Here is a 47,584-nt window from a genome sequence, read left to right as displayed (position 1 = left end):
CCAAAAAGCCCCCTCCGACTTGGCCGCACTGGCCAATACCCCCAGCACCTTTTGGGCATACTCGGCTTTGCCCCAAAGCCTCATGCTGGGTGAGCCATCCAGGAAAAAGAGAAACCGGGCCGGAACCTCGGCCTGAAAAACCCGGGTGTACAGCCGCCCGGTACGGGCATAGGCCCGCCAGTCAATGAAACGAGGCTCGTCTCCCTGGGTGTACCCGCGCAGTTCGTAAAACTCGAGCCCCTGCCCTGGACGGGCCTGCGCCCGCTCCCCAGCGAAGGGCTGGGTGGGGCGGGTGCGAATACGGTAGCGGGTCATACCCCTATTTGGGCATGGTGCGGCGCAGCAGGTCTTGGAGAAGGGATTCCACCTGTACCCCCTCGAACTGGGCCTCCTCGGTCAAGAGCAGGCGGTGCGACAGCGCCGGCAGGGCCGCCGAGCGCAGATCCTCCCAGTCCAGGTGCGCACGGCCAGCCAGATAGGCCAGGCTGCGGGCCAGGGCCAGCCAGGCTTTGGCCCCTCGAGGCGAGAGCCCCATTCGCAGGTGGCGCTCCTCCGAAGCGAGCTGAGCGGTATTGGCAATGGCCTCCAGAATCGGCTGGCTCACCACCACCTTGGCCCCGTCGGCTTTGGCCGCAGCCCAGTCCAGGCCCACCACCGTCTGAGGAGAAGCCGGTTCTTCAGAGAGAATCCGCACCCAGACCGCCCTGGGCGGGGCTTGAACCCGAATCTTGGTCATGAAGCGGTCGAGCTGGGCCTCGGGCAAGGGGTAGGTGCCCTCGAGCTCGAGCGGGTTTTGGGTGGCCAGCACCAAAAAGGGCTCCGGCAGAGGATGCCGTATCCCGCTGACCGTAACCCCTCCCTCCTGCATGGCCTCCAGCAGGGCCGATTGGGTTTTGGGGGTGGCTCGATTGATCTCATCGGCCAGAACCACCTGGGCAAACAGGGGCCCCGGCCGAAACACAAACCCACTCCCCTCGAGGATCTCCGTTCCGGTCACGTCCGCTGGCAGCAGATCCGGGGTGAACTGGATGCGGCGATAGCTCAAACCGGAAGCCTGAGCGAAGGCCTTGGCCAAGAGGGTTTTTCCCAATCCTGGGAGCCCCTCCAAAAGGGCATGCCCCCCAGCCACCGCCGTGGCCAGCAGCTCACGAATCACCCGCTCCTGACCAAACAACACCGAGGACAGCGAGGCTTCCAAACTCAGCAACAGGGCGCGGGCTTCGCTCACGGTTTGAATATACCCTGGGCCAGCCGAATGAAACCTGTCCCCCTCGACACTTGGGGCCACAGCCTCGACAATGGGGCGATGTGGATCCTCGGCATTGACACCTCCTGCGACGATACTGGGGTAGGGGTGGTACGCGATGACCGGGTCGTATCGAACCGGGTGGCTTCACAAACCCTGCTGCATCAGCGGCACGGCGGGGTTGTGCCGGAGCTGGCCTCACGAGAGCATACCCGGGTGATAGACCCATTGGTGCAGACCGCTCTTCAGGAGGCCGGAATCTCGGTACACGACCTCGACCTGGTTGCCGCCACCAAAGGACCTGGGCTCATCGGGGCTTTATTGGTGGGATATACCTATGGCAAAGGCTTGGCGTTTGCCCTGGATAAACCCTTTGTGGCCGTGCATCACCTCGAGGGCCACCTCTACGCGGCCTTGGCCGAGCATCCCGAGGTCACCCCGCCCTTTTTGGCGCTGGTAGCCTCCGGAGGGCATACCCACCTGTTCGAGGTTAGGGCTTGGGGGCAGTATCAGCTCCTCGGTGCGACCATGGACGACGCCGCAGGCGAGGCCTTCGACAAAGTGGCCCGGCTGCTGGGCCTGGGATACCCTGGGGGACCAGAGATCGAACGCCTGGCTCGAGAGGGCAATCCCCAAAGCGTCCCTCTGAGCCTCCCGCTCAAGGACCAAAGCGGTCTGGCTTTCAGCTTTTCCGGGCTCAAAACCGCGGTGGCCCGGGCTTTGGAAAAGGGCTACGCTCGAGCCGATATCGCGGCTGCGTTTCAGCGGGTAGCGGTGGAACACCTGGCCTCTGTGGTGGTGCGGGCGGCTAAAAGCCACGGGCACTCCACCCTGCTGGTGGCCGGCGGGGTGGCCCAAAACTCAGCGCTGAGGGCGCGGCTGCAGGCCGCGGGGCTTCGGTTGCTCTTCCCCCCTCCGGGCCTCGCCACCGACAACGGCGCGATGATCGCCCTGGCCGCTGGGCACACCTGGAGGGGTCAGGGCAGTGCCCTGCAGGTGCCCGCACAACCCTATCTCCCCTTGACTATGGACGAGCCGACTTGTTGAGCGACAGGAGCTCGGTGGTGTCCTTTCCGGATACCGTCTTCACCAGCCCTACCCCTTCTACGTACCAAGCCGTGCTCTCGAAGGTTCGGTTGAAGGGAAAACCAATAGGACCGGCTTTCCCCACCACCCGGAACTGGGTGGTGATCTGCACCTTATAGGCGGTGAACCGGCCTGCCGGCACCGTGATGGCTTCCAGGGCTACGATGCGGTGATCGGCTTCAATGTTGCCTTCCACATTGAAGCGCAGGGGCCCCTGCTGGGCAGTCCCCCCCAGGGTTAAGACGTACTTCCAGCCGCCCCCCACCACCCAAGTATCGTAATCGGGGATCTGTACCCCCTTGACATCCAGGATCTTGATGTTGGCATCGAAATCTCCCCCGCTGCGACCGGTAATCCCGCCCCCACCAAAGTCGGTCGGTACAATCCCCTCAGGGGTGCAGCGAAAGCGCGACTCCTGCCGCCGATCCGGGCTCTGCTGAAGCAGGACGTATCCAGAGTCGGTGAGCTGGGTTTTACGCACCGAGTAGGTCAGGTTGTGCTCACCGCTGATCCGGTACTGCCATTCCCAGCCCGCTCGAGCCGGAGAAAACGGCTGGTCGCAGAGCTGGGCCTGGGCCAACGCACCCAGCAGCCAAATTCCCAGTATCATCTTCCACACCTCGACATCTTAGGGGCTAAAAAGCCTAGGAGGGTTAGAAAGGAAACCCCGGTTGGCCGCTTGCGGTCACAATCGGCCAGGCCCCAATTCGTTATGTTTTTTACAGAAGCGTTATGATGGGAAACGTGGAAGGCGATATCACCCTCAGACCGCGCCGCCTCGAGGAGTACGTGGGCCAGAAGCGGCTCAAAGAAAAACTCCAGATTTATTTACAGGCCGCTAAAAACCGCGAGGAGCCCCTCGATCACATGCTGCTGTTTGGCCCGCCTGGGTTGGGCAAGACCACGCTGGCCCACGTGATTGCCAACGAGCTGGGGGTGAATATCCGCGTTACCAGCGGCCCCGCGATTGAGAAGCCGGGGGATCTCGCCGCCATCGTCACCAATTCCCTCGAGGAGGGGGATATCCTCTTTATTGACGAGATTCACCGCCTCTCCACCGCGGCGGAGGAGCACCTCTACCCCGCGATGGAGGACTTTAAAATTGACATCGTGATCGGTCAAGGCCCGGCCGCCCGCACCCTGCGCCTGGATCTGCCCCGCTTCACCTTGATTGGGGCCACCACCCGCCCCGGCCTGATCTCCGGCCCGCTGCGCAGCCGCTTTGGCATCATCGAGCACCTGGAGTTCTACACCGAGGACGAGCTTGCCTTGGGTGTACAGCGCGACGCCCGACTGGTCGAGCTCGAGATTGAGCCCGAAGCGGCTCTGGAGATTGGGCACCGCTCTCGGGGCACCATGCGCATCGCCAAGCGCTTGTTCCGCCGGGTGCGCGATTTCGCTGAAGTGGCCCGTGAGCCGCGCATCAGCACCGCTCGAGCCCGAGAGGCCTTGGATGCCCTGGGGCTGGACGCCCTGGGCCTGGAGCGGCGGGATCGGGTAATCCTCCAAACCCTGATCGAGCGCTTCGCCGGGGGGCCGGTGGGGTTGGACACGCTGGCCACCGCGCTTTCCGAGGACCCGCAAACCCTGGAGGAGGTCCACGAACCCTACCTGATCCAGCTCGGGCTGCTGAAGCGCACCCCTCGAGGTCGGCAGGCCACCGAGCGGGCTTATGAGCATCTGGGGTATCCCCTGCCTGAGCAACCCCGGCTGCTCGAGGAGTGGGCGCGAACCCTGAAGGGCAGCGAGTGAGCCCCGCTTCCCCCGCTGGGCCGGGTGGGGCCCCATATAAACCCACTCTGGAAACGCCCTGGCATAAGATGGTACAGCCAGGGAGCTATGATTCGGGCCAGCATTGGTGAGATCGAACTAGGGGATCTGCTGCGCAGTCTCGAGAGCAACAAGAAAAGCGCCACCATCAGCATCGAGGCCCGCGAGGCCAAGGGCCGAATTCACCTGCGCGAAGGGCGGATGGCCTACGTGCAAACGGTGCCGGGGCCCCATCTGGGGGAATACCTGGTGCGCTTTGACTACCTCACCCTGGAGCAGGTTCAGAAGCTGGTGCGCATGCAGCAGCAGGAGAACCCTGGAACCCCTCTGGGTCACCTCGCCCTGCAGGAAGGGCTCATCACCGAAGACGAGCTCAATGATGTGTTGCATGCGCAAATTCTCGAGGCCCTGGCCACCCTGCTGGGGCAGCGCGAGGGGGAGATTCTGCTCGAGCCGGTGTCGGTAAACGCCTCGCAGGTCTTGCTGCCAGGGGTGGCGGACACCAGCACCATGCTGATCGAGTCGCTGCGGCGGCTCGACGAGTGGATGCGGGGCCGGGTCGAGCCGGAAGCAGTGCTGCAACTGGTGGGGGACCCCACCCGCCACACCCTCTCCTCGGATGCCTGGAGTGTGCTCGAGCGCGTGGATGGCCTAAAACGGGCCAAATCCATCGCGCTGGAGTGCGACCTTCCCGAGGAGCAGGTCTATCACGTGCTCTACGAGCTGACCAGCCGGGGCCTCTTGCGCGAGGCGGAGGTTCGCCCGCAGGATCCCCTGATCCTGGTGCTCTCCGACTCGATGCTGATCCGCCGCCTGCTGCTGGTGACCCTCGAGCGGGCCCGTTACCGGGTGCTCCTGCCCCAGGATCTGGAGAGCGCCAAGCGGATGATCGAAGGCCTCAAACCCCAAGGGGTTCTGCTCGAGGGGGAGGCCCTTGCCGAGCGAGCCCGCCAAATTCGCAGGCTAACCAATGGGCGCTTTGTGCCGATTTGGACGCTCTCCGACACCCCCCCCAGGGGGTTGTTCGTGCGCCCCCTGCGCCTCACCCATATCCCCAAGCCTTTTTCCGAAGCCGATGTGCTCGAGGCCCTGGCGGTGATCAAGCGGGTGACCTAGGGCACCCCTTCAGGGGCTCCACGGCTCGGCTAGCCCTCCGCTCGAGCCAAAGCGCTGACCCGGGTGATCTTGGTGCGGCGAATGCTGCGGCTGATGGCCCCTTCCATCAGCAGGTCGAGAAACTTCATCATCTCGTCCTTGAGGCTACGGCCCGGCACATAGCTGGCCCAGCGCAAAAAGGCCAACAGGTAGACATCCGCCAACGAGCGCGAGATGCGCTCCAAAGACATGTCCTCCCGCAAGCGCTTGCGCAGCTTCAAAGGGCGCAGAATATCAGCGATCAAGTCGCCCAGCAGCAAGGCCTCAAAGGCCGCCTTGGCCCGCTTGGGGTCGGGATTCAAAAACTCATAGGCCAGGGGCGAGAGCAACCCACGCTCCCGCTCACTCATCTCGGCCAAGCGCTCCCATAGGCGGTGAAGCACGTCCAGCGGTGGATCCCCCTGGGCCAGCTCCGCCATGGCCGCCTCCCGCAGCTCCGCCAACATCTGCGCGCCGAAGTCCAGCAGCACCGCTTCCTTATAGGGGTAGTAGTTGAAAAATGTCCCCCGGCTCACATGCGAGGCCTTGGCGATATCGGTGGCGGTGGTCTCCTGAAAACCCTTCTCCCGAAACAGGGCAATGGCCGTACGAAAAATGCGGTCGCGGCGGCGTTGTTTTTGTCGCTCCCGAAGGCTGAGCATGGCTGAATTGTACCGGAGTCTGTCTTGTTCTGCCAATCACTATTTGAACAGGGTTTAGGGGACTGAAAAGGCCTAGCCCGCCCCAATCTCCATATTTGGCCGTAGGATAGAGGCTGTGAACTTAGCCTCTTATATCGATCAAACCCTGCTCAAACCCACCGCCACCCTGGCTGAGATCCATGCCTTGTGCGCTGAGGCGGTGCAGTACGGATTTTTTGCGGTATGCGTGCAGCCCTCCTGGGTGCGGCAGGCCCGGCTCGAGCTCCAGGCCTCGGCGGTCAAGGTGGTCAGCGTGATCGGCTTCCCCCAGGGGGTCTCCTTGAGCGCCACCAAGGCCCTCGAGGCCGCCCAGATGGCCGCCTTGGGTGCGGATGAGCTGGACATGGTAATTCACCTTGGGCAGGCCAAGGCCCACGACTGGAAAGCCATAGAAGCCGATGTCCGGGCGGTGCGCGAGGCAGTGCCCGGACATGTGCTCAAAACCATCCTCGAGACCGGTTATCTGGACGAGGGGGAGATTCGCAACGCGGCTGAAGCGGCCATCGCTGGGGGTGCGGACTTTCTCAAAACCTCCACCGGCTTCGGCCCGCGCGGGGCCAGCCTCGAGGATGTGCGGTTGCTCAGCGCGGTGGCCCGGGGCCGGGCCAAGATCAAGGCCGCCGGTGGGGTGCGTGACCCCCAGACGGCCTGGGCCATGATCGAAGCCGGAGCCGAGCGACTGGGGACCTCGAGCGGGGTGGTGTTGGTGCAGGGTGGGCAAACCAGCGGTTACTGACCGGCAAACTCCGATCAGGATAAACTGGGGGGACGTAGGGTTGGGGGTCAAGCCATCCCCGGCCCAACTTCGATTGGGGTTTAGTTGCCATGAGTCCTCGCTTCTGCCTTAGCCTCCGGGAGGTTCGGTGAACCCGCCCCCTTCCCTTTCAGATCTCCCCCCGCTGGTGCTGGCTTCCGCAAGCCCCCGCCGGGCCGAGCTGCTCCGCCGGCTTGGCCTGCCGTTCCGCGCCTGCCCGGCCAACCTCGACGAGACCACCCTGGCCCATCTCCCCCCGGCTCAGATGGCTCGAGCCCTGGCTCAAGAGAAGGCCAAAGCGGTCTGGAAAGCGGGGGAATGGGTGCTGGCAGCCGATACTGTGGTGGCTTTGGAAGGCGCTGTACTGGGCAAACCCGCCAATGCTCAGGAAAACCGGCGTTTCCTCGAGCAGCTCTCAGGCCGCAGTCACGTCGTCTACACTGGGGTTTCCATCGTGATTCCCCGGGGAGAGTTGCACTCCACCGTAGCAGAGGCCGAGGTGATCTTTCGCCGGCTCACCCCCTGGGAAATCCAGTGGTACGTGGAAAGCGGCGAAGGGCTCGACAAGGCCGGAGGGTATGGAGCCCAAGGGCTGGGGATGGTGCTTCTGGAGGGGCTGCGGGGAGACTTCTACACCGTGATGGGCCTGCCAGTAAGCCGGGTGTGGGAGCGGCTCACGGAGCTGGGATACTTCGGAGGGGCCCGGTGAGCGAAACCCTCCTGCGCCGTACCCTGTTGATTGCCTTGCTGCTGCTAGGGGTGTTGCTCGCGACCCTAACCCGGCAGAACGCCCCCACCCTACCCGGAGAATTCGCCGCCCGTACCGCACCCCTGTTCGGCTTTTCCTATCGCTTCGGGCAAAACGTTCGCGCCGCCCTAGCCGCCCTCTTCGACCGGCGGGATCTGCGCGAGACCCAGCGCCAAATGCTGGCTGAGCTCCAGGCGCTCAAGCAAGAAAATCAACGCCTGGTGCTGGAAAATCGCCAGCTTAAGTCCACCCTGCGGGTACAGAGTGCTCAGGGGGTGGGGGTGGTCTATGTAGCCCCGGTGCTGGATGATGATCCTTCAGGGTTTTACCATCGGCTCTACCTGGGAGCCGGAAGCAAGCAAGGGCTGCGGGTAGGAATGCCGGTGACCACCGCCGCGGGCCTGGTGGGGGTGATCACCGATGTAAGCCCCAACGGGGCCGTGGTTCGTACCCTCTTGGATCCCGAGTCGCGGGTGGGGATCCGGCTGGCCAACACCCCAGGCCGGGGTATCGCCTACGGTGCCCCCCCTCGGATGCTGCGGGTCGAGCTCTCCCCCGAGGCCAAGGTCAAGGTGGGAGACAAGGTGGTCTCTGGAGCCTTGCAAGGGCTATACCCCGCAGGCCTCACGGTGGGAACCGTCACCGAGGTGAAACCGATGGCGGCTGGGGCCCTCAAGCAGGTGGTGATGGTACAGCCTGCGGTCGAGTTCTCCCTTTTGGAAGAAGTCCAGGTGCTCAAGCCGCTGTGAAGGCAGGCCTTATGGCCCGAAATGCCACTGCAGGTAGGCCCCTGCTGTACCCCTTATGAAGACTGCCCCCCGTCTAATCCTTGGATCCTGAATCCATACCCCTCATCTATGCGCATAGTCTTGCTGTTCGTTCTGGCCTTCATTCTCCAGGCTTTCCTTTCCGGGCTACTGGGGGAGGTGATAGCCCCTCCAGACCTGATCTACCTGGCCACACTGCTGGCGATCACCGGGGTTTCCCCATTTGTGGGTTTACCCCTGGCGTTTGGGGTAGGGATCATACAGGACCTGCTCTCCGCCGGGTATCCCGGACTGCATGCGGTCGGGTTGCTGTTTGCGGCCTACGCTTATTACCGGCTGACCCGGCTGGTTCACTGGGATGAGCTGGCCGGGCAACTGGTGGTACTGGTGGGCAGTTTTCTGGCCAAGTGGGCTGGATATTTGCTGATCGCCTTTTGGCTCAAGTTGGGCTCCTTCAACCCTCTCACCCTGTGGCCGGTTATGCTCTCAGAGATGGTGCTGACCGTGTTGCTGGGTCTGCCCATCATCGCCCGGTATGGGCGACTGTTTACGGGGCTGAGGCGTGAATAATCGCATCTGGATTCTGCTGGGACTGGTCTATGCGGTGCTGCTGCTGTTCGTGGGACGGCTGTGGCAGCTTCAGGTGATCCAGTATGAGCAGTACGCCACCCGAAGCCAAGGCAACTACCTGCGTACCGAGGCCAGCCTTGCTCCCCGTGGGCGCATCCTGGATCGCAACGGGAAGGTGATCGCCACCAACCGCCTGGCTGTAGATCTTAAGTACAAGGGCGGGGACATCTTGTTCAAGGATCGTGTCCTGGCCCTGATCGGCCTAAAGGAGCTGCCTAAGGTCAAGGGGGAGCCGGTAGACCTGATGGTCAACGTGCCCGAAGCCCTGATTCCAACCCTGGCCGAGCTCACCGCTGGAGAACCCAACCTGCAGTTGGTCGAGCGGATGGAGCGGGTTTATCCCAATCCGATTGCCGGGCCGGTCATCGGGTATACCGCGCTCCCCAGTCCGGAACAGGTCAAAGATGGGTATGATCCCGCAGAACTGGTGGGTGCGGCTGGGCTCGAGGCGGCCCTCGAGCCCTACCTGCGCGGCACCAAAGGCATCCGGCTCAGCGAGGTCAACGCTCGAGGTCAGCGGGTGCGGGTCGAGGAGATCAAGCCCCCGGTCGCCGGTCAAGACGTGCGGCTCACCCTGGACCTGAACCTGCAGCGGGTCGCACAAAAAGCCGCTCAGGAGGCCCTGGACGACATCAATCGGGTTCGCAGCCAGCACGGCCTGCCTACCGTAACCCAAGCCAGAGGGGCCATCGTGGCGGTCAATCCCGAGAACGGTGAGGTTCTGGCGATGGTCACCAATCCGGCCTTCGATCCCAACCTCTTCGGGCGACGACCCCGGCCTATAGATCAGATCAAGGCCCTCTTTACCGATAAGTATCAGCCCACCCTCAACCGCGCGGTGCTGCCCTATGCCCCAGGCTCAACCTACAAGCTGGTCACCAGCAGCATGCTGCTCGAGGACGGGTACGTCACCGCCAACACCACCTTCAACTGCACCCCTTACATCGTTTTCGGGGGGATCCGCCGAAACTGGAGCCCGCGCAACTGGGGGCCTTTTACCGTCAAAGAGGCCATCGCCCAAAGCTGCAACACCTGGTATTACCAGGCCGCGCTGCTCGACCCCATCGGGATGGTGGATAAGCTGGCCAAGCGGGCCAATGAGCTGGGGGTCGGGCGACCGACCGGCCTCGAGATCGCCGAGGGAACCGGGCTGATACCGACCCTGGAGTGGAAGCGCCGAACCAACAAGGCAGAACCCACCTGGTATCCCGGCGAGACCCTCAGCATCTTTATTGGGCAAGGCTCCAATCAGGTCACCCCGGTACAGATTGCTCGGATGCTCAGCACCATCGTGGAAAACGGGCGGCAGCCGGAATTCCACCTGGTCTATTCCATCGGGAATCAGGTTAAAGCCCCTCGGTTTACCCAGGTCTCGGGCACCCATTGGCAAGACCTAAAAGATGGCATGCGCAAAACCGTGACCTGGGGTACCGCCCAACCGCTGTTGGGTAATTTCCCAGTTCCTACCGGCGGAAAAACCGGCACCGCCGAGACCCCAGGGAAGAAGCTCGGCAATGAGCACGGCTGGTATATGGGATATGGCCCCACCGATCCCAGCGACCCCCATCCCCCCCTGGTGGTGGTGGCTTTCTTCGAGAATTCCGGCGGCGGTTATGATGTGGCCCTACCCGCGGTCAAAAAGGTGATGAGCGCATACTGGAACCTCGCTGCGGGAGAGGCCTCGAGATGAGCCGAGTTTGAATCTAAAATCTGGGGTTCGTGGTATAACCAGGCCTATGAACTGGGTAAGTCTCTGGATCGGGTTGGCCGCGGGCGTTTTTGGTGGGCTGGCTGGGCTTGGCGGTGGGGTGATCGCCGTACCGCTGATGACCCATTTTCTCCGGATCTCGCAGCACACCGCTACCGCTACCAGCCTGGTCATGGTGATCTTCACCGCGATCACCGGGGCCATCACCTACGGGCTGCACGGCACGGTGGACTGGGTGGCTGGCCTGATTGCGGCTTCCACCGCGATGCTCATGGCGCGGTTCGGAGCCCAGTTCGCCCACAGCCTGCCGGAGTGGAAGCTCCGGCGGTTTTTTGGCTGGTATTTACTGGTGATCTCGGCGCTGCTCCTGCTGAAGCCTCTGATTCCCCACGTCTCCACCCGGCCCGAGGGCTGGCTCTATGTGGTTCCCCTGCTCCTGGCCGGGGGGCTGGCGGGGTTTTTCTCGGGCATGCTGGGGGTAGGGGGGGGTACGGTGATGGTGCCCATCATGGTGCTCTTGGCCGGGCTCGAGCAGCATGTGGCCCAGGGAAGCAGCTTGTTGGCCATGATCCCCTCAGCCATCGTGGGTTCTTATACCCACTACAAGCTCGGAGATTTCGCCAGAAACGCCATCGTGGGACTGGTGTTGGGGGTGCTACTGGGCACCTTTGTGGGGGGGAACATCGCCAACCTTCTGCCCGAATGGGCCTTGCGCACGGTGTTTGCGATCGTTCTGGTCTGGACCGCGCTGCGCTACGTTCAAGCCAAGCCCCCGGTGGTTGAGATGGAAGCCTAGGCCACCCGTGACGGGTTAGGGGTTTTCCCCCCTATGCGGTAACGGCAGCACTTCCCCCCAGCCGCAATGCGTTCCTCGCGCACGATCAGTACCCCCAGCAGCTTTTGGTACATCTCGAGCTCGGCCAGGCACAGCTCGCCATGCTGGCTCGAGAGGGCCAGTTTCGGACAGCTCTTCTGCTCTAGGTACCAGAACTCTCCTTCTTGGTAATGATGGGCATGGTATCCCTGCTGGCTGAGAAACTCGCTGAGCCGGGCCAGCTTTTCCTCCAGGGGCAGCCCCTCGAGCTGGGGGGCCAGCTCCCCGAGCAGCTTGGCGTTGCGCCGCGAGAGCACCCCCAGCACCCCCTCGCTACCAAACAGGTCGCGCAGGTGGGTCAGGATATCGTCACACATCCGGGCGTACTGGGCCTGCTCGTCCACCGCCACAAAAACCTGCTTGGGCCGTCCGCGCCCCTCGTGCTTCTCGGTGTGGGAGCGCACCAAGCCCTCGCGCTCGAGGGCTTCCAGGTGACGATGCACCGCCACCTTGCTGATCCCCAGGTTCGAAGCCAGGTCGTGCGCACAAGAGGCCTTGGAGCGCAAGCGCTCGAGGATGCGATGTTTGGTCTCCCCCATGCCCAGTGCCATACCCCACCTATGTCATCGGGAGGAACAGGTACGACTGCACCGAAAGCTGCCCGGCCAGATTGCGGGCAATCCCCCGCAGGGCCTGGGCCTCTGCTGAGTCTGGAGCCCCGATCACGACCGGAACCCCCGCGTCCCCGCCTTCGCGCACCGCCACAGCCAGAGGGATTTCCCCCAAAAACGCGGTCTTGTGGGCCTCGGCCATCCGCCGCCCACCCCCCTGCCCAAATAGGTGGATGCGGGAACCCCCTTGCTCGAGCCAAGACATGTTCTCCACCACCCCCAGGATTGGCACCTGCACCTTCTTGAACCCATCCAAGGCCCGCTCCGCATCAATCCGGGCTACGTCCTGTGGGGTGGTCACGATCACCGCACCGGAGAGCTTGGCCAGTTGGGCCAGCGAAAGCTGCACATCGCCGGTGCCGGGCGGCAGGTCCACGATCAAGTAGTCTAGCTCACCCCAGGCCACCTCGCTGAGGAATTGCTTGATGGTTCCGTGCAAGATGGGGCCCCGCCAGATCATGGCCTGACCGGGGGGAATCAAGTTGGCTATGGAAAGCAGCTTGATGCCGTGGCGCTCCAGCGGGAGCATCTGTTTGGACTCATTCACCCGGATCCGCTCCGCCTGAACCCCAAACATCTGGGCCTGGGAAGGGCCGTAGATGTCCGCGTCCAAAAGCCCCACCTTGGCCCCTTCTAAGGCCAGAGCAACGGCCAGGTTCGCCGAGACCGTACTTTTCCCCACCCCTCCCTTGCCCGAAGCCACCGCCACGATGTACTTCACGCCCGAGATGGCGGTGGTCTGGGCCGGACGCACCTGGGCCTTGAACTCCACCTCGACCTCCTCTGCGCCGATGGCGCGGAGGGCCGCTTGGATCTCGCGCTCGATCTGGCCCTTGAGCGGACAAGCCGGGGTGGTCAGGTTGATCCGGAGCCCCACCCGACGGTCTTCCACAACAATTGCCTCTACCATTCCCAGGCTCACCAGGTCCTTGTGCAGCTCGGGATCATTCACCCTGCGTAGGGCCTCGAGTACCGAGGCTTCGGTCACTGGACTCATCTCGTGTTCACATTATGGGCTTAAATGCCCATTGGAAGAGGACTGAAGTCACATTGGAAGTGGGGTCTCCCGCTTTGCTCGGGGCTTGAACCAACCCCTTAGCGCAGAAAACCGGGAATCACCTGGTGGACCGGCTGCTCGAGAATCCCAGGAATCTGGGCGGTGAGCCCCAGATCCAGGCTTATCCCCCCCACCCCTGGAAACCCGTTCAGGCTTAGCCGAAACTCCCCACGGCTGCTCCCCTTGGGGGCCAGCGGCAGATTAAGACTGGCCTCAGCCACACTGCGCCCCCCCACCTGCACCCGCAGGGGCCCGCTCAAGGTAAAACCGATCGGGTTGGGGTTTTGCACTTCGAGCCCCACCCGCAGGGTGGTCCCCTCTAGGCTCAGGCCGGTAATGCGGAAGGCTGGAGGCTGGAAGGCCAGCTCCAGCCGCACATCGCGGTCCACAAAGGTCAGCGGCCCTACTGGAACCGTCGCCGGGCCCAGTTGAACCCGCAGCTCCCCCAACAGCCGAAAGCGCGTGCTCTGTCCTGAGACCAGGGTGGCGAGCGCACGGGTGCCCTCGGCCACCGGGACCATCAGCCGGGCCTGCACCTCTCGCGGGGAGGATGTGGGCAGCTCAATCCCCGGAAGCACCAGGCGAAACTGCGCCCCGGCCAGCTCTGCGGTGAGGGTGCTGTCCAGCAGGGGCAGAGTGTAGGCGTTAGGGTTGGTGAGCCGCAGCCGCAGGTCAAATTCCGCCTTACCGCTAAAGGGATCCAGGGATATCAAATTGAACCCCAGCAGCTCCACCGCTGGGGGCTGGGGTCGCACCGCCTGCGGCACACAAGCGCTCAGACCCAAGCCTAACAACGCCAGCCAAAAGAAGGGCTTCATGGCCCCTAGCCTACCGGCAATTCTCGAGCCCCGCCTTAGCCGAGCCTTAATACAGGAAATTCAGGCGACCGTCCAACCCTCCGCCCTAAACTCCTCGAGGATGGGCTTGAAGCTGGCCCAAGCCGGGCTCTCGGCCCCGTAGGGCGGCCTTGGGTATCCTCCCGGCAACCCCAGATGCCGCAGGGCTTGCTTCAGCAAAACCACCCCCCCCGCGGCCAGGCCCCGCCCAAAGGGCTCGAGGCGGTTTTGCAGGGCCTGAGCCTCCGCGATCTTTCCCGCCTGCCAGGCCGAGAGCAGCATCTTGTAGGGCTTAGGGGCCAGGTTGGCCACCGCCATAATTCCCCCCTTGGCGCCCAGGGCCAGTGCCCCCAGGAAGTTGGGGGCACTGCCGGTGTACAACTCCAGGCTCAGCTTCTGCGAGGCGTAGAAGGCCATCCGAGCCAAATCCCCGCTCGAGTCTTTGATCCCGGTGATCCCCGGGTGCTTTGAAAGCTCGGCAATCACCGGCAACGGTAGCTGCACTTTGGTGTTTTGGGGCACATGGTAAAGCCAGATCTCCCCCTTACCCGTCTCGGCCAGGGTTCGATAGTAGTTGAGAAAACCCTCCGTCCCAAGCTGGGACTCGTAGTAGCGCGGCGGCGTCACCAGCGACCTTGCCCCAAGCGCTGCCGCCTCTTCCAAGGCCACCTGCGCTTGGGCCAGGGTCTCCTCCATCAAGCCAACCCAGACCGGCTTGGTGGGGCTTTGGGCGGCCAGCCCGGCTCTCCGCTCATCCTTGCTGAGGTGTACCCCCTCCCCATTCGAACCGTAAAACAGAAGGCCATCCACATGGGGTTCGACCGCTTGGGCGAGGGCGCGAAACGCTTCGGAGTCCAGGTAGCCTTTGGAGTCAAAGGGCGTAGGCAAGGGGGGAATGATCATGACGCCAAGGATCATACCAGGTCGGCCAAAGGCAGCGTGCGGTTGGCATTCCCTTCAAAACCCCTTGGCCTCGAGGCGAGATTCCGCGTTGCCCATATACAATGGCCTCATGTCTCCGGTTCGAGTTCTCGGTGGTGCGCTGCTGCTTGGATGGGCTTTGGGCCAGAGCCTCAGCGTACCTTCTCAAAGCCGGGTGGGTGAGGATCTGAAGGTTCAGGGGAGCGGTTTCCCCGCCGGCAACCACACCCTCACCATCAGCGGGGCCGACAGCGGGCAGCTCGAGGTAAACGCGGAGGGCGGGAGCTTTGTCGCCCACTTCACGCCCACCAAAGCGGGCAGCTATCGCTTCAGCGTGGCCCTCCCCCAGGGCCGGGTCGAGGCCCAAACCCAGGTACAAGCCGCAGCTCAAGGGGCCCCGCCCACCGGCCCCGCCCAATCCCCGCAAAGCCCGGCCCTACCCACGCCGCAGCTCACCCCCGAGGGACTCAGCGTGGGGGATTGGAAGCTGCCATTGAGCGGCACCTGGATGGGGCCGCGGGTGGTGGGAACCCAGGCCTATCTGGCCCAGGGCCCCTTGGTGCTTGAAGTGGATCTGAGCCGCCCAGCCCTGGTGGCCGAGTACTATCCCCCGGCTGAGGTACGCTCGCTCGAGGCCGACCCTGAGCCCACAGTACTCCTGGAAGATGGGCGGCGCCTCCCGCTCACGGCCCTCAGCGGACGCCCCTACGAGGGCCGGTGGGAAAGCCTGAAGGTCATCCAAAACTTTTTCGACACCCTCGCTGCCGCCGGGAAAACCGACCTACTCCCGGTGCAGCAGCGGCCCTACTGGTATTACTTCACCCGTAGCCCCGCCACCCTCAGCGCTGCCGATTTGGAAGCGGTAGGGCAAGATCTACTGCGGCGGGGACACCGCCCCGAGTTGGCTTGGGGGAATGGGGTGATGCTGTGGTTGGGCCCATGGCTAAACCAGGTGAGCCGCGCCCATAGTCAGGGCCTGGATCCTTCGCTGACCTGGTCAGAGTTTTTCCTGAAGTACATGCCTCAGGTTCCTGGGGCGCGGGCCGTGTTTTGGGAGCAGATCGGTTGGCTCGAGGCCCAGGGCCGCCCCGACCTGGCCGAGCGTTACCGGGAGGGGCTGCGCAAGCTTTCGGGCTGGCAAAACCCCATCGGCTCGAGCCAGATTGGGGCCCTGGCCTGGGTTTTGCTGGGGCTATATGTTCTGATGCTCATCTACCTGACCCCGATCTACCTCCCAGCGCAGCTCGAGGGGGTGCGCCCTGCCGGGGGCTGGCTATTGGGTTGGTTCCGCCATCCGCTCCTGCGCTTGCGCTACAGCACCCTGGCCTATACCAGCTTCGGAGAGCGGCTGTTGCTGCTGGTGTTGTTTCTCCTCACGGTGCTGGCGTTCTTGGCCTGGAGCTTCGCCCTGCGCTCCGAGGGCTTGGCGGCTCAGGATAGCCTAACCCGGGGCACCCTGCGTTCGTTGGCTGCCCAACAAACCCTCCGCGGCCTGCCCAACACTGGCCCGGTGCAGGGTCTGCTGGCCTATGCCCTGGCCAAGGACAGCCCCGAGGAGTCCAAACGGCTCTACGCTGCGGCCCCCCCCTGGACCTACGTACTGCTGGGGCGCGGCACCCCCAGCGCAATCGCTGCGGCCTTCCGGCAAGCCCCAGACTCAGGGGCAGCCCGGGAGGCGATCGGGGTGGGCGGGGACTTGTGGAGCGCGGTGTACCGTGGGGCCGGGGTTCCACGAGAGGGCGTGCCCACCCCCAGGATCATTGCGGTGTCCATAGCCTGGTCCAACCTGCAAAGCCTGAAAACCGATTTCCCCGCTACCTGGCGGGAGCTCCCCCTGTGGTCCAACCCGACCTTGGCTTGGGTGGTCGCGGCCCTGGTCTTGATCCTGGCCTTGTACCACGTGTTGTGTTTCTTCTTGCCGCGCCCCAGCGGCGCGATCCGCAAACTGGCCTGGCAGCGGGGGGTACAGCTTTTCGTGCCGGGCAGTCCATGGTTTGGCCAGGGCTGGGGGGTTATCTTGCTGCTGGCCTTCGCCGCCGGGATTTGGCTATGGCGCAGTGGCAATCCTGGGGGGGTCTGGCTGGCTGCGGCGGTCCTGCTATTGCATTTGATCCTATGGTTTACCCTGTTGGGACAAACGGCCCAGCGGGGGCGACGGGGGCCCCAGGAGGCCGGCCCGGCCTGATGGAGCCCAATTTTATTTAGGCCCTTATACTGAACCCAGGGTTTAATACCTCTGGAGGACGCATGGCAGACAAAAAACCCGTCTATCTGACGGCTGAAGGCAAAGCCCGGCTCGAGCAAGAACTGGGGTATCTCAAAACCGAAAAAATGCAGCAGATCGCAGATGAGATGGGTCGGGCCATCGCCGAAGGGGATCTGCGTGAAAACGCCGGGTATGACGAAGCACGACGGGCCATGTGGCAGAACAACAGCCGCATCGCTGAGCTCGAGGACATCCTCAGCCGGGTGGTGATCGTGGAGTCAGGCCAGGGCACCCCCACCGAGGTCAGCATCGGGGTAACGGTAGGGCTCGAGACCAGCAACGGCACCCGTATGAGCCTGACCATGGTGGGCAGCCACGAGTCCGATGTGTTCAGCGGAAAGATCTCCAATGAGTCCCCCCTGGGCGCAGCCCTGATGGGCAAAAAGATCGGCGATGAGGTCGAGGTCAAAGGCCCCAAGGGCAACCAGACCTATGTGGTGATCGAGCTGAGCTACGCAGGATAGTCAGGCCTAAGGCAGGCGAACCACAAACCCCTTGTGCTTAGCCTTCCACTCGGGTTCAACGTGAATCACGATCTGTAAGCCCTCGACCTGGGCCTGCAACGCCTCCTCGAGCTGATCGCAAATCCGGTGCGCATCCTCTACCGGCATGCTCCCCGGCACCACCAGGTGAAACTCCACAAAGGTGTTCGGCCCGGCCCGGCGGGTACGCAGATCGTGAATTTCCAGCACCTTATCGGTGGCGAGGCGCTTCAAGGTCGAGGCGAGAATGTCCTCGATCGCCTTCAGTTCCTTCTTGGAAACACCCTCGTCCATCAGCCCGCCCACCGAGTCACGGGTCAGCCGCCAACCCACCCAGAGGATGTTGAGAGCGACCAAGAACGCCAGCAGAGGGTCTAAAATCCACCATCCGGTCAACCAGGCCAACCCAATGCCCAGCAAAACCCCGAGCGAGGTGTACACATCAGCGAAGACGTGGTGACCATCGGCGATAAGGGCAGGAGAGCGCTGCTGATGCCCATTTCTCAGCAGCAAAACCCCCAGGGCGGCATTGAGGCCCGTGGCCGCCAAGGAGATCAGAACCCCCACCCCTAGCTGCCCAGGTACCGCGGGCTGGGTCAGTTTATGCCCGGCCTCGTTGAGGATAGCGATCGCGGCCAGAACAATCAGAACCCCCTCGAGCACCGCCGAGAAGTACTCCGCCTTGCTGTGGCCATAGGGGTGATTCGCGTCCGGTGGACGCCCCGAGACCCGGATCGCGGCAAACGCGGCCAGAGCCGCCGCCACGTTGATCACCGACTCGAGTGCATCAGAGTAGAGCGCCACCGAGCCCGTCAAGCGGTACGCCAGAAATTTCAAACCGAAAACCACCAGCGCAACCAGCACGCTCAAGCTGATGGCTCGGATGGGCGTCAGCTTCATGGGGTCAGTATAGGGGCCTTTCGGTCACTCGGAGGCATCCGCCGCCTCTGCTTCTTCGCGGCGGGGCTTGAGCAGGGGAAACAGGATCACGTCACGGATGCTGTGCTGGTTGGTCAGGAACATGGTCAGGCGGTCAATCCCCAGCCCCATGCCAGCCGCGGGCGGCATGCCATACTCCAGGGCCAGCAGGAAATCTTCGTCCACCTCGGGTTCCTCGGCATCTCCCGAGGCCCGGCGCCGGGCCTGCTCCTCAAACCGGGCCCGCTGCTCGAGGGCATCGTTAAGCTCGGAGTAGATGGGGGAAAGCTCCACCCCCCCCACGAACAGATCTGCCCGCTCGGTGAGGGCCGGGCGAGAGGGGTCACGGTGGCGCTTCACCAGGGGGCTGATGGCCAGAGGCACATCGGTCACGAAGGTGGGGTGGATCAGGGTGGGCTCGACGTACTCCCCAAAAAGCTTGTCCAGCAGCTTATAGCTGGGCACGGAGCGAAGCTCGGGGTGTCTGGCATCGCTCCAAATCCGCAGTCGCTCCAGGTCCGTGGGGTCAAAATCGAGCCCCGCCCGCTCCTTGAGCGCAGCGGTAAAGTCTAGCCGCTTGAAGGGCTTGGCAAAGCTCAGGGTGTGCTCCCCGTAGGGGATGGTGGTGCGGCCATGGAGGGTCTGGACCATCCCGGCCAGCAGGTCTTCAATCAGGGCCATCATATCGGTGTAATCGGCGTAGGCCCAGTACGCCTCGAGCATGGTGAACTCGGGGTTGTGCTTGATGCTGATGCCCTCGTTGCGGTAGTTGCGGCCAATCTCAAAAACCTTCTCAAACCCCCCCACCAACAACCGCTTGAGGTGCAGCTCGAGGGCAATGCGCAGGTAAAACTCATGACCCAGGGCCTCGTGGTAGGTGGTGAAGGGCTTGGCCTCAGTCCCCCCGGCCACCGCCTGCAAGGTCGGACCCTCCACCTCCAAAAAGCCCCGGGCATCGAAGTAGTCGCGGATATAGCGAACGATGCGGCTGCGGGTCCGAAAGACCTCCCGCACCTCGGGGTTTTGGATTAAGTCAAGGTAGCGCTGGCGGTAACGGGTCTCCACGTCCTTAATGCCGTGCCACTTGTCGGGCAGGGGGTGAAGGGCCTTGACCAGCGGGGTAAAGCGCTGCACCTTGACCGTGACCTCTCCGGTGCGGGTGGTGAAAACCGTTCCCTCTGCCCCCACGATATCGCCTACGTCCAAGCGCTTAATCAGGTCGTAGTGCTCGGTGGTGTCGCGGGCTAGGTACAGTTGGATCCGGCCTGAAGCGTCTTGCAGGTGAGCAAAGCTGGCCTTGCCCATGTGCCGGAAGGTCATCAAACGCCCGGCCACCCATACCTTCTCCTCAGGCCACTCTTGCCCCGGCTCCGCACCCGGATGGGCGGCCAGAATCTGGGCGGCATCGTGGGTTTTAGGGTAGCGATAGGGAAAGGGCTCAAAGCCGGCTTCGACCAGAGCCTCGAGGTTGGCCAAGCGCTGTTTGGTCTGTTCGTTGGGTTCAACCATAAGCCTCCAAAGAAAAGTGCCAAAGGCTATCGTATCCGCCTTTGGCCTGCAAGGGTGTACCCCAGGCGCTTAGTGCTTGACCGCCTCCACCTTGAACTCCCGCCGGCCTTTGGGGGTATCGAGCATCACCTTGGCCCCCACCTTTTGCCCCAAGAGGGCCCGGCCCATGGGGGATTCATCTGAGATCTTCATGGGGCGCTCGAGAACGCTGGCCTCCGCCGGGGCGACCACCTGAACCTCAAGGTGATCCCCCTCCTTGGCCTTGAGGCTCACTATGGTCCCCAAGGAGATCACGTTGGAACCGCCCTTCTCCTCCTCGATGATCTCGGCCCGCGAAAGGGTATCGGTGAGGGAGTCTATGCGGCTCTCGATGCGGGCCTTTTCCCGCTTGGCGTCCTCCAGGCCGCTGTCGTCGTAATCATCGGAGGACTCCATCAGCTCCTGCAGAATACGGGTGGCATCTTGCAAGCGGGCCCGCTCCTGCTCGAGCTCGGCCACCAAACGCTCGTATCCGGACTTTGTCAGCTTGACTTCGCGTGCCACATCGCCTCCCTAGGATAATCGTCCATGATGCTGCGCTTTTTGTCTGAGTTTCGCATGAGATCGGTGGGGCTTTAAAGAAAGCGCGGCTTTCGCCGTGCTCTATGGGGAAGAGCTGTTGCGCCCTACGCTAAGGCAGTATACCCCTCAGCAGGATTTCCCTCAAACGCTCCGGCCGCGCGGCCCCGGTGCAGCTTTCGGTCGAGCGGCACAACACCACATAGCGATAGTGGCGCTCATCCTCCCCAACCCCGAAGCGAAAAAACTGCGCCGCTGAGCGCCGCAGGTGGCGCAGGCAGGCCTCGCAGATCACCGGAGCAGTGCTGGGCGTACTTTCCAAGGGTTCCAAAATCAAGTGGAGCGGGTCTTCTTGGATATGCACCCGCCCCACGCTGTCCCGGTAATAGAGCACTTCCCCCGGAGGCAACAGCTCCGGGGAAGTGCCGGGGAACATCTCGAGGATCAACTCCCGTTCTTCGAAGGTTTTTTCCCTCATCTTCGTCCTAGGATAGCACTTTGACCTTCCCCTGACGCTGAGGCGCTAATCCTTGGCGTGGGGAAGGGACCAAACCGAGTCTCGGCGACCTGGGGGGGTTGGACTGTTCGGCCTACCGGGCCTCCTGTGAAAACCCAAAGCACCCCGTTCTTAAAGAATGTATGAAGGAACCTATTCGTAACCTATTGGTTAGGTGAACTATTTAGTGCGGTGAAAGAAACCGAGTCCCTCTATGACGAACTGAGCGCAGTGGCCCTGGACCTAGCCCACCATCTACGGCGGGATGCCCAGAAGGCCACCGAGAACCTGGGGGTCACCCCGATGCAGGCCTATGGAATGATGCTGCTGGCCGATGGGTACACCCAACCTTCTGGTCTGGCCGAGGCCATGGGAACCTCACCGCCGGTGCTTTCGCAAATTCTGGCTGGCCTCGAGGAACGGGGCTGGATCTCGCGCCACCCCGACCCCGAAGACCGCCGCCGGGTACGGCTCGAGCTCACCGAGAGCGGCAAGGCCTTTCATGCCCAGATGCAAAGCCAGTGGCGGGCCGCCTCGGCTCCGCGCTACCAAAAGCTATCCCCACCGGAGGTGCAGACCTTGATCCGACTTTTGCGCAAAATGGTTCAGGCCAGCGGGGTACGCCCATGAGGCCCAAGGCCGCTTCACCTCAAAGGTGGGCTCCGCCTGGCTGGAGCCTTGGCTTACGCGGGGCCTTGGCCGGCTTGGGCCTTGCCCTGGCGGGGGTTTCCTGGGCCCAATCCGGGAGTGGCTTCTTCGCCCCCCTGGAAAACAATCCCAACCTGCTTCAAGCCCGCTATTCGCTCGAGGCGGCCCAGGCTCAGCTCCGGGCCCTGCAGAGCCCCGTGAGCCTTCAGGCCCAAGGAGGGGTGTCCTTATTCCAGAACTCTCCCCCTCCCGGAGCCCCAGTCTGTCCTAATCCCATCAACCCCGAGTGCGCTGCCCTCCCCGATAGCGGGCGCAGCGTCTCGCTGGGCCTGGCCCTCACCCCTTTTCCCTTTGGCGATGTGGCCAACCAGGTGAACTCGGCGGCCCTGGGGGTGGAGCAAGCCCGACTGGGCTACCGGCAAGCCAAAACCCAGCTCGAGGCCCAGGCCATTGAAGCCTTTTACCGGGTGCAGCTGGCCGGCAGTGGGCTCGAGGCGGCCAAGGTTGGGCTGCGGCTGGCGCAAGCCAACCTCGAGGCCACCAAGCTGCGGGACGCTCGGGGCGCGGCCAATCCCGGCGAAGTGCGTCAGGCCGAGGCCAACCTGCGCCAGGCCACCCTTCAGGTCTCCGATGCCGAGCGTAATCTATCGCTGGCCCAGAATGCCTTGAGCGATCTGATCGGCAACTCAGGCGCGCAACCCCCCAAACTGGCGGCTCCCCCGCCCGGTCTTCCCCCGGCGGTGCGTCAGGCCGAGCTGAGTCTGGCCCAGGCTCGGCTCAACTACGACCAGGCCGTGCGCAGCGTGCTACCAGTGCTTCAAGGCAGCTATACCCGCTACACCAACGAAACCGACTCGCTAGGGGTTTCGATCAACTCGCGCACCCTGCAACCCCTCCTCAGCTACAACTCGCAAGTGCCGACCTCCCGCACCCCCCCGCAGGACCGCATCAATGGCACCCTCACCATTGGCCTCTCGCTCAACCTCAGCTTGGGGCTTTTAGACGCCCTCGAGGCGGCACAAAAACAGGTGGATGCGGCCAACCAGGCCTTGGATGCGGCCCAGCGCAGCGCCAAGCTGCAAGGGGACTCCCTCGGTTCAGCCTTGCAAAGTGCCGAGGCCACCCTGGTCAATGCCCAACAGAGCGTCGTAGAGGCCCAGAAAACCCTCGAGGAAGCCCGGGAGCGCGAGCGCCTGGGGCTTACCAGCCCCCTGGCCACCCTACAAGCCGAGCTATCCCTGGCCCAAGCCCGCTCAGCCCTGGTGCAAGCCGACCTGAATCGCACCCAGCGGGTGCTCGATCTCTACCGCTTCTACGCCATCCCCCCCAGCGAAGCCACCCAACCGCTCGGCGATAGCGGTACTCCAGTGAGGTGAACCCATGAATGCCGAATACCCCCTAGCCAACGCCAGACGCCTGCTCCTGACCGCGCTGTTCGCTGTCGCCTTCGGTACCGTGGCCCTGGCCCAGTCCCTGACCCTGGACTCCGCCCTGGCCAAAGCCAGGGCTCAGGCCCCGGTCCTCTCAGCGCAGGCTGAGCTGGACGATGCTCGAGCCAACCTCCAGCGCGTGCTGAGCGATCCCCTGCTCACCCGGCCCAACCAGGTCCAAGCCCAGCAGCGGGCCGACCTGGCCCAGGCCAACTACGACCGGGCCTTAGCCCAGGCCCAGAGCAATATCGTGAGTGCATATACCCAGCTCCTCGAGGCCCAGATCCAAGTCCGGCTGGCCCAGAAGGGGCTCGAGGTGGCCTCCAAGGGCGTGGAGGTGGCGCAGATTCGCCAAAAGAACGGTTCGGGAACCGCGCTCGATCTCAAAAACGCTCAGAACAGGCTGGATGATGCCAAGACCAACCTCAAGCGCGCGAGCGATGGCCTGGCCTTAGCTCAAAGCAACCTGCGCAGCCTGGTGGGGGCGTTCGATTCGTTGGCTCCCCTACCCACCCCCCCTGCGCTACCAGACCCCAAAACCGTCCAGGAGCTGTTGGCCAAGAGTCCCGATATGCTCCAGGCCCGCCAGCGGGTCGAGCTGGCCAACCTCCAGGTCGGGATTCTGGACCCCAGCTACGCCGCTCAAGCCGATATTGATGCCGCCAAAACCCGGGCTGAACAGGCCGATGCCGGGGCCAAAGAAGTCGAGCGAGCTCTGGGGCTTCAGTACGACTCGCTGTACCAAACCCTCCAGGCCGCCTACCGCTCCTTGGCGGTGCAGGCCGAGGCCTATGCCAACGCCAAGGAAACCCTGGCCAATGACAAAAAGCGCCTCGATTCGGGGCTCATCAGCAGCCTGGCCTATCTGCAAACCGAGCTTTCCACCCTGCAAGCCGAACTGGCCACCCAGCAGGCCCAGGGCAACTACTACCGGGCCCTCTATAGCCTCTACGCTGGGGGAGGGAGTGGACGATGAGACGCGCTCGGCACGTTCCCCTTGGGCCATTCCGCAGCAGTCGCCCTCTCGCCCAAACCCTCTTGGTCGGGGGGCTGCTCCTGGGTCTGCTGGCCGGCTGTGGGCCGCGCAAAGCCGCCCAGAACCCCACCCCAACCCCCTCAACAACCGAGGTTCAGGCCACTAAGGTGCGGGTTGTGGTCGCGAAGAGTGGGGTGCTGAGCGCCAGCCGCACCACCGGAGCCACCCTTGCCCCGGTCAAGGAGAGCCAGGTAGCCTCCAACGCCTCGGGAAAGGTGCTCAGCCTGCTGGTGAACGAGGGGAGCCAGGTGAGCGCGGGACAAGCCGTGATCCGTCTGGATCCCAGCAATGCCCAGACCGCCCTGGCCAACGCTCAAGTAGCCCTCGAGACCGCCCAGGTTAACCTGCAAAAAGCCACCCGCTCCACCCAGGGCTCCCTGGCCCCTCAGCAAGCCGCGCTTGACTCCGCCCTGGCCAATCTGGCGGTAGCCCGGCGCAAGTACGAGGAGGGCAAACAGCTCTTTGCAGCCGGGGCCATCGCCCAGGTAGACCTGACCGGCCTCGAGGCGGCCTATACCCAAGCCAAAGCCGCTGCCGATAACGCCAGAGAAGCCCTGGAGCGTACCCAGCGGGCGGGGAGCGAAGACCTGGCCCTGCTGCGGCTACAAGTGGATCAGGCCCAAAATGGCCTCGAGCAGGCCCGGCGAGCCCTGGCCGACACCGAGGTCAGAGCCCCCTACGCTGGGGTGGTAGCCGAGATTTACGTCAACCCTGGGGAGTTTTTGGCCGCGGGGGGACGGGCTTTTCGGCTGGCCGATACCAGCCGGCTCGAGGCCAAATTCCGCATCCCCCCCTCCGAGGCAGCCAAGCTTCCCCTGGGCACCGGGATGAACCTCGATTACGGCGGTAAAACGTACTATGCCACCCTGGTGCGCACCGCGCAGGTCCCCGGCACCGACCGGTTGGTGGAAGCAGTGGCTCGGATCGCCCCCGGCTCGAGGCTCAGCCTGACCCCTGGGGGCACCGCCAACCTGCGCTACCGGCTCAGGCTGGCCCAAGGGGTGCTGATCCCCAGCGGTGCGTTGGTTGCGGGCGATGCCAACGCCAGCCAGGTGTTTGTGGTACAGGGCGGCAAGGCCAGGCTGGTCAACATACAGGTGCTGGGCGATAACGGCAGCTATTTGGCGGTTTCAGGGCTGAGCGCTGGGGATCAGATCATCTACCCGATCCCCTCTGGCCTCACCGATGAAACCACCGTAGAGGTGGTGAAGTAGCCCATGAGGGATAACCCGCTGGTCAAGTTTTTTGTCGAGCGCTTCGTCTTCTCCACCGCGGCTTTTCTGGCTTTGGTGCTGTTTGGTCTGATTGCGGGCAGCCGACTGGGGGTGGACTTGCTGCCCAAGTTCGAGATCCCGGTGGTAGCCGTGTCCACGATTTATGCCGGGGCCGGGCCCGAAGAGATTGAAAGCCAGGTCTCCAGGCCCATCGAAGACGCCCTCTCGACCCTGCCCAATGTGGACCAGATCGCCTCTCAGTCCAGTGAGGGCTTTTCGCTGGTCATCGTGCAGTTCAAGTACGGCACCTCGGTGGATCAGGTGGCCAATGACGTGGCCCAGCGGGTCGCCGGAGCCCGGGGGCAGCTCCCCAAAGATGCCGAGGCCCCGGTCGTGCGCAAGTTTGACCCGGCCTCCCAGCCCATCCTGTACGTGGCCGTCTCGGCAGGGGGGCGCGATCTGCGCGAGGTGGCCAACTACGTAGACCAGCGGCTCAAGCCCAGCCTGCAGCTGGTCCCTGGCGTGGCCGACGCCCAGCTCGAGGGGGCCCCCACCCGCGAAATCCAGGTGCTGCTAGACCCCTGGAAAATCGCCGAGTACAGCCTTACCGCCCCACAGGTGGTGGCGGCCATTCAGGCTTCCGCACTGGCCATTCCGGCCGGAAGCCAAGATCAGAATGGTCAGCGTCTCCTCTATACCCTGCGCAATACCCCGCGCACCCCTCAAGACGTAGCCAACATCGTTGTGGACTCCAATCGGGGCCTCAAGGTCTCGGATTTTGCCACGGTGCGCGACACCTCGGCGACCCCCACCAGCTATACCCGGCTTAATGGGCAACCCGTGATACTGCTGGGGGTGCGTAAAACCCCCGATTCCAACGCGGTTGCCGTGGGGGATGGGATCAAGAAGGTACTGGCGGAGACCAAGCTCCCACCGGGGTATAAGGCTCAGGTTGTCGGGGACACCACCACCTTCATCTCAGCCACGGTTGACGACACCCTCAAGGAAGTGGTGATTGTGGCCCTGGTGGTCTCTTTGGTGGTGCTGATCTTCCTGGGCAAGCTCAACTCGGTGTTCTCGGTGGTGATCGCCATTCCCATCACCATGGCGGGGGCCTTGCTGGTTTTCGGGCTGCTGGGCTTCACCTATAACATCATCAGCCTGCTGGCGATCATCGTGGCGGTGGGGATCGTCGTGGACGACTCCATCGTCGTGGCGGAGAACATTGACCGCTACCGCTCCATGACCTACTCCCTGGCCGACGCGGTGCGCAAAGGGGTCAGGGAGGTCTTATCCTCGGAGCAGGCTGGGCTTCTGGCGGAGAACATCGAGCGCTACCAAAAAGAGGGCCTCGAGCTCAGTGCCGCCGTGCACAAAGCCGCCCAAGAGATGCTGCCCGAGCAGGAAAGCGAGGTGGTGGCCGACAACATCATCCGCCTCCTGAACGAGCGCTACACCCTCAAGGAAGCAGTGCTCAAGGGGGCCACTCAGGTGATCTCGGCGGTCTCAGCCGCTACCCTCTCGCTGTTAGCGGTGTTCCTCCCAATCAGCTTCCTGCCGGGGTTCATCGGCCAGTTCTTCAAAGAGTTCGGGCTGGGTCTGGCGGCTGCCATCTTCTTCAGTTGGCTCGAGGCCCTTTTCTTCCTGACCGTGCGCCTGGCCTATCTCCCCGACCCCAAACCCCCGACCTGGCGCGCCCTGGGGGGCCAGCTTCAACAGCTCCCCTCCGACCTGCGCAAGGCGTTTACCCAGTCCTGGCGGCGCCCGCTGTTCTGGGTGGGGGCGGTGGTTTGGTTGGTTCTGCTGCTGCGCATCCGGCCCATTTTCGCCCTCGGAATCCTGCTTTACCCCGTGATCTACGCCCTGGTCGTCTATCTGGTGCGGGCCCTGCTGGGCTTTTTTGGGGCCATCGCCACCACCCTGCACGAGGGTTCAGAATTCCTGTTCCTGCGGCTGCGCGACGCCTACGCAAATGCCCTGGCCCGGATGCTGCCCCGCAGCGGGTGGGTATTGACGGTGGGGTTCCTGGCCTTCCTGACCATCGGCTTGGTGGCCCCCAAGATCCCCTTCAACTTCACCCCACAATCCGATAACGGGGCCATCAGCATTGTGCTCACCCTACCCAAAGGTACCGCGCTCTCGGAGACCGATGCAGTGGTACGCCAGCTCGAGGCCAAGCTGCTCCAGCTTCCCGAGGTCAAGGAGGTGCTGGCTACTACCGGCAGCAGCGCCAACGCCTTGGGCTCGGCCCCGGCCGAACGGGCCTCGTTGGATGTCACCTTGATCGAAAAGAGCCGGCGCAAAAACGTGTTCCTTCTGGTGGGCGATATCAAAAACGACCTCCAGCCGCTTTTGGCCTCTCGCCCCGAGGCCGACCTGAGGGTGAGCGCTGAGGGGGGCGGTCCTGGGGGCCCCGATTTTCAATACACCCTCACCGCGCCCACCCCGGAACTGCTGCAAGAGCGTACCCTCAAAGCGTTACAAATTCTGCGGGGTCTGCCCTTCCTGGCCAACGTGACCAGCAGCCTCACGGAAAGGGCCAACGAGCGGGTTCTGACCCCCAACAGCGCGGCCCTCGAGGGCACCGGCATCACCCCCAATGACCTGGGCACCACCTTACGCATCTACAATGCCGGGGTTGAAGCGGCCAAGCTTCGCCAGAGCGGGGAGGAGTACCCCATCATCGTCAAGGCCGACCCGCGGCTGGTGCCCAACCAAAACGCCCTGCTCTCCTTGCCGATCAATTCCCCCACCCTGCGCCAAACCCTGCCCCTCTCGGCGGTCTCGAGCTTCCAGAACCGCCAAAGCCCCGCTACCCTGGCCCGGACCAACCAGGCCTTCTCGGCGGGGATCACCGCGAACCGGGCTCCCGGCGTGACCGGTGGGGTGTTCCAGTACGGCAACCAGATTCAAGCCGAGCTCAAAAAACAAGGTGTCCTCAGCGACGGGGTATCTCTGGATACCCAAGGCGGCACCGCCTTCATCGGCGACCTGGCCAGCGCAGCCCCCATCGCCTTCGGGTTGGCCCTGCTGCTCAACTACCTGGTGATTGCCAGCCAGTTCAACACCTTCCGTTACCCGCTCTACCTGCTGCTTCCGGTTCCGCTGGCCCTGGTGGGGGCCTTCTGGGCGCTGTATCTCTTCGGTGCCGGTCTGGACATCATCAGTGTGCTGGGGCTGGTGATGCTGATCGGGCTGGTGACCAAAAACGCCATCCTGCTCCTGGATTTTGCCGTGCGGGAAGCCAGGGAAAAACCGCTCTACGAGGCCTTGGTTGAGGCAGGGCGGCTGCGGCTGCGCCCGATTTTGATGACCACCCTGACCGTGCTCATCATCTCACTCCCGCTCATCGCGGGCAGCGGGGAGGGGGCAGAGTTTCGCAAACCGCTGGGCATCATTATCCTGGGGGGGGTGCTGACCTCGACCCTGCTCACGCTCTTCATCGTGCCCTCGGCCTTCTATCTTTTTGAGCGCCGCCGATTCGAAAAGCTACGGGCCGCGCCTACTCGGAGCCCCGATAGAGCCCCTGCATTCGGAGATTGACCCTCCGAACATGGTCTTGGCACCCCCCTTCTGACCCCATGGATAAGCGCAAATTCTTCTGGATTTTTTTCTTCGGGTTGCTGCTGCTGTTCGCCGGTACCGTAGTGACCTATACCCGCAGCGTCCTAAAGTCTTACCCGGCCACCCCCGAGGCCCTCGAGGCCCTTCAGTCCTCCCCCACCCTACAGGTTCAACCCACCGCCTACGGCTGGGTGTTCCTCCCCCAGGGTCCGCTCCGGGGGGGGCTGGCTTTCTATCCTGGCGGGTTGGTCGAACCGGAAGCCTACGCCCCACCGCTGCGCAAGATTGCCGAGGGCGGTTACCGGGTGGCCTTGCTGCGGGTACCCTTCAACCTCGCCGTCACGGCCCAGGGCAAGGCCCGGGAGGCCATTGCTGCCGCTCCGGAACTGCGCTGGGCGGTGGGGGGGCACAGCCTGGGCGGGGTGGTGGCCTCCAACTTTGCCCAGAGCAACCCTGACGCCAAAGCCTTGGTGCTGTGGTCAAGCTACCCCCAAAACGACCTCTCCGGCCTGGATAAACCCACCCTTTTGCTGCGCGGTGACCGGGACGGGGTAGTGCGCCAGGAGCGGCTCGAGGAAAATCGGGCCAAATTTCCTAAAAATACCCGGTTCATCACCCTGCCGGGCTTGGATCACGCCTCCTTCGGGGCCTATGGGCCGCAGCGCGGAGATACCCCCGCTACGGTCGGCAAGGAGGCTGGCTGGAACGAGATCGCACAAAAAACCCTAACCTTTCTGAACACCACCATCGGAAGCGCACCCTAACCCCACCCGGGCCGTATACTCACCTCAAGACCATGTCCACCCTACCCGCTCACGCCCAACCGGATGAAGTCCCCATCCCCATCCTCATCAAGAAAAACACCCTGCTCCTGGCCATTACTCAGGCCATCACCGGAGCAGGTACCCAGCTCGTCCCGGCTTTGGGCGCAATTCAGGTGGTTGCCCTGTTGGGCAATGCCACCTTTGCCGGGCTTACCACCAGCCTGATGGGCCTGGCCCGGATGGCCATCGCTTACCCTGTCGGTCGGCTGACCGATGCCCGGGGGCGCAAGGTGGGGGTTTTTCTGGGGCTATGGTTGGCTTTGGTGGGGTCGCTCACCGTAGGCCTGGCCACCCTGATGGGCTCGTTTGCCCTGTTTTGTGTGGGCATTTTGCTCTTCGGGGGTGGGGTAGGGGCGATACAGCAGATGCGGGTGGCCGCGGCAGACATGTACCCCCCCTCCAAGCGGGCCGAGGGCATGAGCCTGATCCTGATGGGTTCACTCTTTGGGGCGGGAATCTCTCCGGCGGTGGTGGGAATCGCAGGCCGTCTGGCCAACCGGTGGAACCTCAACGACATCGCTTTGGCCTGGCTGTTGGTGCCGGTTTTGGTCCTGCCTTGCTTCCTTCTCATCGCCAGCATACGGCCCGACCCCAAAAGCATCGGGCAAAACCTGGGGGCTTATTACCCCGCTTGGGCCTTGGGTCTGCGGGCCGAGCTGAACGGCTCGCTGGAGCGCTCTGGGCAAGGCCGCATCCGCTCTACCGCCATCTTGGCGGCAGTGGCGGTGCAGGGCCAGATGTCGATGCTCATGGCCATGACCGCCCTGGCCCTCAAGCGCCAGGACTGCTCGCTGCCCCTCATCTCGCTCTCGGTGGCCATCCATGTGATCGGAATGTTTGCCCTGTCCTGGCCAATCGGCCGGCTGGCGGATCGGCTAGGGCGCAAACCCACCGCCCTCCTGGGCCTGGGGGTCTCGGCGCTGGGGGCCCTGCTGGTGGGGCTGGGCCACACCTATTTGCTCATCACCAGTGGCACTTTCTTGGTGGGGATTGGCTGGGCTGGAGCCTATCTGAGCGCCAACACCATGCTCACCGACATAACCCCTACGGCTCAGCGCGGACAGGCGGTAGGGGTACTCGAGCTGTGGTCCAACTTGGCCGGGATGGCTCTGCCGCTGCTAGGGGGGCTGGTTGTGGGGCAATTTGGTCTGAGCGTGCTAGGGTTCTTCGGGGTGGGGGTTACCCTGCTACCGGTTCTGGCCATGGCACGGGTGCGCGAGGTCACTCCGGGCAGCTACACCTAGAGTGCTCTTCACAGCCTGGGCCCCCGGCCTCAGAGAATCAGCATCGCATCCCCTAGGCTGTAGAAGCGGTAGCGTTCTTCCACCGCGGTCTGGTAAGCCTGCAGGACCCGTTCGTGCCCGGCAAAGGCCGAGACTAGCATCAGAAGGGTGGAGTTGGGCAGATGGAAGTTGGTCACCAGGGCATCTACCGCGCGGAAGGTAAAGCCGGGGCGAATGAAGAGTTGGGTCTGGCCCACGCCCGCCTCGAGCCCCTCCCTCCCCCAGGCCGACTCGAGGGTCCGCACCACCGTGGTCCCCACCGCAATCACCCGCCGCCCCTCGGCTTTGGCCTGGTTGATGGCTCGAGCGCTCTCCGCGGGAATTTCGTAGGGCTCGGTGTGCATGGGGTGGGCCTCGGGGTCCCCCTTCACCGGTTTAAAGGTGCCGGGGCCAACATGCAGCGTGACCGTGTGCAGTTCAACCCCCATAGCCTGGATGCGCTCCAAAAGCTCAGGGGTGAAGTGCAAGCCGGCGGTTGGAGCCGCGACCGAGCCGGGGGTTTTGGCGTAAACGGTCTGGTAACGCTGAGGGTCTACGGCCGCGTGAATGTAGGGGGGCAGCGGGGTCTGACCCAGGCGTTCCAGATGCTCCCAGACGCTCTCGCTGAAGCGCAGCACTCGAGTCCCATCCGCCTCAACCCCCTCCACCCTGGCCCTCAGGCCATCGGGGAACCAAAGCTCCGTTCCCACAGGGGCTTTATGGGCAGGGCGCAGCAGGACTTCCCAGCGGTTTTCGCCCAGATCACGGACCAAGAAGGTCTCGATGCGCGCCCCGGTGGGTTTGCGGGCGTAGAGGCGCGCCGGGATCACTTTGCTCTCGTTGAGCACCAGCACATCCCCAGGCCGCAGGTATAGGGGAATTTCCCGAAAGATCCGATGCTCCAGCCGACCGGAGTCGCGGTGGAGCACCATCAGCCTCGAGGCATCGCGGGGCTCGACCCCTTCCTGGGCAATTAGCTCTGGAGGTAGAGCGTAATGATAGGACAAACCGCTCATCCCCTCATTCTCTCACCCCTCTTTGGGCGGCTCAATGCGGCGGTCACCTTGACAAATTGGGGGGTTCTGGGTAGCTTTTGGTCAAGCTGTCAGACCAATTTTATGAGCACGACGAGGCTTAAACCGGTCATCCCCGCTTCTCGAGTAGAAGCGGCGGTGCAGTCCCTGAGCGACTACATCAGCCGCAATGCCGTACCGGTGGGAGCCCGGCTCCCTGCCGAGCGGGAACTGGCGGCTAGCCTGGGGCTCAGTCGGCCTACCGTGCGAGAGGCCCTGCGGCATCTGGCGGCCCTGGGGGTGGTGGGATCTAAAACCGGAAGCGGTACCTACTTGCTGCGCAGCCTCTCCCCCAGCAACCACTACCTGGTGGTGAGTTTTGAGGCCGAGCGGCAAAACCTCCTGCAGGCCCTCGAGCTGCGCCGGGCGCTCGAGGCGGAAGCCGCCGCGCTGGTGGCCTCGAGGGCTAGTCCTGCGGAAATTGCCCACCTGGGGCAGTTGGTGGAGGCTCTGGAGGGGGAGTTTAGCCAAAAGGGGGATAACCCCGAAAGCGACAAGGCCTTCCACCTGGCGCTGTACCGTTACTGCGGCAACCCCCTGTTCCTCCAGTTGCTGCAATCGGTATGGGATGTGCTCGAGCGCTTTTGGGCGCATCCCTTGGGCAAAGCCAACTTCGCTCGGCGCACCTTGCCGCTGCACCGGGTCATCTACGAGCGCATCCACGCCCGCGACCCCGCAGGGGCTCGGCAAGCGGTGTGGGAGATGCTGCGCATTGTCGAGGAGGATTTGCGTGCATGAAGCAAGCCCCAACGGCCTAAAGCCCACTTTGCAGAAAGGAGTTTTATGTTAAAGCGTTTTTCGGTTTGGATCGGTCTGCTGTCGCTGGTGCTGGCCTTTGCCCAAGGGACCAAGCTCCAGCTGGTCGAGGTCATCACCAGCCCCCAGCGCACCCAGCTATTGCAGGGCCTGATCAAAGATTTCGAGAGCCAAAACCCTGGGATCAACGTCGAGATCATCTCCCTGCCGTGGGAGCAGAGCTTTGAGCGCTTGCTGACCATGGTTCAAGGCGGCCAGGCTCCCGATGTGGTGGAGATGCCCGACAAATGGCTGGCCTTGTACGGGGCCACCAATCAGCTCGAGAACCTCAAATCCTATCTTGGCACCTGGCAGTACAAAAACGACCTCTCGGCCCGGGCCACAGAGGCGGGTTCGCTCTACCAGGGGCAGATGCTCGAGATCCCCTATGGCTTTTACATCCGGGGCTTGTTCTACAACAAGAAGATCTTGGCCGATGCTGGAGTTAAACCCCCGACCACACTGGCTGAGTTCATGAAGGTGGCCGAAGCCGTCACCAATAAGAGCAAAGGGGTCTACGGCTATTGCCTCCGGGGGGCCCGGGGCAGCTTCGATAACATCTTCTGGTTCATGAGCAACCAGGCCGGAACCCCTAACTGGTTTACCCCCAGCGGCAAGAGCACCTTCACCGACAAGGCCCATGTAGAGGGGCTTTCAATGTGGGCTCAGCTTTACCAGAAGGGCTGGGCTCCCCCCGACTCGGTCACCTGGGGCTTCAACGAGATCGTCTCGGGGTTCTATTCCGGTACCTGCGCCATGCTGGATCAAGACCCCGACACCCTGCAACCGGTACAGGAGAAAATGAGCCCGGATCAGTTCGGGGTGGTACCCATGCCGCTGGGGCCCAGTGGAAAAGGTTTCCTAAAACCGGGCTTTGCCGGTTGGTCTATGTTTAAGAGCTCCAAGAACAAAGAGGCGGCTTGGAAGCTCATCGCCTATCTGGCCAGCCCCAGCGTTAACCTGAAGTGGTCGAAGTATGTGGGAACCATCCCCTCGATTCAATCCTCGGAGAAAGACCCCTACTACTCGAGCCCAACCTTCAAGGCCTGGTTCGACGAGCTGCGAAGCCCCAAATACACCCTGAGCTTCTTCCCCTTCCAAATTCCTGAACTGGGCAACTTCCTCGACGTGTACTCCGTTCAGGAAACCCAAAAGCTCCTGCTGGGGCAGCAGACCGCCGAGGTCACGGCCCAGCACCTGGCCGACTACATGGAAAAGGCTTACGCCAAATGGAAGGCAAGCAACAAGTAACGTCCAAGCGACAGACACCAGGGGGTTCCCTGGTGTCTGCCAACCTTCGGGCGAACCTCGAGCCTTATTGGTACCTCTTGCCCACCCTGCTGGTGCTGGGTGGCCTGCTTCTGGTGCCCCTGATCTACGGAGTCGCCAGTTCCTTTCAGCGCTGGATCATTTATGACCCCCTAAACCGAGGCTGGGTGGGCCTGAGCAACTACGCCGAGCTGCTGCGGGATCCACTCTTTTGGCAAGCGCTCAAGAACACCTTGGTGTGGACCCTGGGCTCGCTGGTGTTCCAGTTTAGCCTGGGGCTGGGTTTGGCTCTGCTGCTGGTCAAGCCCTTCCCTTTGCGCACGCTGTATCAAGCGGTGGTGTTTCTGCCCTGGGCGGTGCCGCCCTTTTTAGGCGGCATGACCTGGAAATGGCTGTTTAACTCCAACATCGGCCCAATCTCAGATCTGCTGATGCGGCTGCACTTGCGCAGCGACCCCCTAAACATGCTCTCTGATCCCCAGACCGCCCTGTGGGGCGCGGTGATCGCCAACGTCTGGTTTGGTATCCCGTTCTTCGCCATCACCTTTTTAGCCGCACTTCAGAGTATCCCTAACGAGCTATACGAAGCCGCCGCGATTGACGGGGCAGGGTCCTGGCGCAGCTTCACCCACATCACCTTGCCCTTTCTGGTTCCCACCATGGTGATTACCGTGCTGCTGCGTTCCATCTGGATTGCCAACTTCACCGATCTCATCTGGGTCATGACCGGAGGTGGGCCGGCCAACAGCAGCCAAATTCTGACCACCTATATCTTTTCGACCGCCTATACCAAGCTGGACTTTGGTTACGCCGCCACCCTATCTACGGCTCTGCTGGTGCTGCTGGGGGCTTACGCTCTGGTCGTCACTCAGGTGCGTCGGATGGTGCGGGTATGAAGACCTTGCTGCGGCTGGGGCGTATCGTGGCGTTGGCGCTGTATGCGCTGTTTGCCATATTTCCCTTGTACTGGGTGCTTAAGATCGCCTTCACTCCGGATCGGGAGCTGTTTAGCCACGCGGTTCGCTACTGGCCTGAGAACTTGACCCTGGCAAACTTTGCCTTTGTCTTGCACAACACCAACTTCCCCGCCTATTTCCGAGCCAGTTTGGTGGTCTCACTCTCCACGGCTTTAATCGCTACGCTGCTGGCCACTGCCACAGGGTATGCGTTCTCCAGGTTTAACTTTCGCGGCAAACCCGGGGTGATGCTACTCCTGTTGACCACTCAGATGTTTCCCTTGGTGCTGCTTATTGCCCCGCTGTACCGGATATTTGCTGAATTGCACCTGCTCAATACCTGGTTGGGGCTGATCTTGATCTACACCGCCTTCAACGTTCCTTTTGCCGCTTTTTTGATGCAAAACTTTTTTGATGGCATCCCCCAGGAGCTCGAGGAGGCCGCCCGGATAGATGGCTGTACCCGTTTCCAAGCCCTGCTCCGGGTGGTTCTGCCCCTAACCCTGCCCGGGCTGGTCGCCACCATAGGCTTCGTCTTTGTAGGAGCCTGGGCCGAGCTGCTGTTCGCCCTAATGTTCATCAACAGCGACAACCTCAAAACCTTCCCGGTCGGTCTGCTGTTTTTCATCAGCAAGTTCAATGTGGACTGGGGGAATATGACCGCCGCCGCCGCGCTGGGATTGATACCGGTGTTGGTGTTCTTTGCCCTGATCCAGCGCTACCTGATCGGAGGTCTGACCACGGGAGCCACCAAAGGCTAACCTCAGGGGGAGGGGTTCTCCGCCTTAGGCATCAAGGAGCGATCGCGCGTAGGCACAAAAGCGTTTTCAATCTCAGGTAGGTGAACGAAGCGGTCTACCGCATCCACCAATTTTTGCGAGGTGGTCTCCTTAAAAGCGATCACCTCAACCCGGATGCCGCGCTCCATCAATACCTCGATGATGTCCACAAAGTCGCCATCGCCCGAGCCCAGCACCACCACATCCAAGGCGTGCATCAACCGCACCATATCGGCCGCAATCCCCATATCCCAGTTGCCCTCATAGATGGGTTTGCCTTCATCGGTGGTCTCTTTGAGGGTCAGGTTCATTCGGCGCACGCGAAACCCGATGGTGGAAAGCTTATAGATAAAGGGCCAGGCGGAGGTGTCGTTCTCCCGTTCCACCACATAGGCCGTAGCCCGCACCAACTGCCGCCCCCCCACCGCGTAGCGCATTAGGCTCTCGAAATTGACGTTCTGGCCATAGTAATCCCGTGCCGAGTGATAGAGGTTTTGGGTATCCACAAACAAACCCACCCGCTGGGCCGGGCTCCAGCCAGGAACATGACTTAAAGGATCAGGCATACACAGTCCTCTCAAAAGTTCGTCTGAAAGGGAAGATCTCCCCCATAGATTGTATCACCCTGGAGTGGGGCGGCGCCCTCAGCCGGCATTCCTCAAGCCGGCAGCGATGCCCAAAATCGAGAGCATCAAGGCCCGCTCGAGCCCCGGTCGTTCCGGGGCCTCGGGTGGGGTGCGGCGATAGCGCTCCAGCAACTCCACCTGTACCAGGCTAATGGGGTCTACATAGGGATTGCGCAGCTCGGTCTGCCGAGCCAAAACCGGGTGGTGGACCAGCAAGGGGCCTCCAAAGGTCTCCTCGAGCATCCGTTGGGTTTTGATTAGGGCGGCCTCAATCCCTGGGAAAAACTGCGCGTTGAGCTGGGGTTCGACCAGGCGTTGATACTCCCGGGCCACCCCCAGATCGGCCTTGGCGAGCGCGATGGCTGCGGAGTCAAGGGTGGTGGCGAAGAACGGCCACCCCTCGAACATCTCGCGACGAAGCTCCAGCGGAATCTCCTCCAGCCCCTCAGCCAGTCCGTACCAACCGGGCAGGAGCAGGCGAACCTGTGTCCAGGACATTACCCAGGGGATAGCCCGGAGGTCTTTGATCTCGCGCACCTTGCCCGAGCGATAGACCGGACGGCTGGCGATGTTGAGGGCCCCGATCTCGCGGATGGGGGTGAACTGTTCATAGAACTCGAAGAACCCTGGGCGCAACAGCAGTTCCCGATAGACCTCGGTGCTGCGCCGGCTGGCCCGATCCATGGCCTCACGCCACTCGGGTTTTAGGGGCTTGGGCTGGGCATAAAGGTCGCGGGCCGACGCAAGGGTGAAGTGATAGAGCATCTGCTCGAGGTTGCGGTAGGCCAGATCGGGATGGGAGTAGCGATCGGCCAGCGCCTCGCCCTGCTCGGTCAGGCGCATGCGCGCACCCACCGTTCCCGGCGGTAGGCTGGCGATGGCCCGCCCCGCCGTCCCCCCACCCCGGGCGGTCGAGGTTCCGCGCCCGTGAAAGTAATACACCGGCACCCCATAGCCCTGGGCCACCGCGGTAATGGCCTCCTGCGAGGTGTACAAGGCCCAGTTGGCCGCCCAAAAACCTGCATCCTTGTTGGAGTCAGAGTAGCCGATCATGACCTCGAGCCCACCCCGCCCCGCCACATGCGCCCTAAACACAGGGTTATCCAGCAGCCGCCCCACGATCTCGGGCGCCCTCTGAAGGTCGCTCAGGGTCTCAAACAGCGGGACCACGTCAAAGGGCAAGGCCCGCCCAGGGCGGTATAATCCAACCTCCCGGGCCAGCAGAATGACCTCGAGCAGGTCCGAGGCATGGTGGGTCATGCTCACCACGTGGGCCCCCCGGGCCTTCCAGCCCTGAAGGGCCCCCAGTGCAGTTTGTAGCGGCTTGGTTTGGGGGCGGTAGCCCACCGGGGCCAGGGGCCGGGCAGTGGCCAGTTCACGGGTCAGCAAGGCCTCCCGCTCGGCGGGCTCGAGGCTGGCGTAGGCCTCGCACACCCCCCCTACCCGCATCAGCTCGGCCACCGCCTCGGTGAGGGCCCGGGATTCCTCACGCAGATCCAGGCTGACCAGATCCAGCCCGAACGCCTCGGCATCTATGCGCAGCGGGCGCACCGTGGCTCGAGCCACCGCCCCCAGCCCCACCTGGTTCAGGCTGCTTTCAGCCTTGCGCAGCTCGGCCACAAACTCCGAGGTCGAGGCATACCCTGGACCGGGCTGCTCCCCCAAAAGAGACCGTAGCTTGTAGCGCAAACCCATGCCAAAGCGACGGTAAGGCTCCCCCTCGAAGCGCTCGGGCAAGTTCAGGCGCCGGGTGTTTTCCTCCAGGGCCAAACGCAGCTCCCGCGAGATCAAGGCCCGGTCCTCGGAGAGCGAGAGGTCGCGGATTAAGCCATCAACCGCCTCCACCATGCGGCGCAGTCCCTGCTCCCGGGCATACTGCTGGGCCCAGACCGTGACCTCGGGCACCACATTGGGGTTTCCGTCCCGATCGCCACCAATCCAGCTACGAAACACCAGCGGCGGCGAGAGGTCGGGGCGGCGCCCGTAGTGGGCCTCGACCGCTTTCTCCAGCCCTTCCACCAGCCGGGGTATGGCCTGCCAAAGGGTGAAGGTGGTGTAGAACAATCCCCCTTTAACCTCGTCCTCAACGGTGGGGCGGGTCTTGCGAAGCTCGGAAGTCCCCCACAGCAGCGCCACCCTGGGGACTAAGCCCTCCTCCTCTCCCGTTTCCAAAAGCTTCTCAATCTCCGCGATATGGTAGCGCTGGGTACGGCGGCGGGTCTCGGTGGGGTGAGCGGTGAAGGTCAGGTGCAGGCGCAGTTTGGAGAACAGTTCCAAAAGCTGTTCGTAGCTCAGGCCCTGGGCTTTCAGCTCCCCTACCAACGCCAAGAAGGATTCTCCCCGAGGGGAGTGAGGGCTGCTGTTGTGTTCACGTTCGCGATTAACCCGCACCCGCTGGCGCTCCTCCGCCAGGTTGGCCAGGTGAAAATAGGTCGAGAACGCCCGGATCAGGTTTTCGGCTTCCCCCAGGCTCAGCCCCCGCACAATTCGCAGCAATTCGTCGCGCTGAGCAGCGTCAGGGGTTTGGCGCAGGGTTTTGGTGAGGCTGCGGACGGTCTCCTCGAGCTCGAACATGCGCTCGCCCGAGAGGGTCTGAATCGCCTCCCCCAGGGCCCGGCCCAGCAAGTCCACCTCGCGTTTAAGTTGTTCAAACAGCTGATCTTCGCTCATCCCAGCAGCAGTCTACCGGGTAGAGCGTACCGGCTGTCGAGGGGGAATCCCTTGAACCCTAGACGCTGGGCGCTTTGCCTCCGTATGCTCTGTTCCATGTCCAATCCAGACGCTGTGGTCATCGGGGCGGGCCTCATCGGAGTCAGTGTGGCCTATCATCTGGCCCAAGCCGGGCTCAAGGTGGTGGTGCTCGAGCGCCGCCCTCGCCCCGGTGAGGGCAGCACCCTGCGGGCGACCGGGGGGTACCGGGCCCAGTTTGCCACCCCGATCAACATTCAGCTTTCGCTGTGGTCTCGGAAAAAGCTGCTGGAATTCCAGGAGGAAACCGGGGTCAACCCCGGATATCAGCCCTGCGGTTATCTGTTTCTGGCCAGCTCCCCTTCCGAGTGGGAAGAGCTGCAGCGCGGGCTGCACACGCAGCATGAAGCCGGGCTGAGCGAGGCTCGAGCGGTTTCTCCGCAGAAGATCGCCGAGATCAACCCCCACCTTGGCCTGGAGGGCATCGTGGGCGGGAGCTTCTGTCCCACGGACGGCTTCATCCGGCCTGCCAACCTGTTGCAGGGGTATCTAGAGGCCGCCCAGCGTCGGGGGGTGGAGTTCGTTTTTGGCCTACAGGATTGGCAAGCGGTGCTAAACGGGGATCAGGTGGTCGGGATTCGAACCCCCCTGGAGGCCTATTCCACCGAGCGGGTGGTGAACGCCGGCGGGGCCTGGGCGGCCGAGGTGGGGCGGAAGTTTGGCCTCGAGCTGCCCATCCACCCTGAAAAGCGACAGGTGGCGGTGGTGGCCGGGCCCTCGCCGCTCCCCGAGACCATGCCCATGAGCATCTTCTGTTCGGACGGGTTTCACCTGCGGGTGCGCGACGGGCGGGTGCTGCTGCTGCTGCCCCAGACCCCACCCACCACAGACCCCTTCGATACCACCTTTGACCCCCGCTGGCTCCCCGCTGTGCTCGCTCGAGCCCAGCAGCGGATTCCGGCCCTAGCCGAGGCCCAGATTGACCTTGAGGCCTGCTGGGCCGGGCTCTACGAGGTCTCGCCCGACAAGCATGCCCTGGTGGGGCCGGTAAGAGAGCGTCCGGGGCTATACCTGGTCAACGGCTCGAGCGGGCACGGCAACATGCACGCGCCCGCCTTGGGCGCGTGCCTGGCCGAACTGCTCAGCGCAGGGCAAACCACCCTCGATCTACGCCCCTTGCGTCCCGAGCGGTTCGCTGAGGGCCAGCCCAATCTGGGCTCGGTGCTGCTTTAGCCCTCCGGTTCGCTAAAAACCTGCCGAAGGTGCGGCATGCGAGCGATGTAGGGCCGGTCGCGGGGATCTACCTCGAGGCGGCAGCCCCGACCCCGAAAGAAGTAACGCCGCCGGGACCTCGGCCCCACCACCAGCCGTCCGGTCGTACCCTGATATTCAAACACCACATGAATGCGTTCCACCGCAGATGCAGAATTCTGTAGCAATGGCTCCACCCCCCAGGCTGAGGGTAGCGCGGGAGGGGTTACGGGAGCGTTACGGTTTCGAGGTTTGACGTTCGACCGCTGGCGTTTTACCGTATCCCCATGCCCGAGCGGGAGTACATCTACCGAGGTCGCATCATCAATCTGGCCCTCGAGGGCCGCTATGAGATCGTGGAGCACGCCCATGCGGTAGCCATTCTGGCTGAGAGGGACGGCAAGGTGTTGTTCGTGCGGCAGTATCGCCCCGCGGTCAAAGCAGCCACCTTGGAAATCCCGGCAGGGCTGATCAACCCCGGCGAAACCCCCGAAGAAGCGGCCCGCCGTGAGTTGGCCGAGGAGGCCCAGCTCGGGGGAGCCCTCGAGTTCCTGGCCGCGTTCTACCTCTCCCCTGGTTTTTGTGACGAGAAGCTGCATGTGTTCCGGGCCACCCACCTGGTTCCGGCCAGCGCGCAACCCGATGACGACGAAGACCTCAGCGTAGAGTGGCTCGAGCCCCAGGGGGTGCTGCGGGCGGCTCGAGCCGGGGAGGTCGAGATCTCCGCTTCGACCATGGCCGGAATCCTCTTCCACCTCAACCGCCATGCTGCTGATTAACGACCCCGAGGGGGCCCCCCCTGGGCCCAAGGTGGTGGCCATCGGCAGCTTTGACGGGCTGCACCTGGGACATCAGCACCTGCTGCATTTGGCCCAACAAGAAGCCCACACGCGCCACCTACCCCTGCTGGTCTACACCTTCGATCCGCCCAGCAAGGTCTTCACCAAAGGGGAGGGCTTCCTCACCGACCTGGCCGAGAAAATCGAGCTGCTGCGGGCTCTGGGGGTAGAGATCGCGCTGATCGTGCCCTTCAACGCCACCTTCGCCCAGCGCAGCCAGGAGGAGTTTTTGGGCGATCTGAGGGGGCTCGAGGCCCAGCTCCTCTTTGTGGGAGAAGATTTCCGCTTCGGCAAAGGCCGGGCCGGAGGGCTCGAGGACTTGCGGCGCGTGGCTCCCACCCAGGTGGTCCCGCTTCTAGAGCTAGAAGGGCAACCGGTTAAGTCGAGCCGTATCCGGGAGCTGCTGAAGGAAGGGGACGTAGCGGCGGTGCATCGCCTGCTGGGCCGCCCTTACACCGCCCGGGGCATCGTGGGCGAGGGGGATAAACTGGGCCGAACCCTAGGCTTCCCCACCGCCAACATCGAAGTGGCCCCGCTCAAGTTGCTGCCCATGGGGATTTTCGCGGTGCGGGTGCGCAGCCTGCACGGTCAGCATGGGGGGATGGCCTATGTGGGGTATCGGCCCGTGGTGGCCGGCCAGTCTCTGCGTTTCGAGGTGCACCTGTTTGAGTTCAGCGGCGACCTCTACGGCGAGGAGCTGGGGGTAGAGTTCGTGGCCCGGCTACGGCAAGACCTGCCGCTCAGTGGGCTCGAGGAGCTCAAGGCGCAGTTGTCCCGGGATGCCCAGGCCGCACGGGCCGCGCTCGAGCGCTCACGGTAGAGCCTCAGACCAGGTCACTTGGGGATCTGTTCCGGGCTGAGAACCCTAGGCCGCTTCCAGCGCACCTCCTCAAACGTGCCATCGAAGCGAAGGATGGCCGCAATCCGGGCTCTGGAGTACACCTCATGCGGCTTCTTGGGGATGAAAGCGGTGACGATATCCACCCAGCGCTGCTCGCGGTACTCCAGCACCACATGCAGCGGTAGGCGCAGTTGGGGCGGAAAGACCATATAGCCCAGCACCAGCATCCGGCTTTCTTCCGGGTAAACCGCCAGCTCACGGCCCCATTCGATGGCCTGAAGCACATCGTGCTCGATGAAGCCCTCTTGAATCATGTGCTTGGCCACGTGCGGGCCGATGCGGTAGCGACCCTCACGGACAAAAGGGAGGAGTTCCTCGAGCCTGCGAATCCGTGGGCGTCTGAACATGCGCTCCCCTCCCAATTGCGAAGCCCACACGGGCGGGGTGTGGGCGAACGGTCTAATTATAGGGAAAAACGTGAAAGTTGATATGGGCTCTTTATCGCAATCGCCGCCCCATACACCCTTGCCGCGCCTGCCCCCAGCAGCGCCGCCTTAGCCCTGGAGAAAGTCGTGCCGGTGGTAACCACATCATCTACCAAGAGCCAATGCCCCCCCAGCGGGGCTCGAGGGGCAAAGGTGTCCTGGGGAAGCTCGAGCCGCTGCAGTAGGGTTTTTCGCGTCTGAGACTTAGAGTAACGGACTCGAGAAAGGGCCGCGCGGTAGGGCACCCCCAGTTCCTGGGCCACCGCCCGCGCGATGAGTTCCGCCTGGTTATAGCCGCGTTGGGCCTGGCGGTAATACAAGGTGGGCACCGCCGTCACGGCCTCTATCGGCCACCCGGCCTGCCGCACCCCCCGCCCGAGTTGATGGCCCACCCATACCGCCAGTTCGCGGTGACCCCGGTACTTGATCCCCCGGCTCAATCCGCCGAAGCGGGCGTAGCTGCCCAAGTAAACCCAGTTCGGCAGGTAGCGCGGAACCAGTTCCGCAGCACAGGCCTTGCAGAGGGTAGGCTGATCCAGGGGAGCCCCACAGCCCGGGCAGCGCAGGCCTAGAAGGGCCTCGAGCCAAGCCGTCTTGAACATCGGCTACCCCCAGCCCAAAGCTCCCCGCAGGGCATCATCAAACGGGGGATAGAGCACCCCCTTTTCGGTCACGATCCCAGTAACGAGGGTGTGGGGGGTTACATCAAAGGCCGGATGGGCTGCTGGAAAGCCTTCAGGGGCAATCTGCACCCCCCGCAGCTGGGTAACCTCCAGGGCCGAGCGCTCCTCAATGGGGATGGCCGCCCCGGTCTCGAGGTGGGGGTCCACCGAGGAGAGCGGCAAGGCTGGATAGAAGGGAATCCCGTGGTGATGGGCCAAAACCGCCACACCATAGGTGCCGATCTTGTTGGCGAAATCACCGTTCAGGGCCATCCGATCGGTGCCCAGGATCACCGCGTCCACCTGCCCTTTGGCCATGAAATAGGCCGCCATGTTATCGGTGATCAGGGTGGCCGGAACCCCGGCCTTCTGCAGTTCGTAGGCTGTGAGGCGGGCCCCCTGAAGGTAGGGCCGGGTCTCGTCCACCCAGACGTGAGAAACCCGCCCCAGACGATGGGCCTCGATAATCGCCCCTAAAGCGGTACCGTACCCGCCGGTGGCCAGAGGGCCGGTGTTGCAATGGGTGAGCACCTGGCCCTTCAGCACCCGGGCGCCATGCTGGCTGATGGCCTGCTCGGTGGCTTCGACCTCGGCCCAGATGGCCTGGGCTTCCCGCAGCGAGCCCTCGAGGTCCCCCCAGTGGGGCTTCATCCGGTCCAGGGCGTAAAACAGGTTGACGGCGGTGGGGCGGCTCTTTCTCAACACCCTATCGGCCTCAGCGGGGTCCTGCCCCGAAAGGTGGGCCAACACCATCCCGTAGGCCGCCGTCACCCCAATGGCCGGAGCCCCGCGCACCACCATCTCCCGGATGCCATCGGCAGCCTCCCCTGCGGTCTGGCAGGGCACCCAAACCTCTTCCTTCGGCAACCGGCGTTGATCCAGGAGCCAGAACCGGTTTCCCTCAAAGCGAAACGGAATCACCCTCACACCCAGCAGTCTACCCCGGCTCGAGCCCGGTATGGCCCATCATGCCGGCAGAAGGCTGTGGGTTTGGGCCTCCGCCCAGCGCACGAAGGCCACCTCATGGGGGCTGGACAACTCGGGATGCACCGCCACCGCCCGCACCCCATAGATGTAGCTGCCGGGTCGAGAAGGCAGGTAGCTCCCCGTGAAGAGCAGGGCCTCCCGCTCCTGACCGGCGGGCTTGAGCGGGAGCACCTCGAGCTCTCCGGTACTGCGGCGGACCACCAGCTCCACCTGTAGGGTCTCGGTAGGCAGGCCGTAGGCTTGCAGGAAAGCCCGGAGGTGAAGCGACTGGCCGGCCTCCACCTTGGGAGCCTCAACCCACAAGCGGACATTGTTCCAGCTCGAGCCGATCTGGGCTTTCCAAGCGGCAAGGGTCTTGAGTGCCTCCCCATCCTGCTCCAGGAGATGGCTCGAGCGCTTGGCCAGGGGAAGGTAAAACCTGTGGTGGTACTCGTGAACCATGCGCTGGGCCGAATATACCGGCCCACAGGTGCGGATGCTCTCACGCACCATGGCCAGCCAGCCCGAGGGGGTACCCACCGAGCCCCGGGCATAGAACAGGGGGATGATCTCGTGCTGCAGGGTGTCATAGAGGCTCTGAGCATCGGCCTGATCCTGGGCCTCCTCGGTGGCGTAGGCCCGCTCATCTCCAATGGCCCAGCCGTTAGTGGTGTTGAAGGCCTCAGCCCACCAACCATCCAGCACCGAGAAATTGAGCCCCCCATTGAGCGCAGCTTTCATCCCCGAGGTGCCCGAAGCCTCCATCGGGCGCCGGGGGGTATTGAGCCACACATCCACCCCCTGCACCAGGGTCCGCGCCAACCCCATGTCGTAGTTCTCGAGCAGGATCAGCTTGTCCTCTAAACCCAGGCTTTTGATCCGCTCGGCCAGCTTCTTAATGAACTCCTTGCCTGGCTCGTCCTTGGGGTGGGCCTTGCCAGCAAACACAATCTGTACGGGCAATGGACCATTCAAGATCGAGAGCAGGCGGTCAGGGTCGCTGAAGAGCAAAATGGCCCGCTTATAGGTGGCAAAGCGGCGAGCGAAACCGAGGGTCAGGGCGGTTGCATCCAATACCTTCTCCGCAGCCCGCAGCCTGGCCGGCAGTTCGCCGTTGCGGCGGCGCTGCTCAAAGAGTCGGCTCCGTACCTCGCGTATCAGGCTGGCCCGCAGGGTGTTGCGGGCCCGCCAGAGGTCCTCCTCGGTCAGGTTTTCGGTCTTCCATAAGCCCCCGTCCTGCAGGTTTTCTGCCCACCCCTTAGGGAAGGCGTGGCTATAGAGGGCGTGGAGTTCGGGGTTGAGCCAGGTGAAGGTATGAACCCCATTGGTGACGCTATCAATGGGCACTTCCTCGGTCTCGAGCCCCGGCCAACGCTCCTTGAACATCTCCCGCGAAACCTCCCCGTGCAGCCTCGAAACCCCGCCGGCGGCACGTGAGGTCGCAAGGGCCAGATTGGACATCGAAAAGACCGGGCCATACGACTTCTCTTCCTGGCCCAGCCCCAAGAACTGCTCCTTGGAGATGCCCAGCTTGCCCCACCACCCCTCGAGATAACGGCTCACCAGATCCATGGGGAAGCTGTCATGCCCAGCCGGCACCGGGGTATGGGTGGTGAACAGCGCCCCCGCCGCGGCAGCCTCGAGGGCCTCGGCGAAGGGCCGCCCCGAAGCCACCAGCTCGCGGATACGCTCCAGGCCCAAGAAAGCCGCGTGGCCCTCGTTCATGTGCCAGACCTCCGGCCTAAGGCCCAGGGCCCGCAGCAACCGCACCCCACCCACTCCCAGAATCAGCTCTTGCTGGATGCGCATCTCCTGTCCCGGGGCGTAAAGCCGCGCGGTAAGGTTGCGGTCTTCGGGAGCATTCTCCGGCAGGTTGGCGCTCATCAGGTATACCGGGATGGTTCCGACCTGGGCTTTGTAGGCCACCACGTAAACCATCCGCCCTGGAAACTCAATCTCTACCTTTAGCGGCTTGCCGTCCTGGGTTGTAACCGGGGTGAGCGGAAGCTCCTCAGCCAGCAGGGCCTCGTAGACCTCGGTCTGCTGCCCCTCCAGGGAGAGTTCCTGGCGGAAATACCCCTCGTGGTAAAAAATCCCCAACCCGGTCAGGCTCAGGCCCAGGTCAGAGGCCGATTTCACATGGTCTCCCGCCAGAATCCCCAGACCCCCGGAATAAACCGGCAGCGACTCATGAAAGCCAAATTCCATCGAGAAGTAGGCGATGGTCGGCTCTTTTTTGGGCCGTGTGGCCAGGTAGGTGCGGAAGCGATGCACCGTAGCCTCTACCGCCCCCACATAGGCGGCGTTTTCTGCCAGGGCCGATAGGCGCTCGGGATCGGCCTCGAGCAGAGCCTTCACCGGGTTGGATCGGAAGCGCTTCCAGGCCGAAGGATTGATGGCCTCAAACAGGCGCTGGGCCTCGGGGTTCCAGCTCCACCAGAGGTTATAGGCCACCTCGCGCAGTCCCCGCAGGGGCTCGGGCAGGGTGGGCATTGCGGTGATGCGTCCGATCACGTTCATAACACGGGATTGTACCACCTCCACTTCTGGCTCCATGTCAAATTTTGATAAAGCCCCCCAGGCATGAGCTTCCCCACAGTTTTCCTCCAGGTTTTAGCGCTACACTCGGGGGGTTTATGCAGCACCTGGACCAAGCGGTAGCCGGGGCTCACGCCAAGTTGGAGCGGCGCATCCAGGGCTATCTGCGCAGCTCTGGCCTGAAGCCCAGTTGCCACAAGGGGTGCTACGCCTGCTGTCACGCCTTGGTCACCTTGGGCCTGGCCGAGGCAGAGTATTTGCGGGCCCGGCTTTCCCCCCAGATCCTGGCTCGCACTGAGCGCGTAGGCCACGCGCGGCTCGAGGCAATCGCCCGCGGCAAGGGCCAGCCCGACTTTCCCACCCGCTACTTTCTAGGGGCCCATCGTTGTCCTCTGCTCGATGAGGCGGGGGCCTGCTCCGCGCACCCTTATCGTCCGCTGGCTTGCCGGGGGGTCCTCACCGAGCTCAACCCCCGCTACTGCGCCCCCGGTGCCGTGCTACGGCTACGGGGCCGGGCCCGGCTCGAGTACGAGCACCAGCTCCGCGGCCACCACGGCCCGGAGCATTACCTGAAAATCCCCTGGCAGCGGTCTGAGGGCCTTGCCCAGCGGCTGTGGGAGCAGGAGCAAGCCATCCGGGGCTTCACGGTGATTGGCGAGCTGGCCACACTGATCTATTTTTGTGGCCTCGAGGGGTTTCAGCAGGCCCTGAAAAGAGGGGCCCGGGCCACCCAGCTATACCTTCGGTCGGCGGGGGTGCTGGGGGG

Annotated in this window: 46 protein-coding genes; 26 read left to right on the top strand and 20 right to left on the bottom strand. The window is 63.4% G+C overall.

What is annotated here, in order from left to right:
- Together Mgrana_RS11090 and Mgrana_RS11085 are read right to left on the bottom strand one after the other, a co-directional pair.
- On the bottom strand, nucleotides 1-315 hold a 315-nt coding region (locus tag Mgrana_RS11090; protein ID WP_147371294.1), incomplete at its 3' end, for a DUF58 domain-containing protein.
- Nucleotides 316-319: 4 nt separating this feature from the next.
- The gene (locus Mgrana_RS11085) at nucleotides 320-1,228 is read right to left on the bottom strand and encodes an AAA family ATPase (RefSeq protein WP_240631341.1); all 909 of its coding nucleotides are present in this window, start codon (nucleotides 1,226-1,228) and stop codon (nucleotides 320-322) included.
- 78 nt (nucleotides 1,229-1,306) lie between these two features.
- Here Mgrana_RS11085 and tsaD point away from each other — a divergent pair, with 78 nt between their 5' ends.
- Complete coding sequence (gene tsaD, locus Mgrana_RS11080; protein ID WP_119357678.1) at nucleotides 1,307-2,293, top strand: tRNA (adenosine(37)-N6)-threonylcarbamoyltransferase complex transferase subunit TsaD; 987 nt, start codon at nucleotides 1,307-1,309, stop codon at nucleotides 2,291-2,293.
- Here the strand turns inward: tsaD and Mgrana_RS11075 are convergent.
- A complete protein-coding gene (locus tag Mgrana_RS11075; RefSeq protein ID WP_119357677.1) occupies nucleotides 2,271-2,942 on the bottom strand; it encodes a TapB family protein in 672 nt (223 codons plus the stop codon). The genes tsaD and Mgrana_RS11075 overlap by 23 nt on opposite strands.
- A gap of 122 nt (nucleotides 2,943-3,064) precedes the next feature.
- Between Mgrana_RS11075 and ruvB the strand changes: the two genes are divergently transcribed.
- Nucleotides 3,065-4,084 (top strand): Holliday junction branch migration DNA helicase RuvB, encoded by a 1,020-nt coding sequence (gene ruvB / locus Mgrana_RS11070; protein WP_119357676.1) that lies wholly within the window; start codon nucleotides 3,065-3,067, stop codon nucleotides 4,082-4,084.
- Nucleotides 4,085-4,171: 87 nt separating this feature from the next.
- Nucleotides 4,172-5,218 (top strand): response regulator, encoded by a 1,047-nt coding sequence (locus tag Mgrana_RS11065; RefSeq protein WP_119357675.1) that lies wholly within the window; start codon nucleotides 4,172-4,174, stop codon nucleotides 5,216-5,218.
- A 29-nt stretch (nucleotides 5,219-5,247) separates the two neighbouring features.
- On the opposite strand, the gene Mgrana_RS11060 is transcribed toward Mgrana_RS11065, so the two are convergent.
- The gene (locus Mgrana_RS11060) at nucleotides 5,248-5,898 is read right to left on the bottom strand and encodes a TetR/AcrR family transcriptional regulator (RefSeq protein ID WP_119357674.1); all 651 of its coding nucleotides are present in this window, start codon (nucleotides 5,896-5,898) and stop codon (nucleotides 5,248-5,250) included.
- A gap of 115 nt (nucleotides 5,899-6,013) precedes the next feature.
- On the opposite strand from Mgrana_RS11060, the gene deoC reads away from it, so the two are divergent.
- The 6 genes from deoC to Mgrana_RS11030 all read left to right on the top strand — a co-directional run bounded on the left by deoC (nucleotide 6,014) and on the right by Mgrana_RS11030 (nucleotide 11,340).
- A complete protein-coding gene (gene deoC, locus Mgrana_RS11055) occupies nucleotides 6,014-6,673 on the top strand; it encodes a deoxyribose-phosphate aldolase (protein WP_119357673.1) in 660 nt (219 codons plus the stop codon).
- A 127-nt stretch (nucleotides 6,674-6,800) separates the two neighbouring features.
- Nucleotides 6,801-7,400, top strand: a complete 600-nt coding sequence (locus Mgrana_RS11050) for a Maf family protein (RefSeq protein WP_240631340.1) — start codon at nucleotides 6,801-6,803, stop codon at nucleotides 7,398-7,400.
- On the top strand, nucleotides 7,397-8,188 hold the full coding sequence (gene mreC, locus Mgrana_RS11045; RefSeq protein ID WP_119357672.1) for a rod shape-determining protein MreC: 792 nt from the start codon (nucleotides 7,397-7,399) through the stop codon (nucleotides 8,186-8,188). Before Mgrana_RS11050 ends, mreC begins: the two co-directional genes overlap by 4 nt.
- A 108-nt stretch (nucleotides 8,189-8,296) precedes the next feature.
- Entirely contained in the window at nucleotides 8,297-8,776 is a 480-nt protein-coding gene (mreD, locus tag Mgrana_RS11040; protein WP_119357671.1) for a rod shape-determining protein MreD, read from the top strand.
- On the top strand, nucleotides 8,769-10,526 hold the full coding sequence (locus tag Mgrana_RS11035; RefSeq protein ID WP_119357670.1) for a penicillin-binding transpeptidase domain-containing protein: 1,758 nt from the start codon (nucleotides 8,769-8,771) through the stop codon (nucleotides 10,524-10,526). Before mreD ends, Mgrana_RS11035 begins: the two co-directional genes overlap by 8 nt.
- Nucleotides 10,527-10,572: 46 nt before the next feature.
- A complete protein-coding gene (locus Mgrana_RS11030; protein WP_119357669.1) occupies nucleotides 10,573-11,340 on the top strand; it encodes a sulfite exporter TauE/SafE family protein in 768 nt (255 codons plus the stop codon).
- On the opposite strand, the gene Mgrana_RS11025 is transcribed toward Mgrana_RS11030, so the two are convergent.
- From Mgrana_RS11025 to Mgrana_RS11010, 4 genes are all read right to left on the bottom strand, one after another.
- Nucleotides 11,337-11,969: a helix-turn-helix transcriptional regulator gene (locus tag Mgrana_RS11025; RefSeq protein WP_119357668.1), complete on the bottom strand. Its 633-nt coding sequence runs from the start codon at nucleotides 11,967-11,969 to the stop codon at nucleotides 11,337-11,339. The genes Mgrana_RS11030 and Mgrana_RS11025 overlap by 4 nt on opposite strands.
- 7 nt (nucleotides 11,970-11,976) lie before the next feature.
- A complete protein-coding gene (locus Mgrana_RS11020; RefSeq protein WP_119357667.1) occupies nucleotides 11,977-13,026 on the bottom strand; it encodes an Mrp/NBP35 family ATP-binding protein in 1,050 nt (349 codons plus the stop codon).
- A 98-nt stretch (nucleotides 13,027-13,124) separates the two neighbouring features.
- On the bottom strand, nucleotides 13,125-13,904 hold the full coding sequence (locus Mgrana_RS11015) for a hypothetical protein (protein ID WP_119357666.1): 780 nt from the start codon (nucleotides 13,902-13,904) through the stop codon (nucleotides 13,125-13,127).
- 60 nt (nucleotides 13,905-13,964) lie between these two features.
- Nucleotides 13,965-14,825 (bottom strand): dihydrodipicolinate synthase family protein, encoded by an 861-nt coding sequence (locus tag Mgrana_RS11010; RefSeq protein ID WP_119357679.1) that lies wholly within the window; start codon nucleotides 14,823-14,825, stop codon nucleotides 13,965-13,967.
- Nucleotides 14,826-14,934: 109 nt separating this feature from the next.
- Here Mgrana_RS11010 and Mgrana_RS11005 point away from each other — a divergent pair, with 109 nt between their 5' ends.
- A complete protein-coding gene (locus Mgrana_RS11005; RefSeq protein WP_119357665.1) occupies nucleotides 14,935-17,028 on the top strand; it encodes a hypothetical protein in 2,094 nt (697 codons plus the stop codon).
- Between the two features lie 62 nt (nucleotides 17,029-17,090).
- Nucleotides 17,091-17,573, top strand: a complete 483-nt coding sequence (greA, locus tag Mgrana_RS11000; RefSeq protein ID WP_119357664.1) for a transcription elongation factor GreA — start codon at nucleotides 17,091-17,093, stop codon at nucleotides 17,571-17,573.
- A gap of 6 nt (nucleotides 17,574-17,579) precedes the next feature.
- Here the strand turns inward: greA and Mgrana_RS10995 are convergent, their stop codons facing one another.
- The 4 genes from Mgrana_RS10995 to Mgrana_RS10980 all read right to left on the bottom strand — a co-directional run bounded on the left by Mgrana_RS10995 (nucleotide 17,580) and on the right by Mgrana_RS10980 (nucleotide 21,054).
- A complete protein-coding gene (locus tag Mgrana_RS10995; protein WP_119357663.1) occupies nucleotides 17,580-18,491 on the bottom strand; it encodes a cation diffusion facilitator family transporter in 912 nt (303 codons plus the stop codon).
- Nucleotides 18,492-18,515: 24 nt separating this feature from the next.
- A complete protein-coding gene (lysS, locus tag Mgrana_RS10990; RefSeq protein ID WP_119357662.1) occupies nucleotides 18,516-20,018 on the bottom strand; it encodes a lysine--tRNA ligase in 1,503 nt (500 codons plus the stop codon).
- A gap of 69 nt (nucleotides 20,019-20,087) precedes the next feature.
- Nucleotides 20,088-20,561, bottom strand: coding sequence for a GreA/GreB family elongation factor (locus Mgrana_RS10985; RefSeq protein ID WP_119357661.1), 474 nt, complete (start codon nucleotides 20,559-20,561; stop codon nucleotides 20,088-20,090).
- A gap of 127 nt (nucleotides 20,562-20,688) precedes the next feature.
- Entirely contained in the window at nucleotides 20,689-21,054 is a 366-nt protein-coding gene (locus Mgrana_RS10980; RefSeq protein WP_119357660.1) for a hypothetical protein, read from the bottom strand.
- Between the two features lie 210 nt (nucleotides 21,055-21,264).
- Here Mgrana_RS10980 and Mgrana_RS10975 point away from each other — a divergent pair, with 210 nt between their 5' ends.
- From Mgrana_RS10975 to Mgrana_RS10945, 7 genes are all read left to right on the top strand, one after another.
- A complete protein-coding gene (locus Mgrana_RS10975; protein ID WP_119357659.1) occupies nucleotides 21,265-21,702 on the top strand; it encodes a MarR family winged helix-turn-helix transcriptional regulator in 438 nt (145 codons plus the stop codon).
- A gap of 65 nt (nucleotides 21,703-21,767) precedes the next feature.
- On the top strand, nucleotides 21,768-23,096 hold the full coding sequence (locus tag Mgrana_RS10970) for a TolC family protein (protein WP_240631339.1): 1,329 nt from the start codon (nucleotides 21,768-21,770) through the stop codon (nucleotides 23,094-23,096).
- Between the two features lie 4 nt (nucleotides 23,097-23,100).
- Entirely contained in the window at nucleotides 23,101-24,126 is a 1,026-nt protein-coding gene (locus tag Mgrana_RS10965) for a TolC family protein (RefSeq protein ID WP_119357657.1), read from the top strand.
- Complete coding sequence (locus tag Mgrana_RS10960; RefSeq protein WP_119357656.1) at nucleotides 24,123-25,400, top strand: efflux RND transporter periplasmic adaptor subunit; 1,278 nt, start codon at nucleotides 24,123-24,125, stop codon at nucleotides 25,398-25,400. Before Mgrana_RS10965 ends, Mgrana_RS10960 begins: the two co-directional genes overlap by 4 nt.
- A gap of 3 nt (nucleotides 25,401-25,403) precedes the next feature.
- Nucleotides 25,404-28,943: an efflux RND transporter permease subunit gene (locus tag Mgrana_RS10955; protein ID WP_119357655.1), complete on the top strand. Its 3,540-nt coding sequence runs from the start codon at nucleotides 25,404-25,406 to the stop codon at nucleotides 28,941-28,943.
- Nucleotides 28,944-28,981: 38 nt separating this feature from the next.
- On the top strand, nucleotides 28,982-29,728 hold the full coding sequence (locus Mgrana_RS10950; protein ID WP_119357654.1) for an alpha/beta family hydrolase: 747 nt from the start codon (nucleotides 28,982-28,984) through the stop codon (nucleotides 29,726-29,728).
- A 32-nt stretch (nucleotides 29,729-29,760) separates the two neighbouring features.
- Entirely contained in the window at nucleotides 29,761-31,032 is a 1,272-nt protein-coding gene (locus tag Mgrana_RS10945) for an MFS transporter (RefSeq protein WP_119357653.1), read from the top strand.
- A 29-nt stretch (nucleotides 31,033-31,061) separates the two neighbouring features.
- Here the strand turns inward: Mgrana_RS10945 and queA are convergent, their stop codons facing one another.
- The gene (queA, locus tag Mgrana_RS10940) at nucleotides 31,062-32,066 is read right to left on the bottom strand and encodes a tRNA preQ1(34) S-adenosylmethionine ribosyltransferase-isomerase QueA (protein ID WP_119357652.1); all 1,005 of its coding nucleotides are present in this window, start codon (nucleotides 32,064-32,066) and stop codon (nucleotides 31,062-31,064) included.
- A gap of 102 nt (nucleotides 32,067-32,168) precedes the next feature.
- On the opposite strand from queA, the gene Mgrana_RS10935 reads away from it, so the two are divergent.
- From Mgrana_RS10935 to Mgrana_RS10920, 4 genes are read left to right on the top strand one after another with little or no spacing between them, the layout of a single operon-like run.
- Entirely contained in the window at nucleotides 32,169-32,861 is a 693-nt protein-coding gene (locus Mgrana_RS10935) for a FadR/GntR family transcriptional regulator (protein ID WP_170146456.1), read from the top strand.
- Nucleotides 32,862-32,906: 45 nt separating this feature from the next.
- On the top strand, nucleotides 32,907-34,169 hold the full coding sequence (locus tag Mgrana_RS10930) for an ABC transporter substrate-binding protein (protein ID WP_119357650.1): 1,263 nt from the start codon (nucleotides 32,907-32,909) through the stop codon (nucleotides 34,167-34,169).
- 32 nt (nucleotides 34,170-34,201) lie between these two features.
- The gene (locus Mgrana_RS10925) at nucleotides 34,202-35,083 is read left to right on the top strand and encodes a carbohydrate ABC transporter permease (protein ID WP_206075078.1); all 882 of its coding nucleotides are present in this window, start codon (nucleotides 34,202-34,204) and stop codon (nucleotides 35,081-35,083) included.
- Nucleotides 35,080-35,904, top strand: coding sequence for a carbohydrate ABC transporter permease (locus Mgrana_RS10920; protein WP_119357648.1), 825 nt, complete (start codon nucleotides 35,080-35,082; stop codon nucleotides 35,902-35,904). The genes Mgrana_RS10925 and Mgrana_RS10920 overlap by 4 nt, the downstream gene beginning before the upstream one ends.
- Nucleotides 35,905-35,906: 2 nt before the next feature.
- Here Mgrana_RS10920 and Mgrana_RS10915 read toward each other — a convergent pair whose 3' ends face one another.
- Both Mgrana_RS10915 and Mgrana_RS10910 read right to left on the bottom strand, forming a co-directional pair.
- A complete protein-coding gene (locus tag Mgrana_RS10915) occupies nucleotides 35,907-36,488 on the bottom strand; it encodes a LabA-like NYN domain-containing protein (RefSeq protein ID WP_119357647.1) in 582 nt (193 codons plus the stop codon).
- Nucleotides 36,489-36,566: 78 nt separating this feature from the next.
- Nucleotides 36,567-39,218, bottom strand: coding sequence for a phosphoenolpyruvate carboxylase (locus tag Mgrana_RS10910; RefSeq protein ID WP_119357646.1), 2,652 nt, complete (start codon nucleotides 39,216-39,218; stop codon nucleotides 36,567-36,569).
- Between the two features lie 96 nt (nucleotides 39,219-39,314).
- Here Mgrana_RS10910 and Mgrana_RS10905 point away from each other — a divergent pair, with 96 nt between their 5' ends.
- Nucleotides 39,315-40,469, top strand: coding sequence for an NAD(P)/FAD-dependent oxidoreductase (locus tag Mgrana_RS10905; protein WP_170146455.1), 1,155 nt, complete (start codon nucleotides 39,315-39,317; stop codon nucleotides 40,467-40,469).
- On the opposite strand, the gene Mgrana_RS10900 is transcribed toward Mgrana_RS10905, so the two are convergent.
- Complete coding sequence (locus Mgrana_RS10900) at nucleotides 40,466-40,651, bottom strand: hypothetical protein (protein WP_119357644.1); 186 nt, start codon at nucleotides 40,649-40,651, stop codon at nucleotides 40,466-40,468. The two genes, Mgrana_RS10905 and Mgrana_RS10900, sit on opposite strands and share 4 nt — an antisense overlap.
- A gap of 123 nt (nucleotides 40,652-40,774) precedes the next feature.
- On the opposite strand from Mgrana_RS10900, the gene Mgrana_RS10895 reads away from it, so the two are divergent.
- Both Mgrana_RS10895 and ribF read left to right on the top strand, forming a co-directional pair.
- Nucleotides 40,775-41,266: an NUDIX domain-containing protein gene (locus Mgrana_RS10895; protein ID WP_119357643.1), complete on the top strand. Its 492-nt coding sequence runs from the start codon at nucleotides 40,775-40,777 to the stop codon at nucleotides 41,264-41,266.
- On the top strand, nucleotides 41,253-42,146 hold the full coding sequence (ribF, locus tag Mgrana_RS10890; protein ID WP_119357642.1) for a riboflavin biosynthesis protein RibF: 894 nt from the start codon (nucleotides 41,253-41,255) through the stop codon (nucleotides 42,144-42,146). Before Mgrana_RS10895 ends, ribF begins: the two co-directional genes overlap by 14 nt.
- A gap of 14 nt (nucleotides 42,147-42,160) precedes the next feature.
- Here the strand turns inward: ribF and Mgrana_RS10885 are convergent, their stop codons facing one another.
- The 4 genes from Mgrana_RS10885 to glgP are packed head-to-tail and all read right to left on the bottom strand — an operon-like array spanning nucleotide 42,161 to nucleotide 46,800.
- Nucleotides 42,161-42,574, bottom strand: coding sequence for a DUF4258 domain-containing protein (locus Mgrana_RS10885; RefSeq protein ID WP_119357641.1), 414 nt, complete (start codon nucleotides 42,572-42,574; stop codon nucleotides 42,161-42,163).
- A gap of 56 nt (nucleotides 42,575-42,630) precedes the next feature.
- Nucleotides 42,631-43,254 (bottom strand): ComF family protein, encoded by a 624-nt coding sequence (locus Mgrana_RS10880; RefSeq protein ID WP_119357640.1) that lies wholly within the window; start codon nucleotides 43,252-43,254, stop codon nucleotides 42,631-42,633.
- A gap of 3 nt (nucleotides 43,255-43,257) precedes the next feature.
- Entirely contained in the window at nucleotides 43,258-44,241 is a 984-nt protein-coding gene (mtnA, locus tag Mgrana_RS10875) for an S-methyl-5-thioribose-1-phosphate isomerase (RefSeq protein ID WP_119357639.1), read from the bottom strand.
- Nucleotides 44,242-44,280: 39 nt separating this feature from the next.
- The gene (glgP, locus tag Mgrana_RS10870) at nucleotides 44,281-46,800 is read right to left on the bottom strand and encodes an alpha-glucan family phosphorylase (RefSeq protein WP_119357638.1); all 2,520 of its coding nucleotides are present in this window, start codon (nucleotides 46,798-46,800) and stop codon (nucleotides 44,281-44,283) included.
- Nucleotides 46,801-46,916: 116 nt separating this feature from the next.
- Here glgP and Mgrana_RS10865 point away from each other — a divergent pair.
- Nucleotides 46,917-47,584 (top strand): YkgJ family cysteine cluster protein (locus Mgrana_RS10865; protein ID WP_119357637.1); only part of this gene is annotated, 668 nt, incomplete at its 3' end.

The sequence above is a fragment of the Meiothermus granaticius NBRC 107808 genome, from assembly GCF_003574355.1.
Lineage (GTDB): Bacteria > Deinococcota > Deinococci > Deinococcales > Thermaceae > Meiothermus > Meiothermus granaticius.
This window is presented reverse-complemented; position numbering and strand designations above follow the sequence as displayed.

Bases quoted from the DNA above. Each gene is read 5' to 3' on its own strand.
- tsaD (WP_119357678.1), top strand. From the start codon at position 1,307: ATGTGGATCCTCGGCATTGACACCTCCTGCGACGATACTGGGGTAGGG.
- Mgrana_RS11075 (WP_119357677.1), bottom strand. From the start codon at position 2,942: ATGATACTGGGAATTTGGCTGCTGGGTGCGTTGGCCCAGGCCCAGCTC.
- ruvB (WP_119357676.1), top strand. From the start codon at position 3,065: ATGATGGGAAACGTGGAAGGCGATATCACCCTCAGACCGCGCCGCCTC.
- Mgrana_RS11065 (WP_119357675.1), top strand. From the start codon at position 4,172: ATGATTCGGGCCAGCATTGGTGAGATCGAACTAGGGGATCTGCTGCGC.
- Mgrana_RS11060 (WP_119357674.1), bottom strand. From the start codon at position 5,898: ATGCTCAGCCTTCGGGAGCGACAAAAACAACGCCGCCGCGACCGCATT.
- mreD (WP_119357671.1), top strand. From the start codon at position 8,297: ATGCGCATAGTCTTGCTGTTCGTTCTGGCCTTCATTCTCCAGGCTTTC.
- Mgrana_RS11030 (WP_119357669.1), top strand. From the start codon at position 10,573: ATGAACTGGGTAAGTCTCTGGATCGGGTTGGCCGCGGGCGTTTTTGGT.
- Mgrana_RS11025 (WP_119357668.1), bottom strand. From the start codon at position 11,969: ATGGCACTGGGCATGGGGGAGACCAAACATCGCATCCTCGAGCGCTTG.
- Mgrana_RS11020 (WP_119357667.1), bottom strand. From the start codon at position 13,026: ATGAGTCCAGTGACCGAAGCCTCGGTACTCGAGGCCCTACGCAGGGTG.
- Mgrana_RS11015 (WP_119357666.1), bottom strand. From the start codon at position 13,904: ATGAAGCCCTTCTTTTGGCTGGCGTTGTTAGGCTTGGGTCTGAGCGCT.
- Mgrana_RS11010 (WP_119357679.1), bottom strand. From the start codon at position 14,825: ATGATCATTCCCCCCTTGCCTACGCCCTTTGACTCCAAAGGCTACCTG.
- Mgrana_RS11005 (WP_119357665.1), top strand. From the start codon at position 14,935: ATGTCTCCGGTTCGAGTTCTCGGTGGTGCGCTGCTGCTTGGATGGGCT.
- greA (WP_119357664.1), top strand. From the start codon at position 17,091: ATGGCAGACAAAAAACCCGTCTATCTGACGGCTGAAGGCAAAGCCCGG.
- Mgrana_RS10995 (WP_119357663.1), bottom strand. From the start codon at position 18,491: ATGAAGCTGACGCCCATCCGAGCCATCAGCTTGAGCGTGCTGGTTGCG.
- lysS (WP_119357662.1), bottom strand. From the start codon at position 20,018: ATGGTTGAACCCAACGAACAGACCAAACAGCGCTTGGCCAACCTCGAG.
- Mgrana_RS10980 (WP_119357660.1), bottom strand. From the start codon at position 21,054: ATGAGGGAAAAAACCTTCGAAGAACGGGAGTTGATCCTCGAGATGTTC.
- Mgrana_RS10965 (WP_119357657.1), top strand. From the start codon at position 23,101: ATGAATGCCGAATACCCCCTAGCCAACGCCAGACGCCTGCTCCTGACC.
- Mgrana_RS10960 (WP_119357656.1), top strand. From the start codon at position 24,123: ATGAGACGCGCTCGGCACGTTCCCCTTGGGCCATTCCGCAGCAGTCGC.
- Mgrana_RS10955 (WP_119357655.1), top strand. From the start codon at position 25,404: ATGAGGGATAACCCGCTGGTCAAGTTTTTTGTCGAGCGCTTCGTCTTC.
- Mgrana_RS10950 (WP_119357654.1), top strand. From the start codon at position 28,982: ATGGATAAGCGCAAATTCTTCTGGATTTTTTTCTTCGGGTTGCTGCTG.
- Mgrana_RS10945 (WP_119357653.1), top strand. From the start codon at position 29,761: ATGTCCACCCTACCCGCTCACGCCCAACCGGATGAAGTCCCCATCCCC.
- queA (WP_119357652.1), bottom strand. From the start codon at position 32,066: ATGAGCGGTTTGTCCTATCATTACGCTCTACCTCCAGAGCTAATTGCC.
- Mgrana_RS10935 (WP_170146456.1), top strand. From the start codon at position 32,169: ATGAGCACGACGAGGCTTAAACCGGTCATCCCCGCTTCTCGAGTAGAA.
- Mgrana_RS10930 (WP_119357650.1), top strand. From the start codon at position 32,907: ATGTTAAAGCGTTTTTCGGTTTGGATCGGTCTGCTGTCGCTGGTGCTG.
- Mgrana_RS10920 (WP_119357648.1), top strand. From the start codon at position 35,080: ATGAAGACCTTGCTGCGGCTGGGGCGTATCGTGGCGTTGGCGCTGTAT.
- Mgrana_RS10915 (WP_119357647.1), bottom strand. From the start codon at position 36,488: ATGCCTGATCCTTTAAGTCATGTTCCTGGCTGGAGCCCGGCCCAGCGG.
- Mgrana_RS10910 (WP_119357646.1), bottom strand. From the start codon at position 39,218: ATGAGCGAAGATCAGCTGTTTGAACAACTTAAACGCGAGGTGGACTTG.
- Mgrana_RS10905 (WP_170146455.1), top strand. From the start codon at position 39,315: ATGTCCAATCCAGACGCTGTGGTCATCGGGGCGGGCCTCATCGGAGTC.
- Mgrana_RS10895 (WP_119357643.1), top strand. From the start codon at position 40,775: ATGCCCGAGCGGGAGTACATCTACCGAGGTCGCATCATCAATCTGGCC.
- ribF (WP_119357642.1), top strand. From the start codon at position 41,253: ATGCTGCTGATTAACGACCCCGAGGGGGCCCCCCCTGGGCCCAAGGTG.
- Mgrana_RS10885 (WP_119357641.1), bottom strand. From the start codon at position 42,574: ATGTTCAGACGCCCACGGATTCGCAGGCTCGAGGAACTCCTCCCTTTT.
- Mgrana_RS10880 (WP_119357640.1), bottom strand. From the start codon at position 43,254: ATGTTCAAGACGGCTTGGCTCGAGGCCCTTCTAGGCCTGCGCTGCCCG.
- glgP (WP_119357638.1), bottom strand. From the start codon at position 46,800: ATGAACGTGATCGGACGCATCACCGCAATGCCCACCCTGCCCGAGCCC.